This window comes from Vreelandella profundi, from assembly GCF_019722725.1.
Lineage (GTDB): Bacteria > Pseudomonadota > Gammaproteobacteria > Pseudomonadales > Halomonadaceae > Vreelandella > Vreelandella profundi.
In genome coordinates, this window is record NZ_CP077941.1 from 1,838,495 (window position 1) to 1,896,165 (window position 57,671).

The 57,671-nt window shown below is 53.6% G+C and carries 54 protein-coding genes and 1 tRNA gene (2 of these 55 running past the window's edge); 26 read left to right on the top strand and 29 right to left on the bottom strand.

Annotated features, from left to right (window positions below):
* Positions 1-482 carry the 5' end (the start) of a calcium/sodium antiporter gene (locus tag KUO20_RS08430; protein ID WP_235039445.1) on the bottom strand. 496 nt of this gene lie to the left of the window's left edge, so only the first 482 of its 978 coding nucleotides appear in the window; the start codon lies at positions 480-482; its stop codon lies off the left edge, out of view.
* Positions 483-973: 491 nt separating this feature from the next.
* Between KUO20_RS08430 and KUO20_RS08435 the strand changes: the two genes are divergently transcribed.
* From KUO20_RS08435 to KUO20_RS08470, 8 genes are all read left to right on the top strand, one after another.
* On the top strand, positions 974-2,329 hold the full coding sequence (locus KUO20_RS08435; protein ID WP_235039446.1) for a paraquat-inducible protein A: 1,356 nt from the start codon (positions 974-976) through the stop codon (positions 2,327-2,329).
* On the top strand, positions 2,322-4,019 hold the full coding sequence (gene pqiB, locus KUO20_RS08440) for an intermembrane transport protein PqiB (RefSeq protein ID WP_235039447.1): 1,698 nt from the start codon (positions 2,322-2,324) through the stop codon (positions 4,017-4,019). The genes KUO20_RS08435 and pqiB overlap by 8 nt, the downstream gene beginning before the upstream one ends.
* Before the next feature lie 118 nt (positions 4,020-4,137).
* Positions 4,138-4,635, top strand: coding sequence for a PqiC family protein (locus KUO20_RS08445; RefSeq protein WP_235039448.1), 498 nt, complete (start codon positions 4,138-4,140; stop codon positions 4,633-4,635).
* Between the two features lie 319 nt (positions 4,636-4,954).
* Positions 4,955-6,214, top strand: a complete 1,260-nt coding sequence (locus KUO20_RS08450; protein WP_235039449.1) for a DEAD/DEAH box helicase — start codon at positions 4,955-4,957, stop codon at positions 6,212-6,214.
* Between the two features lie 105 nt (positions 6,215-6,319).
* Entirely contained in the window at positions 6,320-6,823 is a 504-nt protein-coding gene (locus tag KUO20_RS08455) for a hypothetical protein (protein ID WP_235039450.1), read from the top strand.
* Positions 6,824-6,830: 7 nt separating this feature from the next.
* On the top strand, positions 6,831-8,042 hold the full coding sequence (locus KUO20_RS08460) for an MFS transporter (protein ID WP_235039451.1): 1,212 nt from the start codon (positions 6,831-6,833) through the stop codon (positions 8,040-8,042).
* Between the two features lie 34 nt (positions 8,043-8,076).
* The gene (locus tag KUO20_RS08465) at positions 8,077-9,147 is read left to right on the top strand and encodes an asparaginase (protein ID WP_235039452.1); all 1,071 of its coding nucleotides are present in this window, start codon (positions 8,077-8,079) and stop codon (positions 9,145-9,147) included.
* Positions 9,148-9,231: 84 nt separating this feature from the next.
* Complete coding sequence (locus KUO20_RS08470; protein WP_235039453.1) at positions 9,232-9,471, top strand: DUF2789 domain-containing protein; 240 nt, start codon at positions 9,232-9,234, stop codon at positions 9,469-9,471.
* 14 nt (positions 9,472-9,485) lie between these two features.
* Here KUO20_RS08470 and KUO20_RS08475 read toward each other — a convergent pair whose 3' ends face one another.
* Both KUO20_RS08475 and KUO20_RS08480 read right to left on the bottom strand, forming a co-directional pair.
* Entirely contained in the window at positions 9,486-10,145 is a 660-nt protein-coding gene (locus KUO20_RS08475; RefSeq protein WP_235039454.1) for a TVP38/TMEM64 family protein, read from the bottom strand.
* Positions 10,138-10,554 (bottom strand): SRPBCC family protein, encoded by a 417-nt coding sequence (locus KUO20_RS08480; protein WP_235039455.1) that lies wholly within the window; start codon positions 10,552-10,554, stop codon positions 10,138-10,140. Before KUO20_RS08480 ends, KUO20_RS08475 begins: the two co-directional genes overlap by 8 nt.
* A 208-nt stretch (positions 10,555-10,762) precedes the next feature.
* Between KUO20_RS08480 and queC the strand changes: the two genes are divergently transcribed.
* The 4 genes from queC to KUO20_RS08500 are packed head-to-tail and all read left to right on the top strand — an operon-like array spanning position 10,763 to position 13,216.
* Positions 10,763-11,473 carry a 7-cyano-7-deazaguanine synthase QueC gene (gene queC / locus KUO20_RS08485; protein WP_235039456.1) on the top strand — a complete coding sequence of 237 codons (711 nt, stop codon included), beginning with the start codon at positions 10,763-10,765 and terminating at the stop codon, positions 11,471-11,473.
* Entirely contained in the window at positions 11,473-12,117 is a 645-nt protein-coding gene (gene queE / locus KUO20_RS08490; RefSeq protein ID WP_235039457.1) for a 7-carboxy-7-deazaguanine synthase, read from the top strand. The genes queC and queE overlap by 1 nt, the downstream gene beginning before the upstream one ends.
* The gene (locus KUO20_RS08495) at positions 12,117-12,962 is read left to right on the top strand and encodes a 6-pyruvoyl trahydropterin synthase family protein (protein ID WP_235039458.1); all 846 of its coding nucleotides are present in this window, start codon (positions 12,117-12,119) and stop codon (positions 12,960-12,962) included. Before queE ends, KUO20_RS08495 begins: the two co-directional genes overlap by 1 nt.
* A complete protein-coding gene (locus KUO20_RS08500) occupies positions 12,959-13,216 on the top strand; it encodes a YkgJ family cysteine cluster protein (RefSeq protein WP_235039459.1) in 258 nt (85 codons plus the stop codon). Before KUO20_RS08495 ends, KUO20_RS08500 begins: the two co-directional genes overlap by 4 nt.
* 17 nt (positions 13,217-13,233) lie before the next feature.
* Here KUO20_RS08500 and KUO20_RS08505 read toward each other — a convergent pair whose 3' ends face one another.
* Positions 13,234-17,133: an ATP-binding protein gene (locus KUO20_RS08505; RefSeq protein WP_235039460.1), complete on the bottom strand. Its 3,900-nt coding sequence runs from the start codon at positions 17,131-17,133 to the stop codon at positions 13,234-13,236.
* A 30-nt stretch (positions 17,134-17,163) separates the two neighbouring features.
* Complete coding sequence (locus KUO20_RS08510) at positions 17,164-17,820, bottom strand: MiaE family protein (RefSeq protein WP_235039461.1); 657 nt, start codon at positions 17,818-17,820, stop codon at positions 17,164-17,166.
* 510 nt (positions 17,821-18,330) lie between these two features.
* Between KUO20_RS08510 and acnB the strand changes: the two genes are divergently transcribed.
* The 3 genes from acnB to KUO20_RS08525 all read left to right on the top strand — a co-directional run bounded on the left by acnB (position 18,331) and on the right by KUO20_RS08525 (position 23,613).
* Positions 18,331-20,934: a bifunctional aconitate hydratase 2/2-methylisocitrate dehydratase gene (acnB, locus tag KUO20_RS08515; RefSeq protein WP_235039462.1), complete on the top strand. Its 2,604-nt coding sequence runs from the start codon at positions 18,331-18,333 to the stop codon at positions 20,932-20,934.
* Between the two features lie 127 nt (positions 20,935-21,061).
* Positions 21,062-21,559 (top strand): ribonuclease E activity regulator RraA, encoded by a 498-nt coding sequence (gene rraA / locus KUO20_RS08520; RefSeq protein ID WP_422823073.1) that lies wholly within the window; start codon positions 21,062-21,064, stop codon positions 21,557-21,559.
* 167 nt (positions 21,560-21,726) lie between these two features.
* Positions 21,727-23,613, top strand: a complete 1,887-nt coding sequence (locus KUO20_RS08525; RefSeq protein ID WP_235039464.1) for a glycerophosphodiester phosphodiesterase family protein — start codon at positions 21,727-21,729, stop codon at positions 23,611-23,613.
* Between the two features lie 4 nt (positions 23,614-23,617).
* On the opposite strand, the gene ggt is transcribed toward KUO20_RS08525, so the two are convergent.
* Positions 23,618-25,408: a gamma-glutamyltransferase gene (ggt, locus tag KUO20_RS08530; RefSeq protein WP_235039465.1), complete on the bottom strand. Its 1,791-nt coding sequence runs from the start codon at positions 25,406-25,408 to the stop codon at positions 23,618-23,620.
* A 205-nt stretch (positions 25,409-25,613) separates the two neighbouring features.
* Positions 25,614-27,989 carry a phosphoenolpyruvate synthase gene (gene ppsA / locus KUO20_RS08535; protein ID WP_235039466.1) on the bottom strand — a complete coding sequence of 792 codons (2,376 nt, stop codon included), beginning with the start codon at positions 27,987-27,989 and terminating at the stop codon, positions 25,614-25,616.
* A 324-nt stretch (positions 27,990-28,313) separates the two neighbouring features.
* Here ppsA and ppsR point away from each other — a divergent pair, with 324 nt between their 5' ends.
* A complete protein-coding gene (gene ppsR / locus KUO20_RS08540) occupies positions 28,314-29,147 on the top strand; it encodes a posphoenolpyruvate synthetase regulatory kinase/phosphorylase PpsR (RefSeq protein WP_235039467.1) in 834 nt (277 codons plus the stop codon).
* 17 nt (positions 29,148-29,164) lie between these two features.
* Here ppsR and KUO20_RS08545 read toward each other — a convergent pair whose 3' ends face one another.
* From KUO20_RS08545 to KUO20_RS08560, 4 genes are all read right to left on the bottom strand, one after another.
* Positions 29,165-29,743, bottom strand: coding sequence for a hypoxanthine-guanine phosphoribosyltransferase (locus KUO20_RS08545; RefSeq protein WP_096279759.1), 579 nt, complete (start codon positions 29,741-29,743; stop codon positions 29,165-29,167).
* Between the two features lie 51 nt (positions 29,744-29,794).
* Entirely contained in the window at positions 29,795-30,826 is a 1,032-nt protein-coding gene (gene nagZ / locus KUO20_RS08550; RefSeq protein WP_235039468.1) for a beta-N-acetylhexosaminidase, read from the bottom strand.
* Between the two features lie 117 nt (positions 30,827-30,943).
* Positions 30,944-31,480 carry a L,D-transpeptidase gene (locus KUO20_RS08555; protein ID WP_235039469.1) on the bottom strand — a complete coding sequence of 179 codons (537 nt, stop codon included), beginning with the start codon at positions 31,478-31,480 and terminating at the stop codon, positions 30,944-30,946.
* Positions 31,458-32,135 (bottom strand): TetR/AcrR family transcriptional regulator, encoded by a 678-nt coding sequence (locus tag KUO20_RS08560; protein WP_235039470.1) that lies wholly within the window; start codon positions 32,133-32,135, stop codon positions 31,458-31,460. The genes KUO20_RS08555 and KUO20_RS08560 overlap by 23 nt, the downstream gene beginning before the upstream one ends.
* 265 nt (positions 32,136-32,400) lie before the next feature.
* On the opposite strand from KUO20_RS08560, the gene lexA reads away from it, so the two are divergent.
* The gene (gene lexA / locus KUO20_RS08565; RefSeq protein WP_235039471.1) at positions 32,401-33,078 is read left to right on the top strand and encodes a transcriptional repressor LexA; all 678 of its coding nucleotides are present in this window, start codon (positions 32,401-32,403) and stop codon (positions 33,076-33,078) included.
* Between the two features lie 103 nt (positions 33,079-33,181).
* Here the strand turns inward: lexA and purU are convergent, their stop codons facing one another.
* On the bottom strand, positions 33,182-34,036 hold the full coding sequence (purU, locus tag KUO20_RS08570; RefSeq protein WP_235039472.1) for a formyltetrahydrofolate deformylase: 855 nt from the start codon (positions 34,034-34,036) through the stop codon (positions 33,182-33,184).
* Between the two features lie 269 nt (positions 34,037-34,305).
* Here purU and KUO20_RS08575 point away from each other — a divergent pair, with 269 nt between their 5' ends.
* Positions 34,306-35,889, top strand: coding sequence for a ribonuclease J (locus tag KUO20_RS08575; RefSeq protein WP_235042450.1), 1,584 nt, complete (start codon positions 34,306-34,308; stop codon positions 35,887-35,889).
* 27 nt (positions 35,890-35,916) lie between these two features.
* Here the strand turns inward: KUO20_RS08575 and moaE are convergent, their stop codons facing one another.
* The 10 genes from moaE to KUO20_RS08625 all read right to left on the bottom strand — a co-directional run bounded on the left by moaE (position 35,917) and on the right by KUO20_RS08625 (position 43,916).
* Complete coding sequence (gene moaE, locus KUO20_RS08580) at positions 35,917-36,357, bottom strand: molybdopterin synthase catalytic subunit MoaE (RefSeq protein ID WP_235042451.1); 441 nt, start codon at positions 36,355-36,357, stop codon at positions 35,917-35,919.
* Positions 36,358-36,399: 42 nt separating this feature from the next.
* On the bottom strand, positions 36,400-37,197 hold the full coding sequence (moaC, locus tag KUO20_RS08585) for a cyclic pyranopterin monophosphate synthase MoaC (protein WP_235039473.1): 798 nt from the start codon (positions 37,195-37,197) through the stop codon (positions 36,400-36,402).
* Positions 37,198-37,305: 108 nt separating this feature from the next.
* Positions 37,306-37,842: a molybdopterin-guanine dinucleotide biosynthesis protein B gene (mobB, locus tag KUO20_RS08590; RefSeq protein ID WP_235039474.1), complete on the bottom strand. Its 537-nt coding sequence runs from the start codon at positions 37,840-37,842 to the stop codon at positions 37,306-37,308.
* A 72-nt stretch (positions 37,843-37,914) separates the two neighbouring features.
* Positions 37,915-39,147, bottom strand: a complete 1,233-nt coding sequence (locus KUO20_RS08595; protein ID WP_235039475.1) for a uracil-xanthine permease family protein — start codon at positions 39,145-39,147, stop codon at positions 37,915-37,917.
* Between the two features lie 86 nt (positions 39,148-39,233).
* Complete coding sequence (gene upp / locus KUO20_RS08600; protein WP_235039476.1) at positions 39,234-39,863, bottom strand: uracil phosphoribosyltransferase; 630 nt, start codon at positions 39,861-39,863, stop codon at positions 39,234-39,236.
* A 94-nt stretch (positions 39,864-39,957) separates the two neighbouring features.
* Positions 39,958-40,641: a uracil-DNA glycosylase gene (gene ung, locus KUO20_RS08605; protein WP_235039477.1), complete on the bottom strand. Its 684-nt coding sequence runs from the start codon at positions 40,639-40,641 to the stop codon at positions 39,958-39,960.
* A gap of 2 nt (positions 40,642-40,643) precedes the next feature.
* Positions 40,644-41,123 carry a xanthine phosphoribosyltransferase gene (gene gpt / locus KUO20_RS08610; RefSeq protein ID WP_096279733.1) on the bottom strand — a complete coding sequence of 160 codons (480 nt, stop codon included), beginning with the start codon at positions 41,121-41,123 and terminating at the stop codon, positions 40,644-40,646.
* A gap of 6 nt (positions 41,124-41,129) precedes the next feature.
* Positions 41,130-41,675, bottom strand: a complete 546-nt coding sequence (locus KUO20_RS08615) for an adenine phosphoribosyltransferase (RefSeq protein ID WP_235039478.1) — start codon at positions 41,673-41,675, stop codon at positions 41,130-41,132.
* A 69-nt stretch (positions 41,676-41,744) separates the two neighbouring features.
* Positions 41,745-43,043: an NCS2 family permease gene (locus KUO20_RS08620; protein ID WP_235039479.1), complete on the bottom strand. Its 1,299-nt coding sequence runs from the start codon at positions 43,041-43,043 to the stop codon at positions 41,745-41,747.
* Between the two features lie 246 nt (positions 43,044-43,289).
* On the bottom strand, positions 43,290-43,916 hold the full coding sequence (locus KUO20_RS08625; RefSeq protein WP_235039480.1) for a riboflavin synthase subunit alpha: 627 nt from the start codon (positions 43,914-43,916) through the stop codon (positions 43,290-43,292).
* Between the two features lie 505 nt (positions 43,917-44,421).
* Here KUO20_RS08625 and KUO20_RS08630 point away from each other — a divergent pair.
* The 4 genes from KUO20_RS08630 (at position 44,422) to KUO20_RS08645 (ending at position 47,618) form a co-directional block, all read left to right on the top strand.
* Positions 44,422-45,495 (top strand): methionine ABC transporter ATP-binding protein, encoded by a 1,074-nt coding sequence (locus tag KUO20_RS08630; protein WP_235039481.1) that lies wholly within the window; start codon positions 44,422-44,424, stop codon positions 45,493-45,495.
* Complete coding sequence (locus KUO20_RS08635) at positions 45,476-46,129, top strand: methionine ABC transporter permease (protein WP_235039482.1); 654 nt, start codon at positions 45,476-45,478, stop codon at positions 46,127-46,129. The genes KUO20_RS08630 and KUO20_RS08635 overlap by 20 nt, the downstream gene beginning before the upstream one ends.
* A 97-nt stretch (positions 46,130-46,226) precedes the next feature.
* On the top strand, positions 46,227-47,018 hold the full coding sequence (locus tag KUO20_RS08640) for a MetQ/NlpA family ABC transporter substrate-binding protein (protein WP_235039483.1): 792 nt from the start codon (positions 46,227-46,229) through the stop codon (positions 47,016-47,018).
* 114 nt (positions 47,019-47,132) lie between these two features.
* Positions 47,133-47,618: a GAF domain-containing protein gene (locus KUO20_RS08645; protein WP_235039484.1), complete on the top strand. Its 486-nt coding sequence runs from the start codon at positions 47,133-47,135 to the stop codon at positions 47,616-47,618.
* A 51-nt stretch (positions 47,619-47,669) separates the two neighbouring features.
* Here the strand turns inward: KUO20_RS08645 and KUO20_RS08650 are convergent.
* Positions 47,670-47,746 (bottom strand) — tRNA-Val (locus KUO20_RS08650).
* Positions 47,747-47,955: 209 nt separating this feature from the next.
* Between KUO20_RS08650 and KUO20_RS08655 the strand changes: the two genes are divergently transcribed.
* Entirely contained in the window at positions 47,956-49,026 is a 1,071-nt protein-coding gene (locus tag KUO20_RS08655) for an endonuclease/exonuclease/phosphatase family protein (RefSeq protein ID WP_235039485.1), read from the top strand.
* 25 nt (positions 49,027-49,051) lie between these two features.
* Here KUO20_RS08655 and KUO20_RS08660 read toward each other — a convergent pair whose 3' ends face one another.
* Positions 49,052-50,428, bottom strand: a complete 1,377-nt coding sequence (locus tag KUO20_RS08660) for a class II fumarate hydratase (RefSeq protein ID WP_235039486.1) — start codon at positions 50,426-50,428, stop codon at positions 49,052-49,054.
* A gap of 322 nt (positions 50,429-50,750) precedes the next feature.
* Between KUO20_RS08660 and KUO20_RS08665 the strand changes: the two genes are divergently transcribed.
* Complete coding sequence (locus tag KUO20_RS08665) at positions 50,751-51,125, top strand: phasin family protein (protein ID WP_235039487.1); 375 nt, start codon at positions 50,751-50,753, stop codon at positions 51,123-51,125.
* Between the two features lie 118 nt (positions 51,126-51,243).
* Here the strand turns inward: KUO20_RS08665 and hda are convergent, their stop codons facing one another.
* Together hda and KUO20_RS08675 are read right to left on the bottom strand one after the other, a co-directional pair.
* Complete coding sequence (gene hda / locus KUO20_RS08670; RefSeq protein WP_235039488.1) at positions 51,244-51,951, bottom strand: DnaA regulatory inactivator Hda; 708 nt, start codon at positions 51,949-51,951, stop codon at positions 51,244-51,246.
* Positions 51,948-53,078 (bottom strand): AI-2E family transporter, encoded by a 1,131-nt coding sequence (locus tag KUO20_RS08675; RefSeq protein ID WP_235039489.1) that lies wholly within the window; start codon positions 53,076-53,078, stop codon positions 51,948-51,950. Before KUO20_RS08675 ends, hda begins: the two co-directional genes overlap by 4 nt.
* 208 nt (positions 53,079-53,286) lie before the next feature.
* Here KUO20_RS08675 and purM point away from each other — a divergent pair, with 208 nt between their 5' ends.
* Positions 53,287-54,354, top strand: a complete 1,068-nt coding sequence (purM, locus tag KUO20_RS08680) for a phosphoribosylformylglycinamidine cyclo-ligase (RefSeq protein WP_235039490.1) — start codon at positions 53,287-53,289, stop codon at positions 54,352-54,354.
* On the top strand, positions 54,351-55,100 hold the full coding sequence (purN, locus tag KUO20_RS08685) for a phosphoribosylglycinamide formyltransferase (RefSeq protein ID WP_235039491.1): 750 nt from the start codon (positions 54,351-54,353) through the stop codon (positions 55,098-55,100). Before purM ends, purN begins: the two co-directional genes overlap by 4 nt.
* Before the next feature lie 95 nt (positions 55,101-55,195).
* Here the strand turns inward: purN and dcd are convergent, their stop codons facing one another.
* The 3 genes from dcd to KUO20_RS08700 all read right to left on the bottom strand — a co-directional run.
* Positions 55,196-55,762 (bottom strand): dCTP deaminase, encoded by a 567-nt coding sequence (dcd, locus tag KUO20_RS08690; protein WP_096279703.1) that lies wholly within the window; start codon positions 55,760-55,762, stop codon positions 55,196-55,198.
* An 11-nt stretch (positions 55,763-55,773) separates the two neighbouring features.
* Positions 55,774-56,574, bottom strand: coding sequence for an iron-sulfur cluster carrier protein ApbC (gene apbC, locus KUO20_RS08695; RefSeq protein ID WP_235039492.1), 801 nt, complete (start codon positions 56,572-56,574; stop codon positions 55,774-55,776).
* A gap of 186 nt (positions 56,575-56,760) precedes the next feature.
* A protein-coding gene (locus KUO20_RS08700; protein ID WP_235039493.1) for a coiled-coil domain-containing protein crosses the window boundary here: on the bottom strand, positions 56,761-57,671 show its 3' portion. 127 nt of this gene lie beyond the right edge of the window; 911 of the gene's 1,038 nt are visible here — the last part of the coding sequence; its start codon lies beyond the right edge, outside the window — the gene reads right to left on this strand; the stop codon is at positions 56,761-56,763.

Here is a 57,671-nt window from a genome sequence, read left to right on the forward strand (position 1 = left end):
TCTGCGACCTCGGCGACTAGCGCATCGTCGGACTGCTTACGCGAAAGGATGATGCTGACCACAATGAACACAACAAGCGCTAACAGCAGGCATAGCGCCTCCCAGCGCTCCACCATGCCATCTAGCAGCATCAACCCTGTGACTAGCGTGAATAGCATCAGCAGCGGCATTTCTTTGCGAATAACGCTAGAGTGCACGGCCAGCGGCGCAATAAGCGCCACAGACCCCAGCACTAGACCAATGTTGGCAATATTTGAGCCGTAGGCATTGCCCACCGCCAAGCCCGGATTACCCTGCGTCGCGGCCAGCACCGACACCATCATTTCAGGTGCGGAGGTGCCAAAGCCTATGACCAGCATCCCTATCAGCAAAGGCGAAAGCCCTAGCCAGCGCGACGTTGCCGCAGCCCCTTCAACAAATTTCTCGGCACTCCAAACCAGCAACGCCAATCCGAACGCAACCGCTAATACTGGTAGCAACATTTCATTTCCTTATGGGCATAATGACAGGCACCATTTTCAGGTGCTGTTTTCAAGTTCAGTTTCAGGCGCTATCTTCAGGCAATATGACTAAGTTTTCTATCAAAGCATCGTTCTGTAGAAGCATCGTTCTATAAAAGCACTACTATAAAGTGCTATGACAAAGTGCTATTTCCTAGCATCATGTTCAAATGCTATTTCATGAGCTTTACGCTTAGATACGAAGACCTAGACAGACATTGTATAAAACTGGAATGCATACTGGAATGCATTAGGCAGTGCGCATCCACTGTTTACGGCGCCAATGACCCATCGAGAAGCGATCGACACCCTCGCCGACGCTCTGGCCAAAGGCTTTTCTTTGCGCTTTTTAGACGATATTTTAGCCCCGCGACATTGCTAAAATATGTGTTTGACAGCTTAATGCGCCACATCCTAGTAGCTTTGCTACAAATACGCACTGAGAGTTTTGGCTTTTGCCCTCACAACGTTTCATGAAACGCCCCTCGTTACCGGTTAACACTCCTCTTGTTGACCTTTCGCCGCCTGAGATTAGAACTCAGCGCCGGCGCCTGCGCGCCTGCCATGAGTGCGATTGGGTATCGGCGCTGCCGCCGCTAAGTTCAGGTGAAAAAGCCACCTGCCCACGCTGTTCACACGTGCTTGTCAAACGCCATCGCTACCCAGCGCAGCGTAGTATGGCCCTAGCCGTAGCAGCACTCACCGCTCTGATCCTGGCGGTGTCATTCCCCTTTATTAGTTTTAGCGTAAGTGGCGTTAGCAACCGCATTGAGCTATCGCAAACTGCCACTACGCTTATTAGCTTTCATCAACCCGTGGTCGCTATTGCCGTCATCATGACCATTGTCGTGCTGCCTGCCGTTTATCTACTGGGGGTGCTGTGGCTTCAGTTTGGTCTATTGCGTGATCAGCCCTTGCCCTTTAGCCGTGACATTGCACGCTCGCTATCGCATTTAACGCCCTGGATGATGGCCGATGTATTTATTATTGGCGCCCTGGTAAGCCTGATAAAAATAGCCGGCTTAGCCGATGTTTCTCTGGGCATTTCGTTTTGGGCATTTTGCGCATTTGCACTGCTGTTACTGATGACCACGCAATCCATTGATGCCGACTGGATGTGGTTTTCTCTAGAGGGCGAGCCTCTCTCTCCAGAAGGTACGCAAACAGGCATACCGGCCGCTGGCCAAGGATTAACCGGCTGCCCAACGTGTGGGCTTATCAACAGACTTTCTGGGCGTGGCCGAGGGCACTGTGCTCGTTGCCATGAAAAGCTGCACCAGCGCCTGCCGAATAGCTTGCAGCGCACATGGGCTCTGCTTGGCGCCTCAGCCATTATGTATATTCCCGCCAATATCTATCCCATAATGACGACCACGAGCATAGGCAACTCAACGCCTTCGACTATTATTGGCGGGGTCGTCCAGCTTATTCAAATGGGCTCATGGCCTATCGCTATGGTGATCTTCATTGCCAGCGTGATCGTTCCCCTAGGCAAGCTGGGCGCGTTAACGTGGCTTTGTCTCGTCGTTAGACGCAGCAGTGCGCTGAATGCCCAAAGCCGTACTCGGCTTTATCGGTTAACAGAATTTATTGGCCGATGGTCGATGGTCGACGTTTTTGTTGTGGCTATTTTAGTTGCTTTAATCCGCGCAGGATCTTTAATGTCGATTGCACCGGGCCCCGCGTCACTGGCTTTTGGCTCGGTAGTCGTACTAACCATGTTGGCCGCCATGACATTTGATCCTCGCTTAATTTGGGATACACCTCTCCCAGCTCGCCGCTCTCTTTTACGCCGTAAAACGGCCACCAAGGAACCTGTTGATGGCTAATGAAACACCGACAAATACCGATCAAAAAAGCACCGATCCAAGCGACGGCACGGATTTAAACAAGGCGAAGACATCGCGACAAACGCGCCTGTCACCCATTTGGGTGGTGCCCATTGTCGCTATCGCTATTGGCCTGTGGCTGGTTTACGACAACTATTCCAGCCGTGGCACCCTGGTAACGCTGACCATGAACAGCGCCGAGGGCATTGAAGCAGGCAATACACTGATTCGCAGCCGCAATGTTGAAATTGGGCGCGTGCAGAGCGTGAGGCTATCCGACGACCTTTCTCATGCGGTGATGACGGCACGCATTCAGCCTGAAGTTGAGGAAATGCTACGCCAAGATAGCCGCTTCTGGGTGGTCAAGCCGCGTATTGGCCGTGAAGGCATCAGCGGCCTAGGCACCGTACTGTCAGGCGCCTACATTCAGCTTGAGCCCGGCACCGATGAAGCGCCGCGCCGCGAATTTCCGGTGAGTGAGACTCCTCCCGTAGCACCTGCCGGTCAAGCGGGGCTGCGCCTTAGCCTCAGTAGCCAACTAGGCAATTCGCTGAGAGTAGGCGACCCTGTTTCTTATCAGGGCTATACCGTCGGCCGTATTGAGGAAAATAGTTTTGAACCCGAATCACGCACGATGCAGCACAAGGTGTTCATCGAGGAGCCCTATACGCAGCTAGTCACTGACAGCACGCGCTTTTGGAAGACAAGCGGCGTGGATTTTCGCTTAGGCTCCGATGGCGTGCGCATTAACGTTGAGTCAATTGAAGCGCTACTTGGCGGGGGCGTGACCTTTGGCGTCCCCGAAGACCTTCCTATGGGGCAGCCGGTTGAAGCCGATGCACACTTCATTTTGTATGCCGACGAAGACACCGCACGAGAAGGCACGTTTAATCGCTACCTAGAGTATGTGCTGCTGGCAGACGAAACCGTGCGCGGCCTTTCAAAGGGAGCGCCGGTAGAGTTTCGCGGTGTCCGCATGGGTACCGTCGCAGCCGTACCTTGGAACTTTACAGCCTCTCAGCCAGATTCGCGGGCCCGCTTCGCGATTCCCGTGCTGATAAGAATTGAGCCTCAGCGTCTGGGCATTGAGAATAACGATATTGATTTGGAAGAATGGGCAGGACGCTTTGATCGCATGTTTGCGCTCGGCCTGCGCGCATCGCTAAAAAGCGGCAGCCTCCTGACTGGCGCGCTTTTTGTCGACTTAAACTTTCAGCGCGATCTTAACGAAAGCTATGTGAGCGAAGAATTTTCTGGCCGAAAAGTATTCCCAACGGTGGCTGGCGGCTTTGCACAAATACAGGCGCAGGTGACCGATTTACTCGATAAGCTAAACGCGCTGGAAGTAGAACCGCTGCTGACCGGCTTGGAGCGTAATCTGCAGGCTTCTGAAAGCGTTCTCAACGAAGTTCGTGAGACTAGCGCTTCTATTAATCAGCTGCTTAACGACCCTGAAACGCAAGCCGTAGGTGGCAACCTTAACGCCACTCTTGAAGAGCTTCGCAGCACGCTGCAAGGGCTATCCCCTTCTTCACCCGCTTATCAAGACCTTACCACAGCCATTGAGCGACTAGACCGCTTGATGCGCGACTTACAGCCGTTGGCACGCACGCTGAGCGATAACCCAAGGGCGCTTCTGTTTGATAATTTAGATACCCAAGACCCCATTCCACGCGCACCACGCGACTAAGGAGCCAAATATGTTGATAGGGACAAGTAGGTTGACGTGGCTGAGGTGTCTGCCAGCACTGCTGATTTGCCTTTTGGTGTCAGCGTGCGCCAGTAGCGTTCCGCCACCGGCCCGCTATATGCTGCCGAGCGATCAAGCGGTTATTGCATCAGGCCAGCCCAGCAATACACTGCGGCTGAGCGCTCCACGACTCGCCCACTACCTAGATGTCGACGGCATCGTCATGCAGCTGGACGATATTACGCTGAACGCCGCGCGTGAGCATCAGTGGGCTGAGGGCCTGGGTAGGCAACTTGAGCGCGGGCTACGCGCTCGCTTAACGCAAGCACTGCCGACGGTCAGGGTCGTCCGTGCAGAAGGCTCACAGTCAGACGCCCTCACGCTACGCCTAGATATTGAACAGTTCCAAGGCCGCTTCGATGGTTTTGCCGTGACGAGTGGCCAGTGGCAGCTGCTTAATAGCCAGGGCGAGCTGCTGGTAATGGAAAACTTCTATGCACAAACAAAGCTTGAGGAAGACGGCTACCCTGCACTGGTCCGCGCCCTCGGCAATAGCTGGGATCAAGCCGCTGAGCTTATCGCCCAAGAGATACGCCAGGGCGGTTACGTCGACTGAGCTGTGACATTAGGTCCTCGCTGATACTAGGCAGCTAAACAAGCTGCCTAGTTATAACCGTGTTACACTGCCCGGCTTATTACCGACACGTAAGTTTTCTGATGTGTCCGTGCACATCAATCCGCAGCGCTTCTCAGCGTTGTCGCTTTCATGTCACCTGTCACGGTCACACACGGCTAACCAACGACCATCGCTGCCCAGTGAATTATCTGACACACTTTGCTGCCGCGCTGGTGAATCAACCTCGCTTTTTGAACATTACATCTAGTGGCACACACTACTTACCAGTACTGACTCACTAGGTGGCTGCGGAGAACGCATGAGCTTTTCTGATCTTGGCCTGCACGCCGATTTATTACGCGCTGTCACAGCGCAAGGTTACACCGAACCTACTCCGATTCAACGACAGGCTATCCCTGTCGTACTAGAAGGTCGTGATATGTTAGCCAGCGCCCAAACGGGCACTGGTAAAACAGCTGGTTTTACACTCCCCATGCTGCAACGTCTTAACGGCGGCAAACGTCCGGCAAAACGTCAGGTGCGTGCGCTAGTGCTGACGCCGACACGCGAGCTTGCCGCTCAGGTTGGTGAAAGTGTTTCCACCTATGGTCAGCATCTCGCGCTGCGCTCGCACATCATTTTTGGTGGCGTTGGCCAACAGCCTCAAATCGACGCGCTTAAAGCCGGTTTGGATGTGCTCGTTGCAACGCCTGGCCGCTTGCTCGACTTACACCAGCAGGGGCACGTTGACCTGTCCGCGGTTGAAATTTTAGTGCTTGATGAAGCCGACCGCATGCTTGACATGGGCTTTATTCACGACATTAAGCGCCTGCTACGCCTAGTGCCTAAAAAGCGTCAAAATTTACTCTTCTCGGCGACATTCTCTAACGAGATCCAAACCCTTGCTCAGCAGCTTCTGGATAACCCTGCGCTGATTGAAGTGGCGCCCCGCAATACGACTGCCGAAAAAATTGAGCAAGCTATCTATCGCGTCGATCGTGAGAAAAAACGCGAGCTGCTAGCCCACTTAATTCAGCAGAATGGCTGGTTTCAAGTGCTCGTTTTCACACGTACCAAGCATGGCGCTAACCGCCTAGCCGAGCAGCTCTCTAAACAAGATATTCCCGCTATGGCTATCCATGGCAATAAAAGCCAAGGCGCTCGTACTCGCGCATTAACGGCATTTAAGAGCGGCGATCTGCAGGTATTGGTAGCAACCGATATCGCTGCGCGCGGCCTGGATATTAACGAACTGCCTCACGTGGTCAATTTTGACCTACCCAACGTTGCCGAAGATTACGTCCATCGCATTGGCCGTACGGGTCGCGCTGGCAGCAATGGCGAAGCCGTTTCGCTGGTGTGTGTTGATGAAGACGCGCTACTGGGCAGTATCGAGCGTCTGATCAAACAGACGTTGCCAAAGCACATTGAACCGGGGTTTGAGCCTGACCCTAGCATCAAGGCCGAGCCGATCGAAAACGGCCGCCGTAATCAGCGCCAGCCGCGAGCTAAACGTAAACCCGAGGGCCAAAGTGCCAATGCCGGTGGTGGTGAACGCAAACGGCGCGCTCGGCGTTAATTGATACTGTCGGAATATGCAGAGGATAACCCTTTGCATATTCCAAACTGCTGTTTTAGCATCTATTTCCAGCCTTTTGGCGTGAACAATTTTCATGGAGTGATTATGGCGTCATCCCACCTTATGGCCGACTACCGCCAATGGCTGACGTTTCAACGTCAAGAACAGCTCAGCCGCGAACATCAAGGCATTGTGCAACGTCTCGAAGACGCACGAGCCTCAGCTAAACAAGTGATGCAGGCCTATCGCAGCATGGCTGAAAAGGCCTCCGTTGAAGGTGCCTGCTACCGCACGCTGTTTTTACGCCAGCGTGACGATAATCATGCCCTGCCTTGCGAGGGCTGGCTGTTTGTGCGGCGTGTACTAAGCGAAGGCAACAGCACTCGCGTTCGGGTCACCCTACTGGAAACCTTCACCCTTGAAGATGGCATTATGGCGCCCGGTGATAAGCCCGCACGCAAGCTGACCTTAGAAATATTTGATCAGCTGCACATTGATAAAGGCATGAGTACTAGCGTTAGAGTGGACAGCCTGGACACCACACAGGACTACCACTTTATTACGCTACTTGATGCGGTTCGCGGAGACCTGCGTCCCCACCTTAAGTAGCAGGGCCATGGCTAATCGTCGTTCGATTACGTTTATTTTACTGATGGTTGCGGTGGGGCTGAATTTACGCCCCGCCATGTCTTCGGTGGCGCCTCTATTAACCCGCCTGCAAGAAAGCACAGGGCTTTCCGCCACAGCCGCAGGATTGCTGACAACCCTGCCAGTGCTCTGCCTGGGCCTTTCCGCCCCGCTTGCTCCGCTGCTAGCTAAACGCATTGGCAGCGAGCGGACGCTCAGTGCCGCTCTGCTATTACTCGCTGCAGGGCTTATTCTGCGTGGCTTGCCTATCCCCGGTGTGCTTTTTATCGGCTCGGCAATGGCTGGCAGCGCAATCGGCATTGGCGGCACGCTTCTTCCAGCGTTAGTTAAGCGAGAACTTCCTGATAGTGCGGACCTGCTCACCGGCTTGTATACCATGGCGCTATGCCTAGGGGGAGCCTTAGGGGCCGGGCTTAGCGTACCGCTAACAAATATGCTGGGGAGTTGGCAGGCAAGCTTAATGAGTTGGTCGCTACTAGCATTTTTTGCGCTGGCGCTGTGGCATTTCCAAATGCCTAACTCTGCGCTTGCAAGCACTCAAGCTCGATCAAAAAGTGGCACGTTACGCCTGCTTAAACAGCCACTGACATGGCACGTTATGCTGTTTATGGGCTTGCAGTCCTCCATGGCCTACATTGTCTTTGGCTGGCTGCCGACGCTGCTAGTCGATCGCGGCTATAACGAGGCCGATGCGGGCTGGACAATGGCCGTTTCCATTATGTGTCAGCTTGCCTCTGCGTTGGGCGCGCCGTGGATTGCACGAATGGGCCGAGACCAGCGTCCTGCGCTGCTGCTAGTCCTGCTGTGTACCGGAATCGGCCTATGGATGCTGCTGGTTGCACCGCTGATGTGGAAATGGCCAGGCGCGGCAATATTAGGCATTGGGCAAGGCGGCAGCTTTAGCCTTGCCCTTAGCTTATTAGTGTTAAGAACCGCCAACTCGCGTCTAGCCGGGCAGCTTTCGGGCCTCGTTCAAGGCGGCGGCTACACTTTGGCGGCCTTAGGCCCTTTCGGCGTCGGAGTATTGCTGCAAGCCGGTGCCAGCACATCGACCATCGCTTGGCTGTTGATGGGACTCATCGGCGTTTGTTGCGGCTTTGCCCTGCTGGCCGGTCGCAATCAGCGTTTAGATGATCAAAGCGGCGAACTGCTCATCCAGGGCGTTGGTCGCACCGGCTGATCGCCGACTTCGTACACAGCCTCAGGAGATGACGATGGCTACCTACTCCCGCCTTGCAGACAGCGTTCCGAGTCAAGAACGCATCTTAGTCATCTACACCGGCGGCACCATCGGCATGCGCCAAGAGTCGCATGGGCTTGCGCCAGGTGGCGATTTCGCTGCCCGCATGGAATCAGCGCTGGGCCGGTTATCGCTAGCACAGCGACAGGCTCTACCTGCTTATGAGATTATCAGCTACGCCACTCTGATTGACTCAAGCGCGGCAACGCCGCTTACCTGGCAGCAGATAGCCCGCGATATCAATGACCGGCTGATGAGCTACTCGGGTTTTGTGATTATTCACGGCACTGACACGCTGAGCTGGACCGCTGCGAGCCTTGCTTATCAGCTCCTAGGCGTGGATCGACCCGTGGTTCTCACGGGTTCAATGCTGCCGCTAGAAGCACACGGCAGTGATGCTCTGGATAACTTACACGGCGCGCTGCAGTTCGCCGCCACGCCCGCGTTACAAGAAGTCGCCATTTACTTTGCGGGACAGCTGCTGCGCGGCGCCCGCGCTATCAAACACCACAGCCAAGCACTCAATGCGTTTGTGAGCCCCAATTATCCAGTGCTCGGTGAGCGTGTCGGCGACGATTTTGTTTATTACCCTAGCCGCGGGCTTGGCCTTCAGCAGCGCGGCGCGCCTCGGTTTGAATTACCCGACTACCGCTTAGTCGACCGCGGAGAAATCCTGCGCATTGCGCTTTGGCCAGGCATTTCAGCCTGGCAACTGGACGCATGGCTGGGTGATTCGCGGGTTAAAGGCGCGCTACTGCAACTATGGGGCGCTGGCAATCTGCCTGACGACCCTAGCTTGCTAAATGTGCTTGCTAAAGCCAGTGGCGAAGGCAAGCTATTAGCCGCGATTAGCCAGTGCCCGCAAGGCAGTATCCAACTAGGTGCTTACGCGGCCGGGCATGGGCTTAGCGATGCCGGCATCCTTTCAGGCGATGACATGACGCCCGAAGCGGCGTTCACTAAGCTTGCGCACCTGCTAGCCCAGCCACTATCTCTAAACGATCAGCGTCAGCGCTTTTTGACGCCACTCGTCGGTGAACGCTAGCGCATTGGCCGTTTTGCACACTGGCTTAAGATCAGATTCACGCTATGGTGTAGAGTAACTAACCATTTGCAGGAGCAATCGATCATGGAAAAGCCGGTACACTATTTCAGCGAGCTCTTCGAGCAGCTAGGTCTTGCGTCTGATGCTGATTCCATCGAACGCTTTATTCAGCGCAATGCGCCGCTGCCCGACACAATGCCCCTTGCCAACGCGCCCTGCTGGAATGAAGGGCAGGCAGACTTTCTACAAGAAGCGGTCGCTGAGGATGCCGACTGGGCCGAGGTCGTTGACCACTTGGACGCTTCTATGCATAAACCCCATTGATCATTCTCTAACGATCATCTTGCCCTTTCGATTCGACGTCTGAACCACGCACCTATTAACAGTAGCAATGCTAATGCGATCAGCGGTAGTACGACGTCGAACTGCAGCGCATTTTCTTCTTCAATAGCCTCTAACGCACCGTAAATGGCGCTACTGTAAACGCCCCACTTCACGGACAAGCCTAGCGCCGCAGCTAACAGAAACGTTTTTAGCGATATGCCGCGCAACCCTGCTGCAAAATTAATCACCGAGTGTGGGAAGCCCGGCAATATTCTCAGCGCCGACTGGGTCATTAAATCGCTACGCCGCTCTAACGTCTGCATGACTTTTAACGTCAGCCCGCCGGGGTTCCAGCGTTTGCCTGCCCGCGCCGCTATTTTATAAGCGCCCAATGCACCGGCAACGCTACTGAGCGTGAGCATCATGGTTGCCATTAACGGTGGATAAAAAGGCGCAATCAACCATAGACCGATACTTCCGGGCAGCCCTATCGCTAGGGTCACTGCCATAATCAGCATTACTGAAACGATCACCGCAGGATGATGCGATGCTTGCGATGCCCACTGTTTAATCGCCATCAGATCAGGTGAACACCATAGCCACACATAAGCCAGCATGGCACAGCATGCAAAGCCAAGCGCCCAGCGCCACGCATGTCGCGGCGCTTTATTCATTGAGCCTTGCCTCTACACGCTCCAGAATCTGTCGGCTTATTTTTCCGACCAGCGGTTTAGCGGCTTTATTAACGGCTTTTTCCATTAGCCGATTGCGAATTTCATAGCTCAGCGTTAGCGCCACTTCAGTACCTTCGGGAACGCCTCTCAGCTGATAGCGACCCTGATTCTTAACGCCGTCTAACGACTCCCAAGCGAGAACATTTGGGGGCTGAATATCAGTGACCTGCACGTCAAATGCCCAGTCCATGCCCACGGCGCGCACGTGCCACCGATAGCGATTCTCACCTAGAGAATCTATAGAGCGAATTAAATCTGAATAGTCAGCAAAGTCTTCTACACGGCGCAGCAGCTCAAACACCCGCTCAGGTGATGCATTAACGATTTCACTGTGTTCAATGGTAGCCATTGGTTGCCCTCTAACAGTGTGGACGATTAGCGTAGCATGTTGATATTAATGCTGCCCGCCAACCCTGCATTTCGCTTAATTGTGCGCTAAAACTGGTCAGTTTAGCGGCGATTGCGTAAACTGCCGCCCTTCCGGACCGGACCCCGGAACGCCGCAGCCGCTAATCACGGCCCGCGATCAATAAATTCTCCGACAAAGAGTATTTCTTATGTCATCAACATCCTCACTGGCTGCTGACAGCGCCACGACCGTTGTTATCTATTCCGGCGGAATGGATTCTTACACCGTGCTTCACCGCGCGCTGCGTGAAGGGCTCAACGTCCATGCGCTGTCTTTCGACTACGGTCAGCGCCATGCACGCGAGCTCGATACGGCCCGACAAGTGTGTAACACGCTTGGGCTGCCTCATCAGGTTGTCGATATACGCGCCATCCATGGTTTAATCGATAACTCAGCCCTCACTAATCCAAACCAAGCCATGCCCCAGGGCGATTACGCCGAGAACAATCTTCGCTCAACCGTCGTGCCCAACCGTAATATGATTTTGATCTCGTTGGCGATTGCCAAGGCGTTGAATATTGGCGCTGAGCGAGTCGACTATGGTGCCCATGGTGGCGACCACATTCTTTACCCCGACTGCCGCCCTGAATTTGTTGACGCTATGAACCACGTAGCGGGCATTGCCAATTTTGAACCTGTACAGCTGCACGCCCCTTATCTTTCTTCCAGCAAGGCAGATATTCTGCGCGACGGCCTGGCCATGGGCTTAGATTATCGCCACACCTGGACGTGCTATGAAGGTAAAGAACTAGCCTGTGGCGTGTGTGGCAGCTGCACTGAACGACTCGCGGCCTTTGCCGCTAATGACGTGACGGACCCCCTCATCTACAGCGCAGATGCCGCAGCAGGTCAGCGCTGATGTATCACGTTAAAGAAGCCTTTTACACTCTTCAGGGCGAAGGCGCGCAAGCGGGCAGAGCTAGCGTATTTTGTCGCTTTAGCGGATGCAATCTTTGGTCAGGCCGGGAAGACGATCGCGCAACGGCAAAATGCACGTTCTGCGATACCGATTTTATCGGTACTAACGGCATTAATGGCGGAAAATTCGCGGACGCCAACGCCCTCGCTGAACACATTGTATCGCTGTGGCCCGATCTACAGGACAAGGCGACGCCCTACGTGGTATTTACCGGAGGCGAGCCGTTATTACAGCTTGATGAGGCGCTCATAGAGGCGCTACATAGCCATCGCTTTGAAGTGGCGGTAGAAACCAACGGCACCCTTGCACCGCCCGCTGGCATCGACTGGCTATGCGTGAGCCCAAAAGGCAACAATCCGCTGGCCGTTACGCAAGGAGACGAGTTAAAGCTGGTTTTCCCTCAAACTGATGCGCCTCCAGAGCAGTTTAGCGGCTTTAGATTCACTCACTTTTACCTACAGCCCATGGACCTTGCGCCGCTGAATCAAACCGCGTCTACCGTTGCCCAAGCAACCGCCTATTGCATGGCCAACCCTCAGTGGCGCCTATCGCTGCAAATACACAAATTAGCAGGTTTTGACTAATGTCCTTATTCGTTCAACAACTGACGCATATCGACGTCTCTCTTTGGTGCCCCACGCAGGGATTGGTGGGCTGCAGCTGGCAAGTAGACGCCATACTCGATGGCGAGCTCGGCGAAGACGGCATGCTGTTTGATTTTGGTGAAGTAAAACCGTGGATTAAACGCACGCTGGACAGCGGGTTAGACCACACTCTGCTAGTGCCGACGCAGGCATCCGGCGTAAGCGTTACGGAATGCGCTGAAGGCATCTGCGTTAATACCACCACGCCTTACTCTATGGAGGTGCGCGGCCCTAAGGAAGCCTTTACTCTGCTGCCCTGGCCTGATATCACCGTGCCTCGCATAGCCGAGCACTTAAGCCAGATACTGACCGAACGGCGGCCTCACAATGTCCATAGCGTTACGCTGACGCTCAGCGAAGAGGCCAATGAGGGCGCCTCGTATGGCTACAGCCACGGCCTCAAGCGCCATGCCGGCAACTGTCAGCGCATTGCTCACGGGCATTGTTCACGGCTGTATATTTGGCAGCAAAATGAACGCCAGCCGCAGCTTGAACAGCAATGGTCGGATTGGCTAAATAACCGTTATTTACTCGAACAGGCTGATATCGCCGCTCAGGATAGCGAGCGCCTTACCTGCCGCTATCAGTCCGCTCAAGGTGATTTTTCCATTACGCTGCCTCAGCAGCAGTGCGTAATATTGCCTGGCCCCACGACGGTGGAAAATATAGCGGCTTGGCTAGCGAAAAAAATTGCGACGCAAAGCGGGCAAGCAACGCGAGTCCAAGCATTTGAAGGTATTAACAAAGGCGCAATTGCTATGTCTACGCCCAGCGTTACGGCATGAGTGAGGGCTGTCGTGCGGGGTGCGGCGCCTGCTGCATCGCGCCTTCCATCAGCTCTTATATTCCCGGCATGCCGTCAGGCAAACCGGCGGGCGTGAGGTGCGTACAGTTGGATGAGCATAACCTCTGTCGTCTATTTGGCGATCCTAGCCGACCCAGCGTTTGCGCACGCTTTAACTTTGATCTCAGCGTCTGTGGCGAGCACCGCGATGAGGCACTCGCCACACTGATTTGGTTAGAACAAAGCACCAGTTAACGCGGCGAGGCTCGCCGCTAACTTTCCGCATCCACCAGAATAGGCGCGCGGCGGTCTAGTAAGCTGACCCAGCGCGTCAGCACTGGCGCATCGCTATGGCTGACCTCGCTCAATAAGCGTCTAAAGCTGTCTTTAACCTGCTGATCATTAGGCTCAATGTGCGTCAGCCATAGCTCTAAGGCCGCCAGCTCCTGGTGACGATTACCATGCTCTCTAGACTGGCTAATAGCCATTTCTGCAAGTGCTTTCACCTCATGAGCCGGATACTCAAGCAAGCTACGCACTTTCGCCAGCTGGGTGGCAAGCTCAGGTAAAAAGAGCGTTGTGCGCTCACGGGCAATCACCAGGCACTGCTCAAGATAATCTTCAGCAGCGCTTAATTCACCCAGTTCAATACAAGCGTCGGAATACCAGAATGACGGCCGCTGATAGCGGTCGCGTCCATTGAGCTCGGCCATTTGATCCAAACTGTCGCGAATATGCGCTAACCCTGCAGTGTCTCCCACCAGCGCTCGCTGCCAGCCAAGCACGCTCTGTGCAGAAATCTGCCACAGCTGCAGGTCTGGTGTAGCGGTCATGGCCGCTGCCCGCTCGGCGTGACGTGCGGCTAAATGTACGTGACCTATTTGGCGGTAAAGCGACGCGGCGAACAGCAGAGCCATCGCCAACGTCCCCGGATGAGCAATCTTTTCAGCCAAACGAATGGCGGCGGAAACTTGCCGCTCGGCGCGTTGATAATCGCCGCGCAGACACAGCGCCCAGCCTTGAAAACAGGCGGCTGAAACCTGCGGATGATCAGAGAAAGGCAGCCACTCAATCATCATCTGCGCATTGAGGGGATCAATCTCATCTAAATGATCGTGCGCCTGCTGAATACGCCCTGCCCAATACTCGCAATTGGCGCGTGCGTAATCCGCCAAACGGCGATAGCGTGGGTCTTCAAGGCGTGTGGCAATATCCGCAAGCGTTGAAGCCAATGCAAACGCGTCCGCATGGGCGTAGCGCTGGCTGCGCCCTACCCACAGCCCCCACTTAACTAAGAATATCTGCTCTAAATCTTCAGGATCTTCTAAGCTATCAATGCCTGATTCACGCAGCAGCTCACGGGCGCGCACAAAGCTCTCATGGGCGATCGGTGAACCGTGCCCCTCTAATGAGAACGCCGCTTGGCCACGCACGGTCAGCAGGCTCACCTCACGCTCAATTTCGTGCTCTACGTGACGTAAACTGGCTAGGCCAGCATCGGCCATACGCATCGCGGTACGATTAGCGCTCACTTTAAGCGCCTCCCGAGACGCCAATTCAAAATAGCGGGCGCCGCGAGCATAGTGGCCGCTACGACGCAGATGCGTTGCAAAATCGCCGGGATGGCGGCTAATCCACACCGGGAAGCGCTCCTCAATTAGGGTCACTACCTGCTGGTGTAGTTTGACACGCACATCCCGCGGACAAGAAAGATAGGCCGCCTCCTGAAGCAGCTGATGGCTAAACTGATACTCGTGCACACCGCCATCATTCTCAACCGGTTCGACAATTTCTAGCTGCCGCATATGTTCAAGTGCCTGGCTGAGGCGCGCTTTATCCCAACCGCTGCATTCAAGCAGGAAGTCCAGCCTGAAGCGCTTGCCAAGCACGGCAGAAACATGGGCAATCTCGCGATCACCTTCGAGCTGATCAATCCGACTGGCCAACAATCCCAACAACCCCTTGGGCAGCTCATCAAAATGAACGCTGCGCCCCTCTCGACGATCCATATCCAGGCGGCGGCAAATCTCCTGCATATAAAGCGGTACGCCATCGCAGCGCTCTATAATTTGATTACGCAGTCGCGGGCTTAGATGGATACGGTAGCGGCGGGAAAGCTGAGACAACAGCCGTGATGATTGCAGCGCATCAAGATTGCCCAGGCTAATTTTCTGATCCCAATGCAGCTTCACCGGTAGCGCATCACGCCCATGGTGGCTAGCCACCAGCATAAAGGCGGTATTAATCGGCAGGCGCGCCTGTAGGCCAGAGAGCACTTTAAAGGAAGGCTCGTCTAGCCACTGCAGATCGTCGATCATCAGCACCAGCGTGCGTGTTTCTGCCTGGTGCTCAATTAAACGGTGCAGCAGCATGACGACCAGCTCTACGGCTTCACCGCTTTGCGCCAGCTGAGTAATCTCTTGCACCTCATGCACGCCGAGCGCTTCTTCCAGCAGGTGCTGACGATCAGCCTCTAGAGGATCTAATGCTAGCGTTATTTGTAGCGCCTGAATGGTCTCTACCGTTAATGGCTGCTTCAGATACCAGCTGACCAGCGTACGGGCGACACCGTAGGCATCAAGTGCTGACATGCGCGTCGTGGGCTGCCAGCAGATAGCCGCATCGCGGCTAAGCTCCAGTTGGCGAAAGCCCACCATGAGCGCAGATTTACCCATGCCCGAGGGCCCGCGAACTAGTACGCTTTGACGCAAGCCAATACCGGCCCGGGCTAATGCATCGCGCAGCGTGCGCAGTGCGGTTTCGCGACCCACTAAACTGGGCGGCAGCGCATCGCGGCCACCTTCATTTTGCCCCAGCACCAGCGCGCGCAATCGGACACGGCCATCGCTGGCCATCAAACGAGACACTAACCGAGGCTGAAGATCGAGTGCCGGTGGCATGTGCTGGCTCGCCTCTTGGGAGATAACCAGCTCACTGCCTTCAGCCGCACTCATCAGCTCCAGCGACATTTGAGTGACTTGGCCCAGCGGGTCAGCTAATTGGCGCTCGGGCAAATAAATCACTCGCCCGCTGTTTAAACCAGCGGCCAGTTCAAATTGCGGTACGCTGCCCTCACCCGCCCAGTGACGAACGCTTTCTAACGGCAGCGCCTGACGGCAATGCTCATAAAGCGCGACTAATTCAGCCAGCTGGTGTGCTGGGCCATGGGTGCCAAAACAGGCTAAACCTAAACCACCGGTCGCGCCTGGCAGCCAGAAACCGCCTAAATGGCGACACTGCTGCTCTAGCCAGCGTAAAAGCTCTAGCTGTAGCGCAAGGCAGTTACGCATCGCCGCACGGTCCTGCCAATCCCCTTTTAAGCGCAGCCGAATAGCCATCACCGATAGCTGACGAAGCTCAATTTCATCTTCACGCAGTGGTTTGCTGTCAACTGCCAGCGCGCGCGAAAAAGCGCCCTGGGGACTCATCAAGCGCGCGTCGTGATGGCCGTCAGACCAAAAGCTTGCCAGCTGTACAAAGCTGGGTTCTGGCTGCTGCCCGGACAGCGCCAATAGCTGCAAATAGCTATTATAGTGCTCATGGGCAGCGGCCATTTTGTTCTGCTCAGCCAACTGGCGAACCAAGCGCTCGTGAAACGGACCATAGCCGGAAAAGCGGCTCACCAGTGCTTCTAATATAGCGCCTGGCAAGTCAGCGTGAGCCTCAAGTACCTGCTCGGCGAAACGAACCACGCGCTGACGCCATTCATTACGTACCTGCACTAGCCAGCGCTGAAACTCACTACAGCTCGACAGCTGCAGCTCTTCAATCAGATCGCCTTGATAGCAACCCATCAGTGCCTCAAGAGTCTCTAAATCTCGCGGACCCTCAAGCAGTTGCTGCAGGGTGTGCAAATCCACCTGCCAGTTTGCCGGCAGTTGAAAGGCAATCGCTTGACGAGACACGCTTAACACCTGATCAGCGCTCTCACCAAGCGACTGGCGTAAACAGTGCAGCGCATGACGCAAATTAGTTCTACCGGAAGAAAGTCCTTGGTCGGGCCAAAGAAGCTCTGCTAGCGCCGCCCGATTAACCGGCTGGCGATGCAGCAGCAGATAAACGAGCAGGGCTTTGACTTTGTCGTAGCTAAAATGGGTTAACGCATCCTCGCCTTGAGTGAGCGAAAAATGGCCGAAAAGAGTTAATTGATCAGTCTCACGAGCATCGCGCATGATAGACATCCTGCCTAGGCTAGTAGCGGCTTAAGCGGGCACACCGCTATGAAAACGAAAAGCCGTATCGGGCGAAGTAATCAGCTCCGCTTCACGCGCCACAAAAAATGCGATTCGATCATCGATTGAATTCGATGTTTGCTGTCGAGCCAGCATTAGATAATCTTCAAAATGACGACCTTCTGACTTCACCAGCGTGCGATAAAACTTGGCAAGCTCTTCATCTAAATAGGGAATTAAACAAGCAAAGCGCTCGCAGCTACGTGCTTCAATCAGTGCCCCGATAATGAGTACATCGATCAAACGCTCGGGGTCATTGCTGCGCAAATGCCGCCGAAGTCCCTCAGCGTAGCGGGAGGCCGTTAAATGCTGATAGGCCACTCCTCTCGATTCCATTAACGAAATCACTTGTTCAAAATGCAGCAGCTCTTCACGCGCCAGCTGCGACATTTTGCTAAGCAGCAGCGGCTGATCAACGTAGCGATATAGCAGGCTCATTGCCGTCGATGCGGCTTTTTTTTCACACTGCGCATGGTCAATCAAGAGCGTTTCAGGATGTTCGATCGCCCATTGTAGCCACGCGACAGGCGTGGCACAGGCTAGGAACTGATTGAGGCTTTCAGGCAGAAGATCATCGGCTCTAAGCCCATGAGGGGCGGCCTGCAAAGCACTTAACTGTATCGACATAACACAACCACCGACCCCACGTATCATTATGATGAAGCACATAAGCGCTTGGCGCTTAGTTCCCTGAGACTTACTTAGCACGCTTACTTGCATTGCTCCTGACTAATATAGTGAAGAGCTCAAAAATGCTCCACGTCTTTTATTAGCGCATCAATAGCCCGTAGCGGCTCAGCCCATGGTAACGCGCTGTAACAACAATCACACCCGCCAAGCGACTATGCTGTCGCCAAAAAATGCAAAAAAGCGCTTCTTTTAAGGCTTAGAAGGTTAATTAAACATGCTTTTGTTAGTTACCGTCGAAACATCAGGACAAAGTACAAGTGCCTGTTCTGCTTGCTAGCTTAACATTGTCGACAGTTTGTCGTAGAATCTCAGCCATCCAAGCAGACGCTGTTTGTCAAGCGTGCACCACATGCGATCGGCCACACTTTTTAACACCGTGCAGCTAACACCGTGCACCGTGCAGACCGTTACCATGAAAATGAAAAAAGCAAATGAGAGGGCCCCAACGTGATTGAAGCTTACCGCCAGCATGTCGAGGAACGTGCCGCTGAGGGCGTCCCGCCCAAGCCCCTAAACGCTGAACAAGTCGCTTCACTAGTTGAGCTACTAAAAACACCGCCGGCTGGTGAGGAGGAATTCATCCTCGAGCTGATCACCAACCGGATACCGCCAGGCGTTGATGAAGCCGCCTACGTCAAAGCAGGCTTTTTAACCGCTATCGCTAAAGGTGAAGCAACGTCTCCGCTGATCGATAAAGTGCATGCTGTCAAACTACTCGGCACCATGCAGGGCGGCTACAACATCGTTTCTCTGGTTGAGCTACTCGACAATGAAGAGCTAGCCCGTGAAGCGGGTGAGCAGCTTAAGCACACGCTGCTTATGTTCGACGCCTTTCACGATGTTGAAGCGCGGGCCAAGAACAGCAACAGTATCGCAAAAGACGTAATTCAATCCTGGGCAGAGGCTGAATGGTTCCTGTCTAAGCCTGCTCTGGCAGAGAAAATCACCCTTAGCGTGTTTAAAGTACCGGGTGAAACGAATACGGATGACCTGTCACCAGCCCCGGATGCCTGGTCACGCCCCGACATTCCGCTACACGCCAATGCGATGCTCAAAAACGAGCGTGATGGCATTGAGCCAGTCGTGCAAGGCACAACTGGCCCGCTGAAGCAGATTGAAGACGTTAAAGCGTTGGGCTTTCCTGTCGTGTACGTAGGCGACGTCGTAGGCACCGGTTCTTCACGTAAATCTGCGACCAACTCCGTTTTATGGTTCTTCGGCGACGATATTCCTTACGCACCGAACAAGCGCGCTGGCGGCTTCTGCTTTGGCAATAAAATAGCGCCCATCTTCTTCAATACGATGGAAGATTCCGGCGCCCTGCCGGTTGAGATGGACGTTGCCAACCTGCACATGAACGATGTTATTGACATCTATCCCTACCAGGGAAAAGTGTGCAAGCACGGTACCGACGACGTCATCACCACGTTTGAGCTTAAAACGCAGCTGATTCTTGACGAAGTACGCGCAGGCGGCCGTATTCCTCTGATCATCGGCCGTGGTTTGACGGGCAAAGCGCGTGAATCGCTGGGTCTGCCGGCGTCAGAGGTTTTCCGCCTCCCAGACCAGCCTAAAGATACTGGTAAAGGCTTTACCTTAGCGCAGAAAATGGTGGGTAAAGCGTGTGGGCTTGAAGGTGTTCGTCCAGGCATGTATTGCGAGCCGAAGATGACCACCGTTGGCTCACAGGATACGACTGGCCCGATGACCCGCGATGAGCTGAAAGACCTTGCTTGTCTTGGCTTCCAGGCTGATTTGGTCATGCAGTCCTTTTGTCATACCGCCGCCTATCCTAAGCCGGTCGATGTAGACACTCACCACACTCTGCCTGACTTCATTATGAACCGTGGCGGCGTATCGCTGCGTCCTGGCGATGGCATCATTCACAGCTGGCTGAACCGCATGCTGCTGCCTGACACGGTCGGCACCGGTGGCGATTCGCATACGCGCTTCCCGCTCGGCATTTCCTTCCCTGCAGGTTCAGGCTTGGTGGCCTTTGCCGCGGCGACGGGCGTTATGCCGCTGGATATGCCGGAATCGGTACTAGTGCGTTTTAAAGGCCAGCGCCAGCCAGGCGTTACGCTGCGCGACTTGGTTCACGCCATTCCGCTTTATGCTATTAAGCAAGGCTTGTTGACCGTTGATAAGTCTAACAAGATCAACGCTTTCTCTGGCCGCGTGTTAGAAATAGAAGGTCTTGAAGACTTAACCGTTGAGCAAGCATTTGAGCTTTCCGATGCCTCTGCCGAGCGTTCAGCCGCGGGCTGCTCGATCACGCTTTCCGATGAGAGCGTCACACAATATCTGAAGTCCAACATTACACTGCTGAAGTGGATGATGGGCAACGGCTATGGCGATGAGCGCACGATTAGTCGCCGTATTGAAGGTATGGAAGCATGGCTTGCTGACCCAAGCCTGATGCGTGCTGACAAAGACGCTGAGTACGCTGAAATTATTGAAATTGATTTGGCTGAAATTAAAGAGCCGGTTCTATGTGCGCCGAATGATCCAGACGATGCGCGCCTGCTATCTGAGGTCGCGGGCCAGAAAATCGATGAGGTCTTTATCGGCTCATGCATGACCAACATCGGCCACTTTCGTGCGGCCGGCAAATTGCTTGAAAAGCAGCCTGCAGGTAGTTTAAAAACTCGCCTATGGCTGGCACCACCGACTAAAATGGATCAGCATCAGCTGACCGAAGAAGGCTACTACGGTATCTACGGCCGCGCCGGTGCGCGGATGGAAATGCCGGGCTGTTCACTGTGTATGGGTAACCAGGCCCGCGTTGCTGCCAAGAGCACCGTGGTGTCCACGTCTACACGTAACTTCCCGAACCGCCTTGGCGATGGTGCTAACGTGTACCTCGCCTCTGCGGAGCTGGCTGCCGTTGCCGCAGTAGAAGGACGCCTACCCAGCGTTGAAGAGTACCAACGTTATATGGGTGAATTTGACGCTATGGCGGGCGAGATTTATCGTTACATGAACTTTCACGAAATTGAGGAGTATCAGAAGATCGCCTCAAACGTGATTCCGGTCGCGCAAGAAGCATGACCGCCCCATCGCCGATGCTCGCACCATCACAGTCAGCGTGACTTCTCACACTGACTGAGTCGATGACCGAACGCCCCGCCACTGTGTAACAGAGCGGGGCGTTTTTTATCTTTCCGATAAGGAGCGCATGATGACCAACTCCATCCAAATAGTGACACCGGACCTATGCGACGCGCATCCTGACGTTGCGGTGCTTGACCCCATGTTTGCCAATTTTGGTGGTCTGGATACTTTTTATGGCCCTATCCGCACTATCAAATGTTTTGAAGATAATTCCTTGGTCAAACAAGCCGTTACCGAACCCGGCAACGGGGCGGTATTGGTAGTCGATGCAGGCGGATCACATCGCTGCGCCATGCTGGGCGATATGCTAGCAGAGCAAGCGGTAGCCAACGGCTGGGCAGGTGTAGTGATGTACGGCTGCGTACGCGATGTTGATATCCTGGCCAATCTACCGCTTGGTATTCAAGCACTCGGCAGCCACCCGCGCAGAAGCAATAAACACGATGAAGGCCAGCGCGATGAGCCCGTGACGTTTGCTGGGGTCACGCTTAAACCCGGCCAGTGGCTGTATGCAGATAACAATGGCATCATCGTTGCTGAGCGCGAGCTGTCACTGTCTTAAGTACTATTTTAAGTGCCATCTTAAGTGCCATCTTAAGTGCCATCTTAAGTGCCATTTTCTATCATTATTAATCAATGTGGGCTTAACCACATCGCTCGTCAACGCTCCGCTTGCCAGGCGTGGCAGTTGCTGCCACCCTGTTAGTTCACTCTAACCGTTTAATGACGATGCAGCCTTTGACCCACCTTGGCTCTGCCTTACTACGTACACTGCGCGATCATCTGCGTCCATTGATCGCCTATCATTTATTTTTTACTCTGCTCGCCTCGGCCCTGCTGCTGCCCGCCATTACCTGGGTGATACGCGGCCTGCTTGCCCAGTTAAATCGCACCGTAGTGACCAACGACGAACTGATCGCCCTGCTGTTTAGCCCACTGGGACTTATCGGCATGCTGGTTGGGCTTGGGTTTACGTTTCTAATTATTTACTGGCAGCAAGCCGGCATGCTGCAAGTAGCGGTCAGGCCGCGAGACAACCACTATCGTCTCGCGTTGGAGGCACTCTGGCTGAGTACTCGCCGACTGCCCGCCCTAGCGGGCTTGGTCTTTCTTCAGGTCGGTACGCACCTACTGCTTCTAGCGCCCTTTATGGCAGCCCTCGCTTGGCTCTATAGCGTTTGGCTAAGCGGTATAGACCCTTACTATTTACAGCGTGTGCGTCCACCCGCGCTATGGTATTTCATTGCCTGCGCCCTGCCGCTGATCGTTGCTTGGGCATGGGCAGCGTCGTGGCTCTATCTTCGCTGGCTGCTGGCCCTTCCATTGGTGGCGCTGGAAAACTGCCCGCCTTGGTTGGCCTTAAAGCGTAGCGTCAGCCTAACTCAAGGCTGGCGGCGTTCTATTGGCGCCGCCGTACTGCTGCTGCTAGTGATCATTATTAGTCTACCTTTCCTGGCTACGTTGCTGTTCGATCGCTTTTTTACCCCAATGCTTTGGTGGCTTCCCGAGCACAGCGCCGTACTTATTCCCGCCATGCTGGCGTATTTAATTGGCTATGTACTGCTCACCCTAACCATTACCTTTGTGGGTATTGCGACCAACGCGCTGCTCTCTGCATGCCTTTATATGCAGCTGGCTCATCATGAGCCTCGCCCCGCCTCTCCTGCGGAGGATGCCAACGCAGGCAAGCTTGCCTGGGCGGTTGAGCTTAGCGTGCTGGTTTTTGCAGGCCTGCAGGCCTGGTGGATACTCAATAGCTTTGAGATACGTGACAATGTTGCCGTCATTGCTCACCGCGGCAGCTCTATGGTGGCGCCTGAAAACACCCTTGCAGCGGTCGATCAGGCGCTGATCGATGGCGCCGACTATGTCGAAATTGACGTCCGCTTGACTGGCGATCAACAGGTTATGCTCTACCATGACCGGAGCTTGGCAAGATTAACCGGCGATAATCGTGAGTTTGGTGATGTAACCCGAGAAGAGCTTAGCCAATATGACATTGGCAGCTGGTTTGGCGATGCTTATCAGAACGAGACTATACCGGGTTTAGATGAAGCACTTAGCATTGTGCGCGGCCAGGCAGGCTTAATGATCGACATGAAGCCATCGCCTGGGCAAGAGCAGGCGTTGGCCGATGCCGTGATAGACACCTTAAATGCTGAGAGCGATATACGTTACCGCTGCTGGGCAACCCAGCAGAGCGCCTTCGATGGCTACACGGCATGCGGTTTTCCGAATGCGCTTTTAGCAATGCGCGTAGCCACTATGTCGCCTTCCTTACTGACGCATATTCATGAACGAGCGCCGGCGCTGCGCGTCACGCTGCTGGCACAGCTTATTCTGCCTGGAACGCTAGATAGGCGTGAATTTGATGCGCTTGGGTTGAGACACAACCGTATCACCGAAGGGGAAATTCGTTTAGCGAGGCTGTACGGTTATGAGATACATGCCTGGACAGTTAACAGCAGCGCCCGTATGTCGACGTTAATTGACCTGGGTGTCGATGCTATCATTACCGACTACCCAGATCGTTTAACGGCGCTTATTCACGACCGCCGTGAGTTGAGCGACGGTGCGCTAATGCTGGTGAAATTGCGTAACTGGCTACGCCAATAAACCGCTAATCACCCATCACTACGCCTTCACGCCGCGGGTCAGCGCCACCAAACAGCGTGCCGTCTTTACGGCGCATAATGGCCTGCAGGCCGCTGGTCAACTCACGCTCGCTCACGGTGTGGCCGCGCTCGCGAAGCGCATCTATAGTGGCCTCAGAAAAACGCCCCTCCTCAACAAACACATCACCGCCTAAGGTAATCGCATGAGGTAGGTTCAGTGCTTCTTGCGCATTGAGCCCCCAGTCGCGCAGCGCGACCAAGGTACGAGCCGTGTAGTGAATAATCGCTGCACCGCCCGGAGAGCCTAAGCTTGCCACCAGCTCGCCGCTCTCTTGGTCAAACACGAGCGTTGGGCTCATGCTTGAGCGCGGCCGCTTGCCTGGCTCGACCCGGTTAGCCACCGGCTCCCCGTCCACCTCAGGCTCAAATGAGAAATCGGTCAGCTCATTATTAAGGAAGAAACCACCGGCTAAGCCTGTCCCGCCGTCGGATAATATCCGTGAGCCAAACGCTTGTTCAATGGTGGTGGTCATCGCGACGGCATTGCCGTCTTCGTCAATAATACTAATGTGACTCGTGCCATATTCCGGCTGGTCTGGCTGAGAAGCCCAGGTTATCGCCAGCTCACCAGGATTACCGGGCTCGGCGCTGTCGCCCATGCTCTTCTCGCCAATCAGCGCGCTGCGCTGCTGAAGATATTCAGGTGCCAGCATCGACGACCAGGCGCCACCGGGTGCGTCTACAAAGTCGGGGTCGGCAATATAACGGCCACGATCTGCAAAGGCTAAACGCGAGGCTTCTAAAAACTGATGCAGCCATCCGCTGCTAGCAGCACCATTATCTAACGGCGCTTCCAGTAACGGCTGCTGATCTAACATACCTAGAATCTGCATGACGGTAAGATGGCCGGACGAAGGCGGTGGAAAACCGCATACTTCCCACTGCTGCCAAGGCGTGCACAGCGGCTCGCGGTCGACGGCTTCATAGCCGCTCATGTCATCAAGGGTCAAGCTGCCGGGACGCTCAGGGTGGTTCTGAACCAGCGCTACGATATCCTCTGCCACCGCGCCTTCATTTAAAGCATCGCTGCCTTCGGCTGCTACGCGCCGCAATATTTCTGCTAAGGCAGGATTTTTAAGCGTTTCACCCACGGCGATGGGCTCGCCTTCTGCATCGTAGTAAAACTGGCGGGCTAGAGCGTCTTGGCGCAAGTATTCATCGCTGGCAAGGGTCGTATGCAGGCGATTGCTAACAGCGAACCCTTCCTCGGCCAGAGTAATGGCGGGTTTAAACAGCTCTGCCCAAGCCAGCTCGCCGTGCTCAGCATGCGCTTTTTCCAGCATCCGCAGCGTACCCGGCACACCGACTGAAAGCCCGCTGGCCACCGCATCCATAAACGCTAAGGGCTCGCCATCTTCCATGAATAGCTCGCCGGTTACGCCTTGTGGCGCCGTCTCGCGGCCATCGTAGGCACGGATGTCTGCGCCATCGTAGTACATCAAAAAAGCACCGCCGCCAATCCCACTAGATTGAGGCTCAACCAAATTCAATACCATCTGCACGGCGATGGCAGCATCTATCGCGTTACCACCGGCTTTTAAAACCTGGTAGCCCGCGTCAGTCGCTAGCGGGTTGGCTGCAGCGACTGCAAAGGAGTCTGTAGACCAACCCGGCTTTTCTTCATAGCCCGATTCTACTTCAGGCGAAATTGAAGGGGCTTCATAGCTAAAACCCCAGCTATATAACGGCACTACCAGCAAACTTGGCAGTGCAAATTTCATCTGTTTTGGGGACATCACAACGCTCTCCCGCGGTTTTTGAAATGACCAAACTATCGATGGCAGTGTCTTAAAAGCTACTTTTAAAAAACCACTGATGATAGCGATCTTTTGAAAGGGACTACCAGTCAACGGCAAAAACTACCCGATTCAGAATAGCTTATAAAAACATTAACGCCCGACACACTGGCCGGGCGCAACATAAAGACAAACATTCTCATGATTAATCGATTTTTTGGCCTGCCAGCATAAACCATGTTTCCAATACCGCATCAGGATTGAGCGATACAGAGTCAATGCCTTGCTCCATCAGCCATTTCGCTAAATCAGGATGGTCAGAGGGCCCTTGACCGCAAATGCCTACGTACTTGCCCTTGGCTTTACACGCCTGAATCGCCATGGCGAGCAGCTTCTTAACCGCTTCATTTCGCTCGTCAAAGAGGTGGGCCACAATGCCCGAATCACGATCTAGCCCCAGCGTTAGCTGAGTGAGGTCATTAGAGCCAATCGAGAAGCCGTCAAAAAACTCAAGAAACTCATCAGCGAGCAGCGCATTCGCCGGCAGCTCACACATCATGATGACTTTTAGATCGGAAGGGCCGCCGCGCTTCAAGCCATTAGCCGCCAGCAGTTCGACGACGTTACGTGCCTCATCGGTGGTACGCACAAAGGGCACCATAATTTCGACATTTTCGAAGCCCATTTCTTCACGAACGCGCTTCAACGCACGGCACTCAAGCTCAAAGCAGGGGCGGAAGGCCTCTGAAATGTAACGTGAGGCGCCACGAAAGCCCAGCATGGGGTTTTCTTCGCCAGGCTCATACAGCTTGCCGCCGATCAGATTCTCATATTCGTTGGATTTAAAGTCGGAAAGCCTCACGATCACGCGCTGAGGATAAAACGCGGCGGCGAGCGTTGAAATTCCTTCGACCAGTTTATCGACGTAAAAACTAACCGGATCAGCATAGCCTGCCGTACGCAGGTCGATCACCTGCTGTAAATCTACGGGTAGCGTGTCGTACTCAAGTAGCGCCTTAGGATGGACACCGATCATACGGTTAATGATGAACTCTAGACGCGCCAGGCCAACCCCCGCGTGAGGCAAGCTTGCAAACCCAAAGGCACGGTCCGGATTACCGACGTTCATCATAATTTTAAAGGGAATTTCCGGCATGGCATCGACGCTAGAAACTTTGCAGTCAAAATCCAGCAGCCCAGCGTAGACATTGCCGGTATCACCTTCTGAGCACGATACGGTGACATCAATCCCCTCTTGCAACTGAGTCGTGGCATCGCCACAGCCAACCACTGCGGGAATACCTAGCTCACGGGCAATAATGGCAGCGTGGCAGGTACGCCCGCCACGATTGGTGACGATAGCCGACGCACGCTTCATGATCGGCTCCCAATCAGGGTCCGTCATGTCCGTAACTAATACGTCGCCATCGTTAATCTTATCCATGTCATCTGGGCTTAAGATGACTTTAACGGCACCGCGCCCAATGCGCTGCCCAATCGCCCGTCCGGTGATCAGCGTGCGACCTTTCTCACGCAGCTGAAAGCGCTCAAGCTTGCCGCCCTCCTGCTGAGAGACCACCGTTTCAGGGCGTGCCTGAACGATATACAGCTCACCATCATCGCCATCCAGTGCCCACTCAATATCCATAGGCCGCTGGTAGTGCTGCTCAATCGTCATTGCTTGCCGCGCTAGATCCATTACCTGCTGATCATTTAGGCAAAAACGAACACGATCTTTGTGCGGGACGTCGATAGTTTCCACCGACTTGCCGGCACTGGCTTCTTTGCCGTAAACCATCTTAATCAGCTTTGAGCCCAAATTGCGGCGCAGTACCGCTGGGCGACCTGCCGCTAGCGTCGCTTTATGCACATAGAATTCATCCGGGTTAACCGCACCCTGTACGACGGTTTCGCCCAGGCCCCATGAGGCCGTGACGAACACGGCATCGCGAAAGCCAGATTCAGTGTCGAGGGTAAACATGACACCGGCTGCGCCGGTTTCAGAACGCACCATTTTCTGCACACCGGCAGATAGCGCAACGTTCTCATGGGCGTAGCCACGATGTACCCGATAGGAAATCGCGCGGTCATTGAATAAAGATGCAAACACTTCATGAACAGCGCGCTTAATATTGTCAAAGCCTTCAATATTCAGGAAGGTTTCCTGCTGGCCGGCGAAGGAGGCATCCGGTAAATCTTCGGCTGTCGCCGAGCTGCGCACCGCCACTTTTAACTGGGGGTGTTTCACCTGCAGCTGTGCGTAAGCATCACGCAGCGCTGCTTCAAACGCTGGGGGCAGCGGCGTGTCGATAATCCACTGGCGAATATTGCTACCCGCTTCGGACAAGGCCTTAATATCGTCTACGTCTAAGCGAGCAAGGGTCGCATTAATACGCTCATTGAGCCCGTCATGAGAGAGAAATTCACGATAAGCGTGGGCCGTGGTGGCAAAGCCGCCGGGCACGGTGACGCCAGCGCCTGATAAATTAGAAATCATTTCGCCTAGCGAGGCATTTTTACCACCCACGCGCTCTACGTCCGTCATACCCAGCTGATCGAACCACAGAATGTACTCTTCCACGTAACCCCCTCGCTCTCAGACGTCGACATGACCACTACTACAGTCACGAAAACCACGGACCATGAATTATTGACTGAGCTACCCTAGCACCGCGCTAACGTATTCGCCATTGGTCTAATAGCGAAGAGAGTGGAGGATTTTTACAACAGCAGGGCTTTTTAGGCCAATTATGTAGTCAGGGCTATTTTAGCCAGGATCTCTTTAGATAGGGCGTTTTTAGACAGAGCAACTTTAGACAGGCCCATTTTAGGAAGAGCCATTGCACGTTGTGCTGTTAAAGCGCTCAGCCCACAATAGATCAATCACTCACAGGCGGATTTCATTATGAAGCGTACGGCTTTTTTTATTTCTGATGGCACCGGCATCACGGCGGAAAGTTTAGGGCGCAGCCTGCTAGCCCAGTTCAGCGATGTTGAAATCAACATGCTAACAAAGCCCTATATCGATACGCTGGAAAAAGCACAGGCGTTGGCAGAGATTATTGAAGCAACGGCCAGTCGTGACGGCCAACGCCCTATCATCATTGACACCATTGTTGATCAACAGATTCGTAACGTTATTCGCCAAGCGTCGGGCTTTAAAGTGGATATTTTTTCGACCTTTTTAGAGCCTTTAGAGCAAGAGCTGGACACCCACTCCTCGTATAGCGTGGGGCGAACGCACTCGATTGGCAGTGACGATGTGTATATGGATCGCATCCACTCCGTGCACTTCGCGCTGGACAACGACGATGGTGCACGTACCCATCAATACGACAAAGCAGACATCATTCTGGTGGGGGTTTCACGCTGCGGCAAAACGCCAACCTCGCTGTACTTAGCGCTACAGTTTGGCATCCGGGCCGCTAACTACCCGCTGACTGAGGATGATTTAGATGAAGACGGCATGCTAAAACTTCCCAAAGCCCTCGCGCCCCATCGTCAAAAACTGTTTGGGCTGACCATTGATCCACGTCGTCTGGCTGCCATTCGCAATGAAAGACGCCCTAACAGCCGCTACAGCTCAATCGATCAATGTTTGCAGGAGGTAGATCAAGCAGAGTCGCTGTATCGCACGATGCATATCCCTTTTATAGATGCGACCCGCTTCTCAGTTGAAGAGATTTCGACGCGAATGATTGCCGAAACTGGATTAGCGAGGCGCTTTTCGCCCCGCTAATATTGAATGTCTAACAATTACATGCCTTTGGGTGCAAAAATACCCGGGGCGTTGCGCCAGTAGCCTTTATAGTCCATGCCAAAGCCAAACACATAGCGGTCAGCCACTTCCAAGCTGCAGTAGTCGGCCTTTAAGCCGGGTACCGCTTTGCGGTTGTGCTGTTTATCGACCAGCACAGCCGTGGTAACGCTGGCGGCCTTAGCTTCTTGGCAGTAGGCCAAAATACCGGCTAACGTTGCGCCTTCGTCTAAAATGTCATCGACAATAACGACATGGCGACCGGCCATGGGGACTTCCGGCGAGACGCGCCAAAAAAGCTCGCCGCCGCGCAGCTCATTGCGATAACGGGTGGCATGCAGATAATCCACTTCTAATGGGAAGCCCAGCCGGGTAAGCAGGTGGCCGGTGGTAATCAAACCGCCGTTCATAACGCAGTAAAAAACCGGTAGCTTATCGCCTAAATCTCGGGTGATCGCTTCCGCCATACGATCAAGCGCCCGCTCTACCTCCTGCTGGGAGATTAAGCAGTCGGCGTTATCCATTAGCTCACGCATTGAGTCCAGTGACTCCAACGCTTCTTTATCCAACTTCGACATCTAACAACTCCGCGGCGGTTTAAAAATCTTGATATAGGTTAGCAAGTGCGCTTAGAGGGTGCTGGCATTCGTCTGACTGGCCAGCGCTTCTAATTTAGCGTGGGTGCGCCGCCAACGCCCTAGCGCACTTAATGCATCTAAGTCCGGCCGTGCGCGGCTGTAACGGAGCTTGGCGGCGCGTTTAGCGTCGATATCTTGGCAGGCGCTCATTACCTCAAGTGCCGCGGCGCGGTCATTGCATACCAGCAGCATATCGCAACCTGCGGCTAACGCTGCACGAGCACGATCCTTAGGCTCACCGGCTTCGTGGGCACCCGCCATGCTTAAATCATCAGAAAAGATGCAGCCCTTAAAGCCCAGCGACTCGCGCAGCATGCCTAACCAGCTAGGCGAAAAGCCTGCAGGTCGGGAATCAAAAGCACTGTAAATAACGTGGGCGGGCATGATCCCTTCTAGCTGGCCTGCCAGATGATAAAAGGGCACTAGATCATGCTGTTTAATCACCTCAAGAGGCCGATCATCCACCGGCAGCGCGACGTGAGAGTCGGCAGCGACACTGCCATGACCAGGGAAGTGCTTACCGACAGCGGCCATCCCCGCCTCGTGAAGACCTTGCACAAAAGCACCACCCAGCGCGGCCACATGCTGTGGATCATGACTAAAACTGCGGTCACCAATCACGCTTGATATACCGCTTTCAACATCAAGCACCGGCGCAAAGCTTAAGTCCAAACCACAGGCGGCCATTTCCATGCCCAGCAGCCAGCCAGCATCTTTTGCCAACGCGAGGCCGTCTTCTGCGTTAGCGCTGTAGCACTCACCAATGCGCGCCATGGCAGGAAGGCGTGTTAATCCTTCTTTAATGCGCTGAACGCGCCCGCCCTCCTGGTCAACCGCGATCAATAAATCACCCCGCACGCGGCGAATATCGCTACACAGCTTGCGCACCTGGTAGCCGTTTTCGACATTACGGGCAAATAAAATAACGCCCCCTACCGTGGGTTCAAGCAGCAAGCGCTTTTCGTCGCGAGTTAATGTTGGGCCTTCAAGGTCAAGCATGACCGGGCCTAGAGGTTGAGTCATCGTGAGAAGTCCAATAAGAGGGGCGATGATTTTAGACGATCATTTATCAGTGTCAAAGACGGGGCCATTTGCAGCCTGCCCCCAATACCGCTCAGCGTCTTTTAGTCAAAGCTTCGTTTAGTCAAAGCACTGCCTTTCACCGTGCAACCAAACGGGGGTACCGGGCAACGACAATGCAAAGATAGGCAGCAAATCATTGTTGCGTAGCCGAATGCATCCGTGAGAGGCGGCGACGCCCATCGGCTGGTCAGCGGGCGTACCGTGTAGATAGATATAGCGCCGCTGGGAGTCAACCTGACCGCCACGGTTCACGCCTCTCTCTAACCCACAAAGCCACAGGATCCGCGTCAAAATCCAATCGCGCTGCGGGTAGGCCTCGTCTAACGCGGGCGAAAAGACTTCCTCCGTCCAGCGGCGGCCACGAAACACCGCATTCTCCGGCAAGCCATTGCCAATCGCCGCGCGCACGTAGTGCCAGCCATGCGGCGTTTTACCGCTACCATTGTGCTCGCCAACACCGGCAACACCTGAAGAAATGGCGCATTCATGCAGCACTTTTGGCCCCCGCCAACAGCGCAGCCGCTGCTCGGTGGTATCTATCTCAAGCCAGATGTTCTCGGTTGGAGGTAGCTCAGCTAGCCTTGGCGTTTGCATGGTGTCCTTCTTCTAAAGCTGGGGGTAATGGCGCATTCATGGCGGCAACAACGACCGGCCTCAGGCGCCGGACTAAGTCCCGTACCGACACCTGCTCATGATAGTCCTTTTCCGCGATATCACGCAGGGCATCAAGGCCTGACAGGGTGAATATAACCGTGCCTAGCATGAAGTGTAGCCGCCAAAAGCGCTCGGCGTCTGGCAGCTCCGGGGTTGCTTGGCGCACGAGTTCCGTGAAGCGCGTAAACACATCCCCATACTCTTGCTGTATATGTCGCCTTAAATGCCCTTGGGCCTGACTGTAAGCTAAACCTAGCAGGCGCATAAACACCTTCAAGCTATTACGCTCAGCGGGCACCGCAAGAACCGTCGTTGCCATGGTCTCAAGCAGCGTTTCTAGCGGAATAACCTGCCCATTATGCTGAGCCTCAAGCTCATCAAGCGCAGTGTGAAATCGCAGCGTAAAAGGATCCAGATAGCGGGAAAAAACAGCCTGGATTAAGGCTTTTTTGGAGCCAAAATGATAATTCACAGCAGCAAGATTGACGCGCGCCTTGCTAGTGATGTTGCGCAGCGAGGTTTCAGCGAAACCACGCTCTGCAAAAAGCACTTCAGCGGTATCAAGTATACGGGTCACCGTATCAGATTGAGCCATGATGCTCTCCAGAGAAACAGGTGTTTAAAACATCGCAAAATACTATGCCATAACCTGGGTAGTCTCAACGCTTGATTTGTTATCAGACTGCCTGGGTATTCATAAGAAAACGCTTAGTTTCAAACCATTGAAGCACTCTCAGAGCAGGAAATATCGGCATTGACAAGGCCATATACTGGACAGAGAGACATACTGTATACTTAAACACTTATCGTTTAAGTTACCTTCATTTTATGACCGTCTATTCACAATTTTGGAGCTTGGTATGTCGCGTCCACTAACCGCTCGCCAACAGCATGTATTTGATTTTATTGTTAAGACCATGGGCGAATTTGGCTACCCTCCGACGCGCGCAGAAATCGCCAAAGCGCTTGGCTTTCGCTCACCCAACGCCGCTGAAGAGCATCTACGCGCACTTGAACGCAAGGGTGTTATCCGCATTATTCGCAATACGTCACGCGGCATACGCTTGCCTAACCAGGAGCCTCAAGACGTAGTGGACACGTCTGTCACGGCGCTTTCTGCCACGCTAGAGCCTTCTCAGACGGGCCTGCCTGTCATTGGTGAGGTAGCCGCCGGCAGTCCTATCTTGGCTGCCGAGCATATTGATCGCTACTGCCCGTTGCCCGCCGAGTATTTCACGCCAAAAGCGGATTACTTGCTGCGCGTTCGCGGATTATCTATGAAAGATATCGGCATTTTAGAGGGTGACCTGCTGGCCGTTCATCGTACTGAGCGTGTCCGCGATGGTCAGATAGTCGTTGCCCGCTTAGATGATGAAGTCACGGTGAAACGCTTTAAGCGCCAGGGTCACCAGGTCACTCTGTTCGCAGAGAACGCCGACTTTGCGCCGATTGAAATCGATCTGCGCTCCCAGTCGCTCGATATAGAAGGCGTTGGCGTTGGCGTGATTCGCGGCGGCAATGGTCAGGCGTTAGGTTAAGCACAGCATAAGCCAGCTATCCGTGCCTTTACCGCTTCTGATCGGGGAAGCCGCAAAGGCGCGGCTTCCCCGTGGCGATAGCGCTGCCTCACTGATGAGCCGTTTAGCTAAACACCACCGTTTTATTGCCATGGATCAGCACGCGGTCTTCTAGGTGCCAGCGCAAACCGCGTGCCAGTACCGCTTTCTCAACATCGCGCCCAAAACGCACTAAATCAGTGGGCGTATGGCAGTGGCTAACACGGTGGATATCTTGCTCAATGATGGGGCCCGCATCAAGCTCCTCGGTGACATAGTGGCAGGTAGCGCCAATCAGCTTAACGCCGCGCTGGTAGGCCTGGTGATAAGGTTTTGCTCCTGCAAATGAGGGCAAGAAGCTGTGGTGAATATTGATTACCTTGCCTGAATAGCGGGCGCACAGCTCAGGTGGCAGGATTTGCATATAGCGTGCTAGTACGACGCAGTCCGCGCGTGCGCTATCGATTTCAGCCTGCACTTTGGCAAACGATGACTGCTTATCTGCCGGGTCTACCGGCACGTGATGATAAGGAATCCCGTACCACTGCGTCAGCGAACGCATATCGTCATGGTTGGAAATAACGCCAACAATATCGCAATCCAATTCACCCGACTGCCAGCGATACAGCAGGTCTACTAAGCAGTGCGATTCTCGCGACACCATTAGCACCACACGACGACGCTTTTGAGTATCGACCAACGCCCACTGCATGCTGAATTCTCGGGCTACCGGCTCAAATGCGGCGCGTAGCGCTTCTACCGACATACCCACTGAATCCGCCAGGATTTCATAACGCATAAAAAAGCGGCCGGTTTCTAAGTCCGAATGCTGGCTGGCTTCAGTAATCGACCCACCTTGCTGGGCAATAAAACTCGACACGCGTGCAACAATGCCCACTCGATCAGGGCAAGAAACAACTAAACGATAATAATGCGACATGGGGGTTACTCTTGACCTATTTCAAACATCACTGATGAAAAACTAGCCGGTTAAACCGACCTAACAAACCATCACCTTGGCATGTTAACGAAGCTGCATAGTGTATCGGAAGGACAACGATGATTGTTAGCCGCCCCTGCCTTCCCGTATAGTTAAGTCACTACTTTTTAGGCTCTTCATAACTAATGCATTCTTCACGCGTTCAAATTCGTCCCCGCCGTCGTCCACCGCTGCGCATATTGCCGCTGGGGGGATGTGGTGAGATCGGAATGAATCTGACGCTATACGGCTATGATAATCATTGGATTGCCGTCGACTGCGGCATGATGATTCGTCAAGATCTTCCTAACTCACCGCTTCAGGTACCCAACTTAGATACGCCGAAGGCGCTGGGGATCGTACCCAAAGCACTGTTTATCACGCATGGTCATGAAGATCACATCGGCGCGGTTGCCTGGCTCTGGCCCATGTGGAACTGCCCTATTTATGCCACGCCGCTGGCAGCAGGGCTGCTTAGACTAAAATTTGCTGAGCATCAGCTTAGCAGCGCAGCTATACAGGTCATTGAGCCTGGCGAAGCCCTCGAAAGCGGCCCATTCACTCTTCGCTATTTGCTTTTAACGCACTCCATCCCCGAAAGCTGTGCTCTGATGATGCTGGCCGGTGGTTACCGCGTTTTACATACCGGCGATTGGAAACTTGATCCCGAGCCGCTGATTGGCACGCCGATAAGCCCAGCTCAATTCAAAGCTCTTGCCCCCATCGACTTAGTCGTGGGCGACTCAACCAACGCTCCTATGCCCGGCCATTCAGGCAGCGAGGGGGACGTCGCTCGGGCGTTAGCAAAAACGCTCAGCCGCTGTGAGGGCCGCGTCGTGGTCTCGTGCTTTGCAAGCAACTTGGCACGGGTGCTTGCGATAGGCCGCGCCGCGCACCAGTGTGGCCGGCGTATCAGCTTAATGGGCCGCTCAATGGAGCGCATGGTCAGCGTCGCGCGCGGGCTGGGATACATGGATGACTTACCGCCTCTAGTGCCCAATCACGACTTGGGCTACCTGCCGCCCGATGAAGTCGTCATCATTGCGACAGGCAGCCAAGGGGAGTCCCGAGCGGCGCTGCAGAGATTAGCTCAGGGCCGCCACCCTTCTGTCGACTTACAGCCGGGCGATAACGTTATTTTTTCGGCCAAGGTCATACCCGGCAACGAGCGCCCCATTGATCAGCTTAAAAAGCGCTTAACCCAGCTGGGTGTACGTATTTACGACGAGGTGAACCACCCTGAGCTGCATGCGACCGGCCACCCTGCACAGGAGGAGTTAATTAAGCTTTACCAGTGGCTGAAGCCTAAATACTTGATGCCTGTTCACGGTGAAGCAAGGCATCAGAAGGCGCATCAGACGATTGCTGAGCAGCTGGGCATTAGCGCACCGCTAACGCCGGTCAATGGTGATTTGTTATGCTTTGACAATCACGGCCTTCACCGTGAAGCGCGCCATGTGCAGCCGCCCTGCATTGTTAATCAGAACAGCGTTGTTCCACATCCAGGATTAGATGCGGCCATTTCCACGGCTCGACGCGGCAGCCTATATTTAGCGCTGCCCGTGACCATTAGCGACCACGGCTGGGCGCGCATCGGCCGTTTGATGCTGGATGCAACAAACGCCAGCCCGCTGGATGAAGACAGTTTTATTGATTGGCTTGATGAGCAGCTTGATGAGATTGCCGCCGACACACTCGCCGATCTGCGAAAGGCGCTGCAACCACGTTTGATTCATTGGCTGGCAGATCATATGCAGCACATGCCTGACGTGCACCTGCAGATTACGGCGGCTGAAATGCCGGAGACCTCCTAGCAGAACAGCGTATAGCGTTATTAATCGTTAGCTTTTTGCTGGGCCGTTAGAAGCTTCCCAACGCGCCACATCCTGTTGATCAGAGTGACGCTCTGCGACCCAATACTCGCCCTGTGCGGAATGCTCTTTCTTCCAGAAAGGAGCCTGAGTTTTTAAATAGTCCATAATAAAATCACAGGCTTCAAATGCTTCACGGCGGTGAGCGCTTGCTACGAGCACCCGCACAATCGCATCGCCCGGCTGCATATGTCCTACCCGATGAATAATGCGCACAGCGTTTAGCGCCCAGCGCTGCCCTGCCTGCTCACCGATGGCTTCAAGCGTTCGCTCGGTCATTCCAGGATAGTGCTCAAGTGTTAAACCGGTGACATCGGGCGTTTCATTGAAATCACGCACCAGTCCGGTAAAACTCACCACCGCGCCAATATCCGTGCGCTCTGATAACACATCGTCATATCCATAGGCCATTGAGAAAGGCGCGGCTTGAATGGCAACTTTAATATCCACGTTTCACCCCCCCGTGACCGGCGGAAAAAATGCCACTTCATCGTTATCGGTCACCAGCGCATCATCATTGGCCATCACTTGATTAATCGCACATAGCGTACGCTGATCGGCCAGTAGGTTGTAACGCGAATCGCGTGCCGCCAGCGTCGCTTTTAATCCGCGAATATCTCGGCTGGCAAGCTGATCCAGACCCACGACGGTCTCGCTCTCGCCAACGCGCTCGCGCAGCTCGGCTAAAAACTTAACGCACACGCAGGGTGAAGGACAGCGCTCACCCACGCTGACTTCCCCTGTCGAGCCGTCGCCGGTGACAATAGGTGTCTGCTCGCTTAGGCGCTGGTAATCACCACGCTGCCCGCCCTGCTTGCTCTCAAGCTGAATGGCGTCGATACGCATACTTTTATCGACCGCTTTGCACATATCGTAAAGGGTCAAGCATGCAACGGAAACAGCCGTCAGCGCTTCCATTTCAACCCCTGTACGGCCATTTAAGCGGCACAGCGACGTCACGTGAACACAGGACTCTGCCACGTCAATTTCAAACTCAACCGATACCTTAGAGAGCGCCAACGCATGGCAGAGCGGTATTAGCTCATGGGTTCTTTTCGCCGCCTGAATACCCGCGATACGCGCGGTTGCCAGAACATCACCCTTGGGCAACTGTCCGTCGCTAAGCAATGTTAATGTTGCGGGCTGCATCACAATACGCCCTGAAGCAACGGCTTCGCGGCGGGTTTCTTGCTTATCGCCAACGTCTACCATATTGGCTTCGCCACGGGTGTTGAGGTGGGTTAGCTGCATAGTAATCACCTTTGCTTGTGTGAAGGGCGCGTCGTTGAGGGCCGGTTCATTGAAGACTTGATCATTGAAGGCTTGATCATTGAAGATCTGGAGACTGAAGGCAACGCCTTATTTTTTTGCATTAATCCAGGCCACGACCCAGCGCGCGATAGCGTCAATATCATCAAGATCTAGCCGAGGCACGCCTTCAGTCACATCGATTGAAGACAGCCTGTTCGCGGCGATCGCCGCCACCCATTTCCCCGTCAAAATTGACGCATCGCCAATGCCATCCCGGTACAGCACCAGCTTAGGTATTGGCCAGGTCTTAAAGCCTTCGACAATCACAAGATCAGGGTGATGTGGTACTAGCATGGCGATCAACTTAGCCAAGTCAGGTTCTTCTTGCCCGGGCGTTTCCTGCATCAGTGCAAAGCGCTGATGTGAAGCCACCAGCACCGGCGCCGCACCAGCGCTGCGCAGCTGATAGCTGTCCTTGCCGGGCTGATCTACATCAAACGAGTGATGGGCATGCTTAATCACGGCCACTTGCAAGCCATGCTCATTTAACTGCGGCAATAGCTTTTCTAATAGCGTCGTTTTACCGGTGCCACTCCAAGCAGCAATGCCCAAAATGGGAAAGGATGCCGTTAGTTCATCTCTCATGCTGCCGACGCTCCTGGTTGCCACTGGCACGATGTCATCCAAGCGATGTACGTGGTGTTCAAAACGCTAATGTTATTCGCCCTCTTGCTCTTGGGGTAACAGCCAGTTCAGCACAATACCCACTAACGCCGCTAAGCTGACGCCCTGCAGCGTAAACTGGCCACCCCCAAACTGCATACCACCAATACCAAACACCAGTATCAATGAAACCACCACTAAATTGCGGGGCGCCGTTAGCGATTGCCCAGCACGGACGAGTGTATTCATTCCTACCACCGCGATGGAACCAAACAACAGCGTCATAATGCCGCCCATCACAGGGCCCGGAATGGTTTGCAAAAATGCGCCAAGCTTAGCAACAAAAGCCAACACAATGGCAACAATCGCAGCTACTATCATGTACTTGGGATTAAATGCTCGCGTGAGCGTAACCGCCCCCGTTACTTCTGAATAGGTAGTATTAGGCGGCCCACCAAATAAAGCGGCTACCGTCGTTGCTAATCCATCGCCGAGCAAGGTGCGATGAAGGCCCGGTTTTTCAAGATAGTCTTTGCCCGTCACCGATCCAATCGCCACCATATCACCAATGTGCTCAACTGCCGGCGCAATAGCGACGGGTATCATGAACAAAATAGCGGCCCAGTGGAAACTTGGCGCTGTAAAGCTAGGTACCGATAGCCACGCGGCCTCGTGAATCGGCGTGAAGTCGACAACTCCCATCAGTAGCGCCAGCACATAGCCTGTAAAAATCCCGCCAATAATCGGTATTAGTCTTAGCAGCCCGCGTCCAAAAACGGCGAGCAGCAGCGTCACCAGCAGGCTGGTCATTGATAAGAAAATGGCGGCTCCATAGCCAATGTTATCGCTAGTTTCACCAGTGGCCATACTCACAGCGACGGGCGCCAGCGCAAGACCAATCACCATAATGACCGGCCCGACCACGACCGCAGGCAGTAAACGGTGCAGCCAAGCGGTACCTTTTACGCGTACGGCTTGTGAAATAACGACATACACCAGTCCAGCCGCCATTAGTCCACCCATCGTAGCTGAAACGCCAAAGCTGGCTACCGAGCCTTGAATAGGTGCAATAAAGGCAAACGATGAGGCTAAAAATACCGGTACGCTTTGGCTAGTGACCGAATGGAACACCAGCGTACCCACACCGGCGGTAAACAGTGCAACGCTCGGATCAAGCCCGGTTAAAAGCGGCACTAATACCAAGGCACCAAACGCGACAAAGAGCATTTGCGTACCGGTTAATAGCACTTTTGCCCACGACTCAGTTTGACCGGCAACGTCACGCATCGGTGATATCCTAGAGATGATTAAATTGTAATGTGCAAAAAAATGCCCCTAACGCAGAGCGCAAGGGGCAATCTAAAGAGGGACGCTTAACGCGTTCCGAAAATCTTATCGCCAGCGTCGCCTAGCCCTGGGACGATATAGCCATTTTCATCCAATCGGTCATCAACGGAAGCGGTATAAATTTCGACATCGGGGTAGGCTTCCTGCACCCGCTTAATGCCTTCCGGGGCGGCGACCAACACAATTACTTTCATGTGCTCACAGCCGCGCTCGCGCAGCATATCTAGCGTTGCGACCATAGAGCCGCCTGTTGCCAGCATCGGATCAATGACAATCGCCATGCGCTCTTCAATATCGTTGGCAAATTTGGCGAAATAAGGAACCGGCTGCAGCGATTCTTCATCGCGGTAAAGTCCTACGACGCTGACCCGCGCACTGGGGATAAGGTCCGTTACGCCTTCCAACATGCCAAGCCCGGCACGTAAAATGGGTACAACGGTGACTTTTTTACCCTTTAACCGACGCGTAGCAATCGGCTCCCCGTTCCAGCCCTGAATCTCATGATCTTCAAGCTCCAGACCTTTAGTGGCTTCATAGGTCAACAGCTTAGCGACTTCACCTGCTAGTTCACGAAAGCTCTTAGTGCTCAGATCAACTTCACGCATCAGCCCCAATTTATGTTGAACAAGCGGATGGTTAATAGCGTAAACACTCATGGGACTTCCTCACTGCAGGGGATTCAGAATGGCAACCTGGGATCTTTCATTAGGCGCAAAATTGCGCACATTCTACCCGCAACCCGTTTCGAGGTTAAGGGGTTTCCGGTAATTGCCACTCAATAGGCGTTCGCCCCTGCGCTTGCAGGAACTGATTTGCTTGAGAGAAATGCCGTGTGCCGAAGAACCCCCGATACGCTGAAAGCGGTGAAGGGTGTGGTGCTTCGAGTATTAAATGCCGACTTTGATCAATTAATGCGATCTTCTGGCGTGCATGGCTCCCCCAAAGGAGAAATACACAGGGAGGCGAATGCTGGCTAACCGTCTCAATAGCGCGATCGGTAAACGGCTCCCACCCTTTTCCCCGATGCGATGCCGCATTACCCTGCTCAACGGTGAGCGAGGTATTCAATAACAGCACGCCCTGTCTCGCCCACGCTTCCAGATGACCGTGACGCACCGGCGTAAAGTCGACATCGGTGGCCAACTCTTTATAGATATTAACCAGCGACGGCGGCACGGGAATACCGGCCTGCACAGAGAAACACAGGCCGTGCGCCTGATGGGGGCCGTGATAAGGATCCTGGCCTAAAATGACCACTTTCACTTCGCTTAACGGGGTCAGTTCAAAGGCACGAAACCACTGCGTAGAGTGCGGGTAGATAACTTTTTTGGCCGACTTTTGCTGCGCTAAAAATGCCTTTAGCGCCAGCATATAATCTGCTTCAAACTCATTACCCAGCCACTGACTCCAATCGTTGGGAAGTGGATTGGTCATGCTTACCTCTTCAGTTGATCAACAAGCGGCTCAACGTAAGCGACGCCCATGTCCCAGGGAAACTGAATCCAACACTGCTGAGCCACTTCTGTCAGATATTGATCGACCAAAGGGCGGCCGTCCGGCTTGGCATAGATAGTAACGAAGTGCGCCTTGGGTAGCATTTTACGCACTGCCCGCGCCGTTTTGCCGGTATCGACTAAGTCATCAACCAGCAGCCATCCGTCGCCATCGTGCTCGACACCCTTCATAATATCCAGACCGCCCTGGTCCATATGGTCATAGCTTTTAATGCACACGGTATCGATCAGCCGGATATCCAACTCCCGCGCAATTAACGCAGCAGGAATTAAACCGCCGCGCGTAATCGCCACGATGCCTTTGAAATCACGCTCGATCATCTGATGGCAAAGCGCACGCACATCGCGGTGCAGCTGATCCCAGGAAACAGTGAAGTGTTGGTGATAACGGTCGCTGCTCATGGGGGATTACTCGTCTTCGTTGAAGGAACAAACTGCGAATACGCTGTAACCAGCATCGCGAATTTTCTGTGAACCACCCAGCTCAGGCAGATCAATAATGGTAGCTGTCTCAACGACATGGCCACCGCTGCGCTGAATGAGATTAGCCGCAGCCATCATCGTGCCACCGGTCGCTATCAAGTCATCCATTAACAGAATGCGGTCATCCTTTTGGAAAGCATCGGAATGTAGCTCAACCTCCGAGTGCCCGTACTCAAGCGTGTAGGTTTCACTGATTGTTTTGAACGGCAGCTTGCCCTTCTTACGCACCGGCACAAAGCTACACCCCAACTCATAGGCCAGCGGCGCGCCAATGATAAACCCACGTGCATCGATAGCCGCGATGGCATCCAGATTCATTTCTTGATAACGATGAACAAAGCTATCAATCAGCTTGCGAAAAGCCGCGCTATTTTGTAGCAAAGGAGTGATATCACGAAAATTCACGCCCTGCTCAGGCCAGTCAGGAACCGTGCGAATAACGGACTTAATGTAGTCGCCGTAGATACTCATCGCGCCTCTCATCGATTAGTAAAAAAGTGGTGTAAAACCATGCAAAAGAGTCAAAAAAATCAGGGGCCATCACCCCATAAATAGATATCTCGCGGCAAACAGCAGCGACAAAATAATCACAGCGGGGTTGAGATCGCTGAAACGGCCTGACAGAGTTTTGATGCCGACATAGCTAATAAAGCCCAGCGCAATCCCTTCAGCAATGGAGAACGTCAGCGGCATCGCCAGGGCTGCAATCAAAACCGGCGCGGCATCGGTTGGGTCATCCCAGTTGGCGTGCGCTAAGCTACCCGCCATCAATACCGCAACGTATAGAAGCGCACCGGCGGTGGCGTAGGCAGGGATAGAGCCGGCTAGCGGCGCAAAAAACAGGCTAATAAGGAACATCACGCCAACCACTACTGCGGTCAAACCGGTACGGCCGCCCGAGGCGATACCGGCAGTTGATTCAATATAGCTTGTCGTGGTTGAAGTACCCAGCGCTGCACCCGCCATAGACGCGGTACTGTCGGCCATCATGGCGCGACCAATGCGAGGCAGCTTGCCGTCTTTATCTAACAGCTTACCCCGATGAGCAACGCCCACTAAAGTGCCCGAAGTATCAAATAGGTCTACAAACAGGAAAGCAAAAATCACGCTGAGCATCGCGACATCTAACGCTCCCATCAAATCCATCGCCATGAAGGTGGGTGCAATGGAGGGCGGCATCGACATTAATCCACCGTACTGGTTATGCCCAAGCAGCATTGCCAATACAGTGATGCCCAAAATACCGATCATCACCGCGCCGGTGACCCGCAGATAAGACAAAGCGGTAATTACAAAAAAGCCCAGCAAGGCATAAATAGCCGGCGGCTGAGATAGGTCCCCAAGCGAAACGAAGGTGGCCGGATTAGCAACGACAATCCCTGCGTTTTTAAGCGCAATCATCGCCAGGAACAGCCCGATACCGGCTGCAATGCCCAGCCGCAACGACATTGGAATGGCATTAATAATCCATTCACGAATCTTGAAAATACTGAGTAAAAAGAACGTCAGACCAGAAAGGAACACCGCTCCCAACGCAGCTTCCCAGGTGTAGCCCATTCCAAGCACTACGCCATAGGTAAAGAAAGCGTTTAACCCCATACCTGGCGCCTGGGCGATGGGGTAATTGGCCCATAGACCCATCACGAAACAACCTATAGCCGCGGCTAAGCAGGTGGCCACAAACACTGCGCCGTAGTCCATTCCCGCTTCGGAAAGGATGCTTGGGTTGACAAAAATAATGTAGGCCATCGTCAGGAACGTTGTAATCCCGGCGATAACTTCTGTCTTCACATTGGTTTTGTGCTCGGAGAGCTTGAAGTAGTTATCCAGACGTTTCATGAGTCTTGTTGTCCTTAGCGCTAACGCCGCATAAGCATGCGTTCCGGTGCCCAGAAAAGCCGCACATACTACCGAAACGCTCAGCGTGATGCGAGCGCCCCGACATAGCGGCTCATAAACGCGAGAAAGTCCCGCGGCTTAATGCCAAGCAATCTTCAGGCCATGAGCTAACCGATTGGTCAATCCCACAGCGCACAAACACAATAAGCAACGCGGCTATAGGCCTTACTATGGAGGACCTAGCGGTTAAACCCGCTGCTGCGTTGCCAAAATGCGCTCAACGGTCTCAACGATAACCTGCGTTTGTGGATCGACTTCAATATTGACCTGATCCCCAGGCGCCCGGTCTTGAAGCGTAGTGCGTGCCAGCGTTTCAGGAATTAAATTAACGCTAAACTCAACGCCAGTTTCCGTTTGGCGCACATCACCTATCGTCAAGCTAATGCCATCGACACCGATATAGCCTTTCTCGAATACGAAGCGGCCAAGCCTTTCGGGCAGAGAAAACCACAGGCGACGGTTGTTAGGTGCCTCTTCGATCGCCACCACGTCTGCCATAGAAATAATATGACCCGACATCGAGTGCCCGCCTATTTCATCGCCAAAGCGCGCCGCGCGCTCTATATTGATGCACTGCCCTGGCGTGACGGCACCAAGATTGGTCAACCGCAGCGTTTCGCGCATTAAATCAAAGCTTACGTTATCGCCCTCGATCGACGTTACCGTCAAACACACCCCGTTATGGGACACCGATGCGCCGATCTCAAGGCCCGCTCGCATTGAGAGAGGCATTTCAATTACGTGTACGCGAAACTCATCAAGCTCACGCACTGCTACAACCTTCGCAACCCCTTGCACAATGCCGGTAAACATAAAACTCTTATCTCCTGAATGTCAGCGCTAGCGAAATGATGGTCATAATCTTACTACTGGTGCCTCGTGCTTGCGCACTCTTCTCCACTATATTGCGTATCGATCCGATAATACTGGATGGCTAAGTAAACCCTCACCCAGTCAAACCAAGCACATGCCCAAGCATGTTGATTAGTAAAAAATACACAAAAAGCGATAAATATCAGGAAATATCGCTATTTTAACAGCTTAAAACATACAATCGGACGGATGTGATTGACAGGCCATGTCGGCATATTTAAACTTTGGTCGCAAATTTAATGACGCCGATTTGTACCCATATTGCGGGCGTCCACCCATACTTTGGCCGGGCTTAGCCACTGTTTAGGTGAAGTGCAGCTAATAAGGGTGTGTCCAGCGCTGATGGCCACCCAAGAGGGTGGCTTTTTTATTTTCAGCCCTACCCTTGGTCACTTGAAATTTGCACCCCCGCACCCGTCTTCGGCCTACCGTTAAGGCAGACGCTATGATTGAACTTAGCAACGTCAGTAAAACCTACTTCAGTAACACCTCTGTCGGCAAAAGAAAGGGCAACGACAAAAACGCTGTCCATGCACTCAAAAACGCCAGCCTCAGCGTCCCCAAAGGCACTATCCATGGCGTGATTGGACTTTCCGGCGCGGGCAAGTCCACGCTGATTCGCTGCGTCAACCTGCTTGAGCGGCCCACGAGCGGCAGCGTTACGGTAGACGGTCAAGAAATGACGCGCCTGAGCAATGCAGAGCTTAATCGGGCACGCCACCGAATTGGAATGATCTTTCAGCATTTCAATTTGCTCACCACGCGTACGGTCTTCGACAACGTCGCGCTTCCCCTTGAGCTAATGGGCCAAAAACGTCACGCCGTGCGTGAGCGCGTTATTTCGCTGCTGGAAATGGTGGGCCTAGCGGACAAAGCCAATCAATACCCGGCCCAGCTTTCTGGCGGGCAAAAACAACGCGTGGCCATTGCTCGCGCGCTGGCCAGCAAGCCGCAGATTCTGCTTTGCGATGAAGCAACTTCAGCGCTTGATCCACAAACCACCAGCTCAATTCTGGAGCTGCTGCGTGATATTAATCGTCAGCTGGGCATTACCATTCTACTGATTACTCACGAGATGGAGGTGGTGAAATCAATTTGCCATCGAGTCAGCCTGATTTCAGACGGGGAACTGGTTGAAGACGCAGAAGTGGGCGACTTTTTCACCGCGCCGCGCACACAGCTGGGCCGAGAGTTTCTCAATGATTTTCTGCAGCTAACGCCGCCTAAAGAGCTGATTGAGCGGCTTATGGACGCGCCCGGCAACAATACTCACCCCGTCGTCCGGCTCACCTTTTCGGGCGATGCGGTCTCAACGCCACTCATTTCACGCCTTGCCCGTGAGTGCGGTGTCGACGTCAGCATTTTGCAGGCGAAAGTAGAATCTATTCAGGAACGCACCCTAGGCTTAATGATTGCAGAGCTATTAGGCACGCCGGCGCAGACGCAGCAGGCCATGACGTATCTTGAATCTCATCAACTGCAGGTAGAGGTACTTGGCCATGTCCAGCGCAATGATTGATCTTATTTTACAAGCCACGCTGGACACTCTTTATATGGTGGCCGTATCAGGACTGATTTCGACCCTGGTTGGTCTGCCGCTGGGCGTATTGCTATACGTTACGCGCCCTCGCCAAATATTAGCCAAGCCCGTGCTAAACCAAGCGCTCAGTCTCATTACTAACATTGGCCGCTCAATTCCTTTTATCATTTTGATGGTAGCCATCATTCCTTTTACGCGGATGCTCGTCGGCACGTCGATTGGCATCAATGCCGCGTCGGTACCGCTAACGATTGCTGCCATTCCGTTTATTGCGCGACTGGTTGAAGCGGCGCTCAATGAGCTTTCACCGGGACTCATTGAAGCAGCACAGGCGATGGGCGCCACCCCTTGGCAAATCATTTGCAAAGTGCTGATTCCAGAGGCTCGCGGCGGCATCATGACGGGCTTAACAATTACCGTCGTGACGCTGGTCAGCTACTCGGCCATGGCAGGCGCAGTCGGCGGCGGCGGGCTAGGCGATTTAGGCATTCGTTATGGTTATAACCGCTTCAATCCGACCATTATGCTCATTACGGTCGTGATCTTGGTCGTCATGGTGCAGGGCTTCCAGAGTCTGGGCGACTACCTGGTTCGCAAAAGTGATCGTAAATAGTTAGTCACCTGCCTCTTTATGCCAAAAACGAATTAGACACACGCTTCTTATTCCCGCATCATTGCACCATTATGTACAACGTGATTGGAGAAATGCCATGCAAAAGCTCATTATCGGTAGCCTGACAGCCCTAGCCCTTGCGGTTAATGTCGCCAACGCAGAGACACGCAGCATCAAAATGGGCACCGTCGCCGGCCCTGAAACAGAAGTAATGGAAGTCGCGGCCCGCATCGCTAAAGAAGAATACGACCTTGATGTCGAAATCATTGAGTTTACTGACTTCGTCACACCTAACGTTGCCCTCGCGGACGGCAGCTTAGATGCTAACGCCTACCAGCACGAACCCTACCTAGACACCATGATTAACGACCGCGGTTACGAGCTCGCGGTGGCTGGCTACACCTTCGTTTATCCGATTGGCGCTTACTCGGAGAAGTACGACAGCATTGATGATCTGCCTGACGGCGCACAAATTGCCCTACCCAACGATCCGACCAACGAGGGTCGTGCGTTGATCTTGATGCACAACGAAGGCCTGATCACCCTTAACGATCCTGAATTCCTTGAAGCAACGCCTATCGATATTGCTGAAAATCCGCGCAACTTCCGCTTCCGTGAAATTGAAGCGGCTCAGCTGCCGCGTGTACTGCCCGATGTCGACATGGCGTTCATCAATAACACCTTTGCACAGCCGGCGGGCTTAAGCCTTGACGATGCGTTGATTAAAGAAGGCCCTGAGTCGCCTTACGTCAATCTGATCGCCGTGCGTGCGGGTGACGAAGAGCGCGAAGAAATCCGCCAACTGGTCGATGCCTATCAGCGTGACGAAGTCATTGAAAAAGCGGAAGAGCTATTCAAAGGCGCGGCCGTCCCAGGCTGGACCAAGTAACGCCTAGGACTGCCTCCTTCGAAGTAAAAACGATATGCTAAGCCGGCCCTGCGCCGGCTTTGTGCGCTTTGTAAAAACACCTGTCTTATGCGATTTTTAAACTAAGGAAGCCAAATGCAAACCACTGTCGATTTTTCGATGCTTAACCGCCAGCTGGAAGCGCTGCTGGACACACGGGACTGGCTAACCAATAGCGCACAGACAGGCGCATTTATCGCTCAACAGCTTAGCGACTTAAACTGGGTGGGATTTTACCTTCAGCGTCAATCCGACGTACTCAGCCTGGGACCCTTCCAAGGCCAGCCTGCATGCCATCCGATCCCTTTCAGCAAAGGTGTCTGCGGTGCCGCTGCGCGCCAGCAAACCACTCAGCGAGTCGACGACGTGCATGCAGTTGAAGACCATATTGCCTGCGACACCAACTCACGCTCTGAGCTGGTGGTTCCTGTCGTGGCCAATGGCCACCTATGGGGCGTGCTTGATTTAGACAGCCCACTGCACGGGCGTTTCACGCAGCAAGATCAGGCTGGCATTGAAGCACTGGTTGCCACCTTTATTCAGCAAACTGATTTACCCAATTTCATCGCGAAAGCTAACTAGCACACATACAAAACACCTCGCACGATAACGCACGAGGTGTTTTTAGCTATTTGGTAGGACCAGGCGGATTTGAACCGCCGACCTCCACGATGTCAACGTGGCGCTCTAACCAACTGAGCTATGGTCCTACTGACGCTGCACTCAGACACAATCGTGCCAAGCAACGGATGCGAATTGTACGTTCTTACCACTGAATTGCAAGCTTTTTCCCTGTTGTGCTTCGCCTCTTTGCACGAACCACTCGATAACAAATTGTCGTTAAACTCTTACACTTATATTATTACATCGCAGGCTAATTATTTTAGTATGATGGCCATTATCTATAGGGAGGTAAGCCATGCTCGGTATTTTGCTAGGAAGCATCGCCATCGCGCTGTTATTAGCCACGCTCATTGCGCGCATCGAATTGCACTGGTGGTGGATCCGCAGTTTTGAATTTCCACGCTTACAGCTTGCATGCGTAGCGCTCGCTGACTTTTTATTAGCGGCTATCTTTGTTGATGCGGGACGCTGGCAGTGGATTGCCCTCGGCGCAGCAGGTGTTACCTTTCTGGTTCAGGCCTACTACATCTTGCCTTGGACACCGCTTTGGCCTGTGCAGGTTCAAGCGGCAGAAAATCCAGATAAAAGCCGCACCATTACGCTGCTAATCGCTAACGTCTTAACGCCGAATCGGCAGGCCCAATCGCTTATCGACATGATAAACAAACATAAGCCTGACATTGTACTGACGCTTGAGTCTGACCAATGGTGGGAAGACCAGTTAGACCCGGCGCTGAAAGAATACTGGCCCCACAGCGTTAAAATCCCGCTCGACAATCTTTACGGCATGCATCTTTACTCGCATTTGGAGCTGACCAACACCTCCATTGAGTGGCTGATTCAAGACGACATTCCGTCTATTCATACCGGGGTCACGCTAGAAAACGGCGAAACGCTTTGCTTCTACGCACTTCACCCTCGCCCGCCTGCGCCTAGCGAGAGTGAAAAGTCTTTATGGCGTGACGCTGAGCTTTTACTCGTCGGCAAAAAAATTCATGACGATCCACAGCCAACGCTAGTAGCTGGCGATCTTAATGACGTGGCGTGGTCAAGAACAACACGGCTTTTTTGTCGCGTGGGCGGCATGCTCGATCCACGCCGAGGCCGCGGGCTATTCAGCACCTTCCACGCTAAATATCCAATGTTACGCTGGCCTCTTGACCATATTTTCGTAACCGAGCACTTCACCCTGGTAGGCATGCAGCGCCTAAGCTATTTCGGCTCAGATCACTATCCTATCTTAGCGACCTTTTGCTATCGCCCCTCGCGCAAAGACGAGCATGAAACGCCCAAAGCCAGCACAGAAGAGCATGAGGAGGCCAGCGAAACGATTCAAGAAGGAAAAACCGAACACCAAGAAACCTAATCGCTGACGCCCCACACAGGCCGGATTACTCGGGAATACCGCCTTGAGTCAACACGGCCGGATCCAGCAAGCGCTCAAGCGTTTCACGATCAAGGTCTGTATTCTCCTCAGCCACGTCAATGATCGGCCTACCCGCTTGGTAGGCCTTTTTCGCAATAGCGGCCGCTGCGTTATAGCCAATCACACCATTTAACGCCGTTACCAGAATAGGGTTGCGTGCCAGGGGCACTTTCAGATTTTCTTCACGCACCTTAAACGTTGCGATTGCGCGATCAGCCAGCAGGCGAGAAGTATTGCTCATCAGGTTAATTGAAGTGAGCAAATTGGACGCCACTAGCGGCAGCATGACATTCAATTGGAAGTTTCCGCTTTGGCCCGCAACGGTAATCGCCGCATCTAAGCCAATAACCTGTGCAGCAGCCTGAGCGGCTGACTCGGGAATTACAGGGTTTACTTTACCCGGCATGATTGAGCTGCCGGGCTGCAGCGCCTCAAGCTCAATTTCGCCCAGCCCAGCCAATGGCCCTGAATTCATCCAGCGCAGATCATTGGCAATTTTCATAATCACACAGGCCAAGCCTTTTAACTGCCCTGATAGCTCGACCGCCGCATCTTGTGAAGAGAGGCTGGCAAAAAAACTATCGTTAGGAGCGAACATTAACCCCGTCTGCTCGCTCAGTTCCTGGGCAACCTGCTCAGCGAACCCTTCAGGGGCATTAATACCCGTACCCACCGCAGTGCCGCCCTGCGCTAAACGGCAAAGCCTTTGCATTGCGCTATCAAATCGCTCGATGGCTTGATTGAGCTGGCTCGACCAAGCGCCTAACTCTTGATCCATGCGCAGCGGCATGGCATCCATTAAATGGGTGCGCCCCGTTTTAACGATATGGCTTAACTCGCTAGCGCGGCTATCAATCGTGTCACGCAAATGCACCAACGCGGGGCGAAGAGACTCATGTACAGCGATGGCGGCCGAGAGATGAATGGCGGTCGGAATCACATCGTTGCTCGACTGCCCCATATTGACGTGATCATTGGGAGTGACGTCGACCCCCTCACGGGACGCCAGGGTGGCCAGCACCTCATTGACGTTCATGTTAGAGGAGGTACCTGAGCCGGTTTGAAATACATCAATAGGAAAATGCTGATCATGAATGCCGGTGAGCACTTCACGGGCAGCTTTCTGAATCGCCTCTGCGCGCTCTTTATCAAGCGCTCCCGATGCCTGATTGACGCGTGCTGCGGCTAACTTGATACGAGCAACCGCATGAATAAAGGCCGGAGGCATGGGCGTGTGAGAAACCGGAAAATTATTAATGGCTCGCTGCGTTTGTGCGCCGTAAAGGGCATCTGCGGGCACTTCCAACTCACCCATGCTGTCGCGTTCAATACGTGTTTCCATTGCTGGTTCTCCTATGAATATAACGACTTACTCTGGTCTGAGCGTAAAGCCGCAATATCGTTCGCCAGGGGTTGCCAAACTCTTGTTCAAATACAGCCTACCTCAAAAAAAGTCGTCTTCAATCAAGTCTTCACGAACTGCTCAGCACATACTCTTAAAGCTAATGTTGCACCGCACAAAAGCGTTTGCTATGCTGCACTGCAAGATGACACATAAAGATGCCAGTAAGTAAGCAGTACCCACCTCTGGATGGCTGTTTCTGGCAATCTATTTTAGCAGCGCTGTCTCTGATCGTGCTGTTGCAACCCTAGAGGGAATGAATATGAATACTGTTAATACTAATGAAATGAATCAGCAATTTGACAACATGTTTATGGCGCCAGCCCGCGCGTTTATGGCATTAAGCGTCGATTACACTGAAAAAATGATCAATGCTCAGATGGATGCCAGCAAAGCCTATACAGATACCGGCATTGCGCAGATGCGTCAGATGATGAACGTGAAAGACGCAGAAGGCCTGCGTAGCTACATGGAAAGCCAGCAAAACGTGGCTAAGGAATTAGCCGAACGTGCTAAGGGTGACGCTGATAAAGTAGTGTCATTGCAGCAGGATTTTATTCAGAAAAGCCAAAAACTGACGGAAGACAACGTCAAGCAAGCGCAAACTGCCGCTAGCAAAATGAGTAAAACCGCTTAACGCTTTTCCCATGTTATAGCGAATAAACCAGTTCGTTAAAACGCCACCGTTGGCTCTGCCTACGGTGGCGTTTTAGTGTCTGTCGAATCATTTTTTGCCCTACTGCTGAACCAATTTTTTACCAACCTAGGGCAGACTTCACAAACGGAATCGTCAGCTTGCGCTGAGCCGTCAGCGACGCCTTATCAAGCGTTTCCACCGCACGGCACAACTCGCCTAGCTCACGCGGGCCGCGATGTAGAATATAGCGACCCACGTCGTCGGGCAGCTGTATTCCTCTCACGCTGGCACGTAGCTTTAGGGCAGCCAAACGCTCGCTGTCGTCATCTAGCGTATGAACGTGAAAGGTCACACCCCAGGTTAACCGCGAGGCAAGATCAGGCAGCTGCACATTCAATTGGCGTGGAGAGGCATTGGCAACAATTAATAGCCGCTTGCCCGCATCCCGCAGCCGATTAAAAGCGTGGAATAGAGCCTCCTCCCAACGTTTGCGTCCGATCACGCACTCAAGGTCGTCGATCGCCACAAGATCCAACCGCTCGATATCTTCCAGCATCAGCGGCGGAAAGTGGCCTAAGTCGCCCAGCGGTAAGTACAGCGCGCGCTTATCTGCATCTGAAGCTGCGTGACAGGCCGCTTGAAGCAGATGACTGCGCCCCACCCCAGGCGCCCCCCACAGGTAGAGAAACGGCTCACCTTGCGCCGTTAGCTGCTGGGTAACATGCTCTACTAGCGAGGCGTTCGCACGTCCCGCATAGTAGTTATTAAACGTGGCATCATCACGTAAACCAATGCCCAGAGGAAGCTGTGCCGGTGTTCGGCTCATGGTGACTCCCGTTTATCATCACGCGCTGGCTCATCATGATACGACGAACTTACCTCGATAATCTTTGGCTGGTCGTCGGTATTTGTATCGTCGTAAAGCTCGCTGTGCTGATAGCGTACTTTGACTTCTTTAAGCAGCACCAAAATCACCGCAGCCACCGGCAGTGCTAACAGCACCCCCGTTAAGCCAAACAGCTTTCCACCCGCCAACACGGCAAAGATGACCGCTACCGGATGTAAGCCAATTTTGTCGCCCAGCAGCTTAGGCTGAAGCACCACGCTCTCAGCCATTTGACCAATGCTGAAGACTAAAATCACGCCCACCACTGCCCACCACGTGGCGTATTGAAAGAGCGCTACCACAAGCGCAATCACCAGGCCGACAATAAAACCTAAGAACGGCACAATGCTCACTAGCCCGGACACAAAGCCGATGAGCAGGCCAAAATTAAGCCCCATCAGCGTCAAACCGACTGCGTAAATAATCCCTAAGCAGAGCATGACCAGCAGCTGCCCGCGTAAGAATGAGGAAAGCACCTCATCGCAGCGGCGCGCTAAGCGAAAGGTATCATCAGCCCACTGACGGGGAATTAAATTGGCAATATTGTCGAGCAATCGATTCCAGTCTAAAAGCAGATAAAACGTCACCACGGGAATCAATGCAACGTAAGTCACCCAGGACGCAAACGCCATTCCAGAACGACCAATTTGGCCCAGTGCCTGCGCTAAATAACCGCCCGCATCACGCCAATTATCAGCCAGTGTTTCACGGACATTGGTTAACTCTGCGGTCACGTCATAACCTGTCCATTCCTGCACCTGGGGAGCCAGTATATTTTCGACCCAGTTGAAAATACTCGGAATCGCTTCCCCCAATTGCTTAAGCTGCTGAACAATCAGCGGTATTAAGATCAGCAGGCTCACCACCAGAATGATTAGCAGGACTAAAAACACGCTGCTCACCGCCAAAGGCCGGTTCATACCCCAGCGCTGGAAGCGATTCGCTAGCGGGTCGGCTAAATAAGCGAGAATCATCCCAGCAATAAAAGGCATTAGCACTGAATCGAGCAAATAAATAGAACCGCCTATCACTACCAAAAACAGCACACCCCACCAAGAATTGCGCATATATTCCTCTCAAATATGGATTTAAACCGGCCCTTTTCACTAAGCGTTACTATGCCGTATATCAGCAAAACCTGCTCGTAAGCTTTTCAACATGTTTCACAGCGGTGCGGCTTGCGCCACTGAGTGTTACAATTCGCTCCAGTTATCGCCCAGCACTGGCCATGTCGCCAGCACTACCAGCACCGCTATTTGCTTCACAGGATCTGTCATGACCGAGACCTCTTCTTCTTCGGCTACGCCTTCCCTCAGCTACAAGGACGCAGGCGTCGATATTGATGCCGGTAACGCCCTGGTTGACCGCATTAAACACGTTGCCAAGCGCACTACTCGCCCAGAAGTGATGGGTGGACTTGGCGGCTTTGGCGCACTGTGTGAAATACCGGCAGGCTATCGGCAGCCCGTTCTGGTCTCAGGCACCGACGGGGTCGGCACTAAGCTGCGCCTAGCCATGGATCTTGGCAAACACGACACGATTGGGATTGATTTAGTCGCGATGTGTGTCAACGATTTGATCGTCGCCGGCGCCGAGCCACTGCTATTTCTTGACTACTATGCCACGGGTAAGCTCGATGTGGATATTGCTGCCGACGTTGTCACCGGGATTGGCGCTGGCTGCGAGCTAGCGGGCTGCGCGTTAGTCGGTGGCGAAACCGCCGAAATGCCCGGCATGTACGAAGGCAGCGACTATGACTTAGCAGGCTTTTGCGTTGGCGTCGTTGAAAAGGCAGACATTTTAGATGGCAGCAAAGTGGCTGAAAACGACGTTGTGCTGGGCCTTGCGTCATCAGGCCCGCACTCCAACGGGTACTCGCTAATTCGCAAAATTCTTGACGTTAGCAACGCCTCGCTAGACACCGACATTGACGGTACGGTCCTTGGCGATGCGCTGATGGCACCGACCCGCATCTATGTTAAATCACTGCTGTCTTTAATGCGCGAAAGTGATATCGCCGTGCACGCGTTATCGCACATTACTGGCGGTGGGCTGCTGGAAAACATTCCTCGCGTCCTGCCCGACAATCTCGCTGCCCACATTGATATTAACAGCTGGACGCGCCCCGCCGTGTTTGACTGGCTGCAGGCACACGGCAATGTCAATGAAACCGAAATGCACCGCGTGCTCAACTGCGGCATTGGTATGGTGGTGGTAGTCTCGCAGCAACAGGCGGATCAGGCAGTCGCTTATCTAGAAACGCAGGGCGAAACCGTGTATCGCCTAGGCAAGATCGTTAAACGCCAAGAGGAAGCCGTTATTCTGGAGAATCTCTCGGCATGACCAATACGGATTACCAAAGCGACACCATTAAAGACGTAACGCCAGAACCTGTCGGTGCTCGACGCATTGTTGTACTGGTTTCCGGCAATGGCAGCAATTTGCAGGCGCTGATTGATGCCCAGTCACATGACCGGTTAGGCGGCGGTGACATCGTTGCGGTCATTTCCAATATCGCTGATGCCTACGGCTTAAAACGTGCCCACGAAGCAGGTATTGAGGCGGTCGCACTGCCCCATCGTGAATACGACAGCCGCGAAGCCTATGATGGCGCATTGATTAAAGTCATTGAACGCCACGAACCGGATCTCATCGTTCTGGCAGGCTTTATGCGTATTTTAACGCCTCGCTTTGTTCAGCGCTTTCTGGGCCGCATGCTCAACATCCACCCCTCGCTGCTGCCCAACTACCCGGGGCTTAATACCCACGCGCGGGCTCTAGCGGACAGCGTGGAAAGCCACGGCTGCAGCGTTCACTTTGTGACCGAAGAGCTCGACGGCGGCCCGGTGGTACTTCAAGCCGAGCTGCAGGTAAGCGCTGACGACACGGTAGAAACGCTTCAAGAGAAGGTACGCTCCCGCGAGCATCTGCTTTATCCGATTGCGGTACAGTGGTTTTTAGAAGGCCGGCTGCAGTTCAGTGAAGATGGCGCCAAAATGGACGGCCAGCGGCTACCCGAATACGGGATGCGCCTCTCACATGCCGATGCGGCTGAAGAGCTTGATGAAGAGCTTGACGACGAATCGTAGCTGTAACGCCGTCTAGCAAACGCACCTGGACTGAGCTTGAAACAAAAAAACGCCTGACGGATTAATAGCCCGTCAGGCGTTTTGCATGGTTAGCCTTAGGTACGCGGCAACGTCACTCCGCGCTGGCCCATGTACTTACCACCACGGTCCTTATACGAAGTGGCGCATACTTCATCGGACTCTAAGAATAGCATCTGCGCAACGCCTTCATGGGCGTAGATTTTCGCAGGCAAATTCGTCGTATTCGAGAACTCAAGCGTTACATGGCCTTCCCATTCCGGCTCAAGCGGCGTGACGTTAACAATAATGCCGCAACGCGCGTAGGTAGATTTACCTAAGCAAATAGTCAGCACGTTACGCGGAATGCGAAAATATTCTACCGTGCGGGCTAACGCGAATGAGTTTGGGGGTATAACGCAAACGTCGCCTTTAATATCGACAAAGCTTTTCGCGTCAAACGCTTTAGGATCGACAATCGCCGAGTGAATATTGGTAAACACTTTGAATTCATCAGCGCAGCGAACGTCGTATCCGTAGCTTGACGTGCCGTAGGAAATGACCCGCTGATCGTTCACATAGCGCACCTGTTCAGCCTCGAACGGCTCTATCATTGCATCGCTTTTGGCCATGCGACGAATCCAGTTATCAGATTTGATACTCATCTAGTACGTTATCACTCGCTAAAGGAAATGGTAGGGCCTTCGTTTTGGCTCATATTGACCGCTTCGGCTACTTTTTTGGCAATCGCTGCAAAGGTTTGACTGACTGTACCCTCCGGCTCAGATACGACGCTCGGCCTGCCTGAGTCCGTTAACTCACGGATAGAAAGCGTTAATGGCAGCCGCCCAAGCACTTGGGTGTCGTACTCTTGGGCAATGCTATCACCGCCTCCAGTGCCAAAAATAGCCGCTTCATGGCCACAATTTTCACAGTGGTAGAGGCTCATGTTCTCAACAACGCCCAGCACCGGCACGTTAACTTTGCGGAACATTTCAATCCCTTTGCGGGCATCTAATAGCGCAATATCTTGCGGCGTTGTGACAATCACGGCGCCTGCTACCGGCACTTTTTGCGCCAGCGTTAGCTGGATATCACCGGTGCCTGGGGGCATGTCAATCAGCAGAAAATCTAGGTTATCCCACTGGGTTTGCGTCAACATCTGCTGAAAGGCACCCACCACCATCGGACCACGCCATACCATCGGCTCACGGGTGTTAACCATAAAGGCCATCGACATGGCTTGAATACCATGGGCCTCAAGCGGCAGGAACTTATTATCGGCCGCGGCCTGTGGGCGCACGCCCTCTTTAACGCCGAGCATTTGTGCTTGGCTGGGTCCGTAAATATCGGCATCAAGAACGCCCACGCGATAATTCTGTGCGGCTAATGCCAGCGCCAGATTCACTGTAACGGTAGATTTCCCCACACCGCCTTTGCCTGATGCCACTGCAATAATATGCTTAACCCCATCCATCCAATGGCACTCCTTTCATTGTTAGGCGCTTAATTAAAATAGCCCTTAGATTAACGCTGAGTGAATGATACTCCTCAGCGCAACAATCATAAACCAGCAAGCAAAAAGCGGACGCCGGCTCCCCGACATCCGCTCTTGTTTTCAGCATCAGCGCTTAGCGCAAAAGCTTCAGCACTTAGTTACTTTTCAGCCCGCATTCTGCTCTGATTCTTGACTGCCACCGTCGTCATCGTTGGCACTCTCATCGCTGTTTTCAGGCGCATCCTCTTCAGCCGAGCTGCTTTGTGAGGCCGTAGCGGCTTCGCTGACTGATTTTTCTGCATCCGCTAAGCGGCTGTCTAGCGTGGAAAGCTCATCACGCCATTCGCCTAGCTGGCCCTCTAAGCGCTGCAGCTGACTTTCACGCTCTTCAAGATTACTCTCGACACTCGCCACCTCTTCGCGACCCGAGTCTAGAGCGGTCATTAAATCGTCAAGCTCGCCCTGAGCAGTGGAAACGTCCTCATTTAGGCTAGCTTGCTCCTCGGTCATTTGGCTGATCTGCTCTTCCAGCGCAGACAGCTCCTCTTCTTTAGCGCTTAAATCGTCTACCACCTGCTGGCGCTGCTCTTCAGCCTGCTGGCGTGCAGCTTCGGCCTCTTGCCGGGCATCTTCAGCACTCTGACGCGCTTCCTCAACCTGCTGCAAATTACTTTCGGCTTCCTCGCGAGTGCTGGCGATTTCATCGCGTTCTTCGCGCAGTCCCGTCATATCGTTTTCAGCCGTTTCTAACTGCTCATTCAATGCTGAAATTTCTTCTTGCAGGGTATCGCGCTCAGTTTCAAGCTCGTCTAAGCGCGTCTGAACCTCGCTGACGTCTCCCTGAGCACTCTGGAGCGCGGCGTTAGCCTCATCCTGCTGAGCCTGCAAGGAATCCCTCTCTTCCTGCAGCGTAGCAAGATTCGTTTCAGCTTCATCAATTTCACTAATGCGCTGCTTCATCTGACTTTTTTCTTGCTCAGCACTCGCTAACTGCTCTTCAAGGCTATCGACACGATCTTGACGTGTGCTCGCATTAGACTGCGCCATAATTGCCCAAACAACCGCAATTGCCGCGA

Excerpts from the sequence above, each read along its gene's own strand:
- KUO20_RS08435 (WP_235039446.1), top strand. The coding sequence starts at position 974 with ATGAAACGCCCCTCGTTACCGGTTAACACTCCTCTTGTTGACCTTTCG.
- pqiB (WP_235039447.1), top strand. The coding sequence starts at position 2,322 with ATGGCTAATGAAACACCGACAAATACCGATCAAAAAAGCACCGATCCA.
- KUO20_RS08445 (WP_235039448.1), top strand. The coding sequence starts at position 4,138 with ATGCTGCCGAGCGATCAAGCGGTTATTGCATCAGGCCAGCCCAGCAAT.
- KUO20_RS08450 (WP_235039449.1), top strand. The coding sequence starts at position 4,955 with ATGAGCTTTTCTGATCTTGGCCTGCACGCCGATTTATTACGCGCTGTC.
- KUO20_RS08455 (WP_235039450.1), top strand. The coding sequence starts at position 6,320 with ATGGCGTCATCCCACCTTATGGCCGACTACCGCCAATGGCTGACGTTT.
- KUO20_RS08460 (WP_235039451.1), top strand. The coding sequence starts at position 6,831 with ATGGCTAATCGTCGTTCGATTACGTTTATTTTACTGATGGTTGCGGTG.
- KUO20_RS08465 (WP_235039452.1), top strand. The coding sequence starts at position 8,077 with ATGGCTACCTACTCCCGCCTTGCAGACAGCGTTCCGAGTCAAGAACGC.
- KUO20_RS08470 (WP_235039453.1), top strand. The coding sequence starts at position 9,232 with ATGGAAAAGCCGGTACACTATTTCAGCGAGCTCTTCGAGCAGCTAGGT.
- KUO20_RS08475 (WP_235039454.1), bottom strand. The coding sequence starts at position 10,145 with ATGAATAAAGCGCCGCGACATGCGTGGCGCTGGGCGCTTGGCTTTGCA.
- KUO20_RS08480 (WP_235039455.1), bottom strand. The coding sequence starts at position 10,554 with ATGGCTACCATTGAACACAGTGAAATCGTTAATGCATCACCTGAGCGG.
- queC (WP_235039456.1), top strand. The coding sequence starts at position 10,763 with ATGTCATCAACATCCTCACTGGCTGCTGACAGCGCCACGACCGTTGTT.
- queE (WP_235039457.1), top strand. The coding sequence starts at position 11,473 with ATGTATCACGTTAAAGAAGCCTTTTACACTCTTCAGGGCGAAGGCGCG.
- KUO20_RS08495 (WP_235039458.1), top strand. The coding sequence starts at position 12,117 with ATGTCCTTATTCGTTCAACAACTGACGCATATCGACGTCTCTCTTTGG.
- KUO20_RS08500 (WP_235039459.1), top strand. The coding sequence starts at position 12,959 with ATGAGTGAGGGCTGTCGTGCGGGGTGCGGCGCCTGCTGCATCGCGCCT.
- KUO20_RS08505 (WP_235039460.1), bottom strand. The coding sequence starts at position 17,133 with ATGCGCGATGCTCGTGAGACTGATCAATTAACTCTTTTCGGCCATTTT.
- KUO20_RS08510 (WP_235039461.1), bottom strand. The coding sequence starts at position 17,820 with ATGTCGATACAGTTAAGTGCTTTGCAGGCCGCCCCTCATGGGCTTAGA.
- rraA (WP_422823073.1), top strand. The coding sequence starts at position 21,062 with ATGATGACCAACTCCATCCAAATAGTGACACCGGACCTATGCGACGCG.
- KUO20_RS08525 (WP_235039464.1), top strand. The coding sequence starts at position 21,727 with ATGCAGCCTTTGACCCACCTTGGCTCTGCCTTACTACGTACACTGCGC.
- ggt (WP_235039465.1), bottom strand. The coding sequence starts at position 25,408 with ATGTCCCCAAAACAGATGAAATTTGCACTGCCAAGTTTGCTGGTAGTG.
- ppsR (WP_235039467.1), top strand. The coding sequence starts at position 28,314 with ATGAAGCGTACGGCTTTTTTTATTTCTGATGGCACCGGCATCACGGCG.
- KUO20_RS08545 (WP_096279759.1), bottom strand. The coding sequence starts at position 29,743 with ATGTCGAAGTTGGATAAAGAAGCGTTGGAGTCACTGGACTCAATGCGT.
- nagZ (WP_235039468.1), bottom strand. The coding sequence starts at position 30,826 with ATGACTCAACCTCTAGGCCCGGTCATGCTTGACCTTGAAGGCCCAACA.
- KUO20_RS08555 (WP_235039469.1), bottom strand. The coding sequence starts at position 31,480 with ATGCAAACGCCAAGGCTAGCTGAGCTACCTCCAACCGAGAACATCTGG.
- KUO20_RS08560 (WP_235039470.1), bottom strand. The coding sequence starts at position 32,135 with ATGGCTCAATCTGATACGGTGACCCGTATACTTGATACCGCTGAAGTG.
- lexA (WP_235039471.1), top strand. The coding sequence starts at position 32,401 with ATGTCGCGTCCACTAACCGCTCGCCAACAGCATGTATTTGATTTTATT.
- purU (WP_235039472.1), bottom strand. The coding sequence starts at position 34,036 with ATGTCGCATTATTATCGTTTAGTTGTTTCTTGCCCTGATCGAGTGGGC.
- KUO20_RS08575 (WP_235042450.1), top strand. The coding sequence starts at position 34,306 with ATGAATCTGACGCTATACGGCTATGATAATCATTGGATTGCCGTCGAC.
- moaE (WP_235042451.1), bottom strand. The coding sequence starts at position 36,357 with ATGGCCTATGGATATGACGATGTGTTATCAGAGCGCACGGATATTGGC.
- moaC (WP_235039473.1), bottom strand. The coding sequence starts at position 37,197 with ATGCAGCTAACCCACCTCAACACCCGTGGCGAAGCCAATATGGTAGAC.
- mobB (WP_235039474.1), bottom strand. The coding sequence starts at position 37,842 with ATGAGAGATGAACTAACGGCATCCTTTCCCATTTTGGGCATTGCTGCT.
- KUO20_RS08595 (WP_235039475.1), bottom strand. The coding sequence starts at position 39,147 with ATGCGTGACGTTGCCGGTCAAACTGAGTCGTGGGCAAAAGTGCTATTA.
- upp (WP_235039476.1), bottom strand. The coding sequence starts at position 39,863 with ATGAGTGTTTACGCTATTAACCATCCGCTTGTTCAACATAAATTGGGG.
- ung (WP_235039477.1), bottom strand. The coding sequence starts at position 40,641 with ATGACCAATCCACTTCCCAACGATTGGAGTCAGTGGCTGGGTAATGAG.
- gpt (WP_096279733.1), bottom strand. The coding sequence starts at position 41,123 with ATGAGCAGCGACCGTTATCACCAACACTTCACTGTTTCCTGGGATCAG.
- KUO20_RS08615 (WP_235039478.1), bottom strand. The coding sequence starts at position 41,675 with ATGAGTATCTACGGCGACTACATTAAGTCCGTTATTCGCACGGTTCCT.
- KUO20_RS08620 (WP_235039479.1), bottom strand. The coding sequence starts at position 43,043 with ATGAAACGTCTGGATAACTACTTCAAGCTCTCCGAGCACAAAACCAAT.
- KUO20_RS08625 (WP_235039480.1), bottom strand. The coding sequence starts at position 43,916 with ATGTTTACCGGCATTGTGCAAGGGGTTGCGAAGGTTGTAGCAGTGCGT.
- KUO20_RS08630 (WP_235039481.1), top strand. The coding sequence starts at position 44,422 with ATGATTGAACTTAGCAACGTCAGTAAAACCTACTTCAGTAACACCTCT.
- KUO20_RS08635 (WP_235039482.1), top strand. The coding sequence starts at position 45,476 with ATGTCCAGCGCAATGATTGATCTTATTTTACAAGCCACGCTGGACACT.
- KUO20_RS08640 (WP_235039483.1), top strand. The coding sequence starts at position 46,227 with ATGCAAAAGCTCATTATCGGTAGCCTGACAGCCCTAGCCCTTGCGGTT.
- KUO20_RS08645 (WP_235039484.1), top strand. The coding sequence starts at position 47,133 with ATGCAAACCACTGTCGATTTTTCGATGCTTAACCGCCAGCTGGAAGCG.
- KUO20_RS08655 (WP_235039485.1), top strand. The coding sequence starts at position 47,956 with ATGCTCGGTATTTTGCTAGGAAGCATCGCCATCGCGCTGTTATTAGCC.
- KUO20_RS08660 (WP_235039486.1), bottom strand. The coding sequence starts at position 50,428 with ATGGAAACACGTATTGAACGCGACAGCATGGGTGAGTTGGAAGTGCCC.
- KUO20_RS08665 (WP_235039487.1), top strand. The coding sequence starts at position 50,751 with ATGAATACTGTTAATACTAATGAAATGAATCAGCAATTTGACAACATG.
- hda (WP_235039488.1), bottom strand. The coding sequence starts at position 51,951 with ATGAGCCGAACACCGGCACAGCTTCCTCTGGGCATTGGTTTACGTGAT.
- KUO20_RS08675 (WP_235039489.1), bottom strand. The coding sequence starts at position 53,078 with ATGCGCAATTCTTGGTGGGGTGTGCTGTTTTTGGTAGTGATAGGCGGT.
- purM (WP_235039490.1), top strand. The coding sequence starts at position 53,287 with ATGACCGAGACCTCTTCTTCTTCGGCTACGCCTTCCCTCAGCTACAAG.
- purN (WP_235039491.1), top strand. The coding sequence starts at position 54,351 with ATGACCAATACGGATTACCAAAGCGACACCATTAAAGACGTAACGCCA.
- dcd (WP_096279703.1), bottom strand. The coding sequence starts at position 55,762 with ATGAGTATCAAATCTGATAACTGGATTCGTCGCATGGCCAAAAGCGAT.
- apbC (WP_235039492.1), bottom strand. The coding sequence starts at position 56,574 with ATGGATGGGGTTAAGCATATTATTGCAGTGGCATCAGGCAAAGGCGGT.